General features: G+C 66.3%; 52 protein-coding genes (2 of these 52 running past the window's edge). 27 read left to right on the top strand and 25 right to left on the bottom strand.

The genetic code is table 11. From position 1 onward, the window contains the following. From M3A49_RS30955 to M3A49_RS30935, 5 genes are all read right to left on the bottom strand, one after another. On the bottom strand, positions 1-207 hold the beginning of the coding sequence (locus M3A49_RS30955) for a DUF4410 domain-containing protein (protein WP_266232375.1). It extends 558 nt beyond the left edge of the window; 207 of the gene's 765 nt are visible here — the first part of the coding sequence; the start codon lies at positions 205-207; the stop codon falls past the left edge of the window. 189 nt (positions 208-396) lie between these two features. Next, positions 397-1,794, bottom strand: a complete 1,398-nt coding sequence (locus M3A49_RS30950) for an ATP-binding protein (protein WP_266232374.1) — start codon at positions 1,792-1,794, stop codon at positions 397-399. Beyond that, positions 1,794-2,507, bottom strand: coding sequence for a response regulator (locus M3A49_RS30945; protein ID WP_266232373.1), 714 nt, complete (start codon positions 2,505-2,507; stop codon positions 1,794-1,796). The genes M3A49_RS30950 and M3A49_RS30945 overlap by 1 nt, the downstream gene beginning before the upstream one ends. A gap of 16 nt (positions 2,508-2,523) precedes the next feature. Further along, positions 2,524-2,844, bottom strand: a complete 321-nt coding sequence (locus M3A49_RS30940) for an EF-hand domain-containing protein (protein WP_266232372.1) — start codon at positions 2,842-2,844, stop codon at positions 2,524-2,526. 101 nt (positions 2,845-2,945) lie between these two features. Continuing rightward, the gene (locus tag M3A49_RS30935) at positions 2,946-3,992 is read right to left on the bottom strand and encodes a hypothetical protein (protein WP_266232371.1); all 1,047 of its coding nucleotides are present in this window, start codon (positions 3,990-3,992) and stop codon (positions 2,946-2,948) included. 331 nt (positions 3,993-4,323) lie between these two features. Between M3A49_RS30935 and M3A49_RS30930 the strand changes: the two genes are divergently transcribed. Then, entirely contained in the window at positions 4,324-5,241 is a 918-nt protein-coding gene (locus M3A49_RS30930) for a sterol desaturase family protein (protein WP_266232370.1), read from the top strand. Positions 5,242-5,366: 125 nt separating this feature from the next. Then, entirely contained in the window at positions 5,367-6,077 is a 711-nt protein-coding gene (locus M3A49_RS30925) for an SDR family NAD(P)-dependent oxidoreductase (protein WP_266232369.1), read from the top strand. 77 nt (positions 6,078-6,154) lie between these two features. Here M3A49_RS30925 and M3A49_RS30920 read toward each other — a convergent pair whose 3' ends face one another. From M3A49_RS30920 to M3A49_RS30905, 4 genes are all read right to left on the bottom strand, one after another. After that, positions 6,155-6,523, bottom strand: a complete 369-nt coding sequence (locus tag M3A49_RS30920) for a hypothetical protein (RefSeq protein ID WP_266232368.1) — start codon at positions 6,521-6,523, stop codon at positions 6,155-6,157. A 117-nt stretch (positions 6,524-6,640) separates the two neighbouring features. After that, entirely contained in the window at positions 6,641-8,170 is a 1,530-nt protein-coding gene (locus M3A49_RS30915) for a PepSY-associated TM helix domain-containing protein (RefSeq protein ID WP_266232367.1), read from the bottom strand. A gap of 101 nt (positions 8,171-8,271) precedes the next feature. Continuing rightward, positions 8,272-10,575 carry a TonB-dependent receptor gene (locus tag M3A49_RS30910; RefSeq protein WP_416339047.1) on the bottom strand — a complete coding sequence of 768 codons (2,304 nt, stop codon included), beginning with the start codon at positions 10,573-10,575 and terminating at the stop codon, positions 8,272-8,274. Between the two features lie 192 nt (positions 10,576-10,767). Beyond that, positions 10,768-11,139, bottom strand: a complete 372-nt coding sequence (locus tag M3A49_RS30905; protein WP_266232365.1) for a DUF2946 domain-containing protein — start codon at positions 11,137-11,139, stop codon at positions 10,768-10,770. 466 nt (positions 11,140-11,605) lie between these two features. On the opposite strand from M3A49_RS30905, the gene M3A49_RS30900 reads away from it, so the two are divergent. Next, entirely contained in the window at positions 11,606-12,196 is a 591-nt protein-coding gene (locus tag M3A49_RS30900; RefSeq protein ID WP_254354616.1) for a YSC84-related protein, read from the top strand. 35 nt (positions 12,197-12,231) lie between these two features. Next, a complete protein-coding gene (locus M3A49_RS30895; protein ID WP_266232364.1) occupies positions 12,232-12,669 on the top strand; it encodes an acyl-CoA thioesterase in 438 nt (145 codons plus the stop codon). 24 nt (positions 12,670-12,693) lie between these two features. Here the strand turns inward: M3A49_RS30895 and surE are convergent, their stop codons facing one another. Beyond that, the gene (gene surE / locus M3A49_RS30890) at positions 12,694-13,482 is read right to left on the bottom strand and encodes a 5'/3'-nucleotidase SurE (RefSeq protein WP_133186902.1); all 789 of its coding nucleotides are present in this window, start codon (positions 13,480-13,482) and stop codon (positions 12,694-12,696) included. Between the two features lie 159 nt (positions 13,483-13,641). Here surE and ydiK point away from each other — a divergent pair, with 159 nt between their 5' ends. Both ydiK and M3A49_RS30880 read left to right on the top strand, forming a co-directional pair. Next, the gene (gene ydiK / locus M3A49_RS30885) at positions 13,642-14,739 is read left to right on the top strand and encodes an AI-2E family transporter YdiK (RefSeq protein ID WP_266232363.1); all 1,098 of its coding nucleotides are present in this window, start codon (positions 13,642-13,644) and stop codon (positions 14,737-14,739) included. A gap of 200 nt (positions 14,740-14,939) precedes the next feature. Beyond that, a complete protein-coding gene (locus tag M3A49_RS30880; protein ID WP_323183443.1) occupies positions 14,940-17,630 on the top strand; it encodes an ATP-dependent Clp protease ATP-binding subunit in 2,691 nt (896 codons plus the stop codon). A gap of 37 nt (positions 17,631-17,667) precedes the next feature. Here the strand turns inward: M3A49_RS30880 and M3A49_RS30875 are convergent, their stop codons facing one another. From M3A49_RS30875 to M3A49_RS30835, 9 genes are all read right to left on the bottom strand, one after another. After that, entirely contained in the window at positions 17,668-18,903 is a 1,236-nt protein-coding gene (locus M3A49_RS30875) for a type II toxin-antitoxin system HipA family toxin (protein ID WP_266232362.1), read from the bottom strand. Then, on the bottom strand, positions 18,900-19,178 hold the full coding sequence (locus M3A49_RS30870; protein ID WP_266232361.1) for a helix-turn-helix domain-containing protein: 279 nt from the start codon (positions 19,176-19,178) through the stop codon (positions 18,900-18,902). Before M3A49_RS30870 ends, M3A49_RS30875 begins: the two co-directional genes overlap by 4 nt. A 212-nt stretch (positions 19,179-19,390) precedes the next feature. Further along, positions 19,391-21,028: an AMP-binding protein gene (locus tag M3A49_RS30865; protein ID WP_266232360.1), complete on the bottom strand. Its 1,638-nt coding sequence runs from the start codon at positions 21,026-21,028 to the stop codon at positions 19,391-19,393. A gap of 52 nt (positions 21,029-21,080) precedes the next feature. After that, a complete protein-coding gene (locus tag M3A49_RS30860; protein WP_254354623.1) occupies positions 21,081-21,497 on the bottom strand; it encodes a RidA family protein in 417 nt (138 codons plus the stop codon). Positions 21,498-21,538: 41 nt separating this feature from the next. Continuing rightward, entirely contained in the window at positions 21,539-22,726 is a 1,188-nt protein-coding gene (locus M3A49_RS30855; protein ID WP_266232359.1) for an acyl-CoA dehydrogenase family protein, read from the bottom strand. Position 22,727: 1 nt separating this feature from the next. After that, positions 22,728-23,582, bottom strand: coding sequence for an enoyl-CoA hydratase family protein (locus M3A49_RS30850; RefSeq protein WP_266232358.1), 855 nt, complete (start codon positions 23,580-23,582; stop codon positions 22,728-22,730). A gap of 35 nt (positions 23,583-23,617) precedes the next feature. Beyond that, positions 23,618-24,181 carry a MarR family winged helix-turn-helix transcriptional regulator gene (locus tag M3A49_RS30845; protein ID WP_266232357.1) on the bottom strand — a complete coding sequence of 188 codons (564 nt, stop codon included), beginning with the start codon at positions 24,179-24,181 and terminating at the stop codon, positions 23,618-23,620. Then, complete coding sequence (locus tag M3A49_RS30840; protein ID WP_266232356.1) at positions 24,178-24,957, bottom strand: SDR family NAD(P)-dependent oxidoreductase; 780 nt, start codon at positions 24,955-24,957, stop codon at positions 24,178-24,180. Before M3A49_RS30840 ends, M3A49_RS30845 begins: the two co-directional genes overlap by 4 nt. Before the next feature lie 2 nt (positions 24,958-24,959). Then, a complete protein-coding gene (locus tag M3A49_RS30835) occupies positions 24,960-27,320 on the bottom strand; it encodes a bifunctional salicylyl-CoA 5-hydroxylase/oxidoreductase (protein ID WP_266232355.1) in 2,361 nt (786 codons plus the stop codon). Between the two features lie 80 nt (positions 27,321-27,400). Between M3A49_RS30835 and M3A49_RS30830 the strand changes: the two genes are divergently transcribed. Together M3A49_RS30830 and M3A49_RS30825 are read left to right on the top strand one after the other, a co-directional pair. Next, the gene (locus M3A49_RS30830) at positions 27,401-27,595 is read left to right on the top strand and encodes a hypothetical protein (protein ID WP_266232354.1); all 195 of its coding nucleotides are present in this window, start codon (positions 27,401-27,403) and stop codon (positions 27,593-27,595) included. A 298-nt stretch (positions 27,596-27,893) separates the two neighbouring features. Further along, a complete protein-coding gene (locus M3A49_RS30825; protein WP_254354629.1) occupies positions 27,894-28,982 on the top strand; it encodes an OpgC domain-containing protein in 1,089 nt (362 codons plus the stop codon). Between the two features lie 82 nt (positions 28,983-29,064). Here the strand turns inward: M3A49_RS30825 and M3A49_RS30820 are convergent, their stop codons facing one another. After that, entirely contained in the window at positions 29,065-29,841 is a 777-nt protein-coding gene (locus M3A49_RS30820; RefSeq protein WP_266232353.1) for an SDR family oxidoreductase, read from the bottom strand. Between the two features lie 210 nt (positions 29,842-30,051). Here M3A49_RS30820 and M3A49_RS30815 point away from each other — a divergent pair, with 210 nt between their 5' ends. Then, positions 30,052-31,002, top strand: a complete 951-nt coding sequence (locus M3A49_RS30815) for a ProQ/FINO family protein (protein WP_254354631.1) — start codon at positions 30,052-30,054, stop codon at positions 31,000-31,002. 214 nt (positions 31,003-31,216) lie between these two features. Here M3A49_RS30815 and M3A49_RS30810 read toward each other — a convergent pair whose 3' ends face one another. From M3A49_RS30810 to M3A49_RS30800, 3 genes are all read right to left on the bottom strand, one after another. Beyond that, the gene (locus M3A49_RS30810) at positions 31,217-31,951 is read right to left on the bottom strand and encodes a transglycosylase SLT domain-containing protein (RefSeq protein ID WP_266232352.1); all 735 of its coding nucleotides are present in this window, start codon (positions 31,949-31,951) and stop codon (positions 31,217-31,219) included. Between the two features lie 148 nt (positions 31,952-32,099). Beyond that, complete coding sequence (locus M3A49_RS30805; RefSeq protein ID WP_266232351.1) at positions 32,100-32,996, bottom strand: fructose bisphosphate aldolase; 897 nt, start codon at positions 32,994-32,996, stop codon at positions 32,100-32,102. 192 nt (positions 32,997-33,188) lie between these two features. Continuing rightward, entirely contained in the window at positions 33,189-34,583 is a 1,395-nt protein-coding gene (locus tag M3A49_RS30800; RefSeq protein ID WP_266232350.1) for a PLP-dependent aminotransferase family protein, read from the bottom strand. 172 nt (positions 34,584-34,755) lie between these two features. Here M3A49_RS30800 and cyoA point away from each other — a divergent pair, with 172 nt between their 5' ends. From cyoA to M3A49_RS30775, 5 genes are all read left to right on the top strand, one after another. Continuing rightward, positions 34,756-35,778 (top strand): ubiquinol oxidase subunit II, encoded by a 1,023-nt coding sequence (gene cyoA / locus M3A49_RS30795; RefSeq protein ID WP_266232349.1) that lies wholly within the window; start codon positions 34,756-34,758, stop codon positions 35,776-35,778. Between the two features lie 7 nt (positions 35,779-35,785). Continuing rightward, on the top strand, positions 35,786-37,795 hold the full coding sequence (gene cyoB, locus M3A49_RS30790; RefSeq protein WP_266232348.1) for a cytochrome o ubiquinol oxidase subunit I: 2,010 nt from the start codon (positions 35,786-35,788) through the stop codon (positions 37,793-37,795). A 3-nt stretch (positions 37,796-37,798) separates the two neighbouring features. Further along, positions 37,799-38,404 (top strand): cytochrome o ubiquinol oxidase subunit III, encoded by a 606-nt coding sequence (gene cyoC, locus M3A49_RS30785; protein WP_266232347.1) that lies wholly within the window; start codon positions 37,799-37,801, stop codon positions 38,402-38,404. Further along, positions 38,401-38,775 (top strand): cytochrome o ubiquinol oxidase subunit IV, encoded by a 375-nt coding sequence (cyoD, locus tag M3A49_RS30780; protein ID WP_266232346.1) that lies wholly within the window; start codon positions 38,401-38,403, stop codon positions 38,773-38,775. The genes cyoC and cyoD overlap by 4 nt, the downstream gene beginning before the upstream one ends. A gap of 107 nt (positions 38,776-38,882) precedes the next feature. Continuing rightward, positions 38,883-39,080, top strand: coding sequence for a CsbD family protein (locus tag M3A49_RS30775; RefSeq protein ID WP_254354637.1), 198 nt, complete (start codon positions 38,883-38,885; stop codon positions 39,078-39,080). 80 nt (positions 39,081-39,160) lie between these two features. Here M3A49_RS30775 and M3A49_RS30770 read toward each other — a convergent pair whose 3' ends face one another. Together M3A49_RS30770 and M3A49_RS30765 are read right to left on the bottom strand one after the other, a co-directional pair. After that, positions 39,161-39,634 carry a PaaI family thioesterase gene (locus M3A49_RS30770; RefSeq protein WP_254354638.1) on the bottom strand — a complete coding sequence of 158 codons (474 nt, stop codon included), beginning with the start codon at positions 39,632-39,634 and terminating at the stop codon, positions 39,161-39,163. Positions 39,635-39,651: 17 nt separating this feature from the next. Continuing rightward, positions 39,652-42,396 carry a LuxR C-terminal-related transcriptional regulator gene (locus M3A49_RS30765; RefSeq protein WP_266232345.1) on the bottom strand — a complete coding sequence of 915 codons (2,745 nt, stop codon included), beginning with the start codon at positions 42,394-42,396 and terminating at the stop codon, positions 39,652-39,654. 353 nt (positions 42,397-42,749) lie between these two features. On the opposite strand from M3A49_RS30765, the gene M3A49_RS30760 reads away from it, so the two are divergent. The 13 genes from M3A49_RS30760 to M3A49_RS30700 form a co-directional block, all read left to right on the top strand. Next, a complete protein-coding gene (locus tag M3A49_RS30760) occupies positions 42,750-44,306 on the top strand; it encodes a long-chain-fatty-acid--CoA ligase (RefSeq protein ID WP_266232344.1) in 1,557 nt (518 codons plus the stop codon). Between the two features lie 59 nt (positions 44,307-44,365). Then, positions 44,366-45,550, top strand: coding sequence for a lipid-transfer protein (locus tag M3A49_RS30755; protein ID WP_254336164.1), 1,185 nt, complete (start codon positions 44,366-44,368; stop codon positions 45,548-45,550). Between the two features lie 14 nt (positions 45,551-45,564). Then, positions 45,565-46,011: a MaoC family dehydratase N-terminal domain-containing protein gene (locus tag M3A49_RS30750; RefSeq protein WP_254354641.1), complete on the top strand. Its 447-nt coding sequence runs from the start codon at positions 45,565-45,567 to the stop codon at positions 46,009-46,011. A 25-nt stretch (positions 46,012-46,036) separates the two neighbouring features. Beyond that, positions 46,037-46,453, top strand: a complete 417-nt coding sequence (locus M3A49_RS30745; RefSeq protein ID WP_266232343.1) for a MaoC family dehydratase — start codon at positions 46,037-46,039, stop codon at positions 46,451-46,453. Positions 46,454-46,485: 32 nt separating this feature from the next. Beyond that, positions 46,486-47,316, top strand: coding sequence for an SDR family NAD(P)-dependent oxidoreductase (locus M3A49_RS30740; RefSeq protein WP_266232342.1), 831 nt, complete (start codon positions 46,486-46,488; stop codon positions 47,314-47,316). Positions 47,317-47,344: 28 nt separating this feature from the next. Continuing rightward, complete coding sequence (locus tag M3A49_RS30735; protein WP_266232341.1) at positions 47,345-48,493, top strand: acyl-CoA dehydrogenase family protein; 1,149 nt, start codon at positions 47,345-47,347, stop codon at positions 48,491-48,493. Between the two features lie 22 nt (positions 48,494-48,515). Further along, positions 48,516-49,712 carry an acyl-CoA dehydrogenase family protein gene (locus M3A49_RS30730; RefSeq protein WP_266232340.1) on the top strand — a complete coding sequence of 399 codons (1,197 nt, stop codon included), beginning with the start codon at positions 48,516-48,518 and terminating at the stop codon, positions 49,710-49,712. 9 nt (positions 49,713-49,721) lie between these two features. Further along, the gene (locus M3A49_RS30725; protein ID WP_266232339.1) at positions 49,722-50,855 is read left to right on the top strand and encodes an acyl-CoA dehydrogenase family protein; all 1,134 of its coding nucleotides are present in this window, start codon (positions 49,722-49,724) and stop codon (positions 50,853-50,855) included. A gap of 63 nt (positions 50,856-50,918) precedes the next feature. Further along, positions 50,919-51,707, top strand: a complete 789-nt coding sequence (locus tag M3A49_RS30720) for an enoyl-CoA hydratase/isomerase family protein (protein ID WP_266232338.1) — start codon at positions 50,919-50,921, stop codon at positions 51,705-51,707. Positions 51,708-51,887: 180 nt separating this feature from the next. Continuing rightward, entirely contained in the window at positions 51,888-52,784 is an 897-nt protein-coding gene (locus M3A49_RS30715; protein WP_266232337.1) for a TauD/TfdA dioxygenase family protein, read from the top strand. Between the two features lie 48 nt (positions 52,785-52,832). Next, complete coding sequence (locus tag M3A49_RS30710; RefSeq protein ID WP_266232336.1) at positions 52,833-54,263, top strand: aldehyde dehydrogenase family protein; 1,431 nt, start codon at positions 52,833-52,835, stop codon at positions 54,261-54,263. Further along, positions 54,260-55,915 (top strand): GMC family oxidoreductase, encoded by a 1,656-nt coding sequence (locus tag M3A49_RS30705; protein WP_266232335.1) that lies wholly within the window; start codon positions 54,260-54,262, stop codon positions 55,913-55,915. Before M3A49_RS30710 ends, M3A49_RS30705 begins: the two co-directional genes overlap by 4 nt. An 80-nt stretch (positions 55,916-55,995) precedes the next feature. Beyond that, positions 55,996-56,836: the 5' portion of an MFS transporter gene (locus tag M3A49_RS30700; protein ID WP_266232334.1), read on the top strand. The gene runs 443 nt beyond the window's last position; 841 of the gene's 1,284 nt are visible here — the first part of the coding sequence; its start codon is at positions 55,996-55,998; the stop codon falls past the right edge of the window.

Below are 56,836 nucleotides of genomic sequence, written 5' to 3'. Positions count from 1 at the left end.
GCCGGTGCTGTCGAGCTTCACCTGGTCGGCGGCGGCGTCGAACGTGTAGACGTAGACGACGTCGGCGTGCAGTTGCGGGAGCGGCCCGTTCGTCTGCACGACCGGCGCCGCCGACGCGCAGCCGCTCGCGAACAGCGCGCCGGCGAGGAACGTGGTGCCCGCGATGCGCTTGGCCTTGTTGACGAGGAAGTTGATGATCGTTTGCATGTCGATGTCCTTTTGCCTGAAAGAGTGTTTCGTGTCTGCCGATACTCGCAACGTATTCAGGATGGCGAACTATCGACTATGGTGCTTCGGCGTCTGGGCTCCGGTTTGTTCCGCTCCGTTGCTCAGGCTCAGGCGCAAGTATGGGGGGAAGGGCGCGCGAAATCCACGCGCAAATTATGTCGAGTCATGTCATGCGTGCGCGGCCGGCGGCGCGCCGTTCTGACTCGATGAGGGACGGGTCAGCGGCAGGCGCACGACGGCTTCGAGGCCGCCGCCTTCGCGGTCGCGGAAGGTGAGCGAGCCGCCGTGCAGCCGCGCGATCCGCTCGACGATGGCAAGCCCGAGGCCCGAGCCGCCCGAATGCGTACGGGCGTTCGCGCCGCGGCTGAAGGGCGATTTGAGGCGCTCCAGCTCCTCGGCGCGGATGCCGTTGCCGCGGTCGGCAACGATCACGCAGGCGGTATCGCCGTCGCGCCAGGTGCAAATCGTCAGACCTGTGCGTCCATAGTTCACGGCGTTCTGCATGAGATTCATCAGCAGACGCATAACGGCGATGGGCCGGAACGCGAACACCGGCAACTCGCCTTCGTCGAAGTCGAATTCATGGCCGAGCCCCGCGAAGTCGGCGACGAGCTGGCCTGCGAGCGCGTTGAGGTCGCCCGCTTGCGGTGCTTCGCGCTCGCCGCTGCCGGCGTAGTCCATGAACTGCTGAAGGATCGTGTCGATCTGGTCCAGATAGCTCTCGGACGAGGCCACGAGCGCGTCGTTGCTGCCGCGCGGCAGCGCCATTGCGATCGCGAGGCGCAGTTTCGTGAGCGGCGTGCGGATGTCATGCGAGACGCCGGCCAGCATCAGCGCGCGCGTGGTCTCGGCCTGCTTCAGCGCTTCAGTCATCTGGTTGAAGGCGCGGCTCACTTGGGCGATTTCGGTCGGGCCATTGGTCGGCAGCGGCGGCGGCGTTTCGCCGGCGCTCACGCGCCGCGCCGCGCGCGCGAGTTTGCGCAGCGGCCGGTTGATGTGGCGCTGCAACAGGTAGCCGGTGAACGCGGCGAGCAACGCGAGCGCGGCGGAGAGGATCAACGCCGTGGTGATGCCGCTCGCGCGCGCGTCGGCGGTCACCGGCAGTGCGATCCAGATCGGTTCGCCCGCTGCGTGAAGGCGGATCCAGAGGCGCTCCTGCGCGGCTTCGCCATCCGCTGCGGGTTCGGTCTCGTCGTGGCTCGCGTCCCAGCGCACCAGCAGCTCGGGCGGCAGATGGCTTTGCAGCGCTTCGACGAACACGTCGCGCTGCCAGGTGCGGAAAAAGTCGACGAGGCTCGGGTGGGTTTCGGCAGGCGCTTGTGGCGGCGCTGCACTGCGCGCATCGAACCGCGCGGCCGCCGCGCGCCCTTCGTCGGGCGGTATGGCGGCGAGCGTGGTATCGAGCAGCTTGACGTAATCGGCGAAGATGATCGAGGCGCGCTCGATGCGCGGGCGCTGCACGTAGTGCAGCAGGACCGCGAGCGAGCAGATCTGCGAGAGCGCGACGAGCGCCACCAGCAGCGCGATGTTGCGCGAGAGCAGCGAGCGCGGCAGGCGCAAGCGCATTACGCTTCGACGCCGGCCACCAGCATGTAGCCGATGCCCCAGACGGTCTTGATGAAGCGCGGCTTGGCGGGATCGTCCTCGACGATCTGGCGCAGCCGCAGGATCTGCACGTCCACGCTGCGGTCGAGCGCGCTATGGTCGCGCCCGCGTGCGCGGGCGAGCAGATTCTCGCGGCTCACGGCGCGGTTCGGCGAGGAGCCGAGCGCATGGAGCAGCAGCATCTGCGCCGAGTGGACCTCGATGGGCGCGCCGTCGCGGTAGAGCGTTTGTTTGCCAACGTCGAACTGAAAGTCGCCGAAGCGTAGCTGTTGCGAGGTGACCGTGGGCTCGCCCGAGGCCATCTTCTGGCGGCGCAGCAGGGCGCGGATGCGCGCGACCAGTTCGTCCGGAAGAAACGGCTTGGCGAGGTAGTCGTCGGCGCCGGTTTCGAGGCCGATCACCTTGTCGGCGGCGTCGCCCTTCGCGGTGAGCATGAGGATCGGCAGCGTCTGGCCTTCGGCGCGCAGGCGGCGGCATACCGTGAGGCCGTCTTCGGGCTCCATCATGAGATCGAGCACGAGCAGGTCATAGGGTTCGCGCTGGAGCAGGCGGTCGAGGCGCTTGCCGTCGGCGACAGCGCGCACCTCGAAACCCTGGCTCGTGAGAAAGCGCTGCAGCATGTTGCGCAGTTCGGCTTCGTCGTCGAGCACGATGATCCTGTTTGCCTGCTCCATGTGACGCCTCCGGCGTTCATCGGGCTGCTGCGCGCGCTCGCATGAAGTCCTCGATCTGCGCGAGGGTGACGAAGCCGGCTTTTTGCGTGTCGATTTCGTCGAAGTGCTGCGCGACCTTCGGCATGCCCGCCTGCGCCTGTTCGCGCGTGAGCTTGCCGTCGTGCGTCGTGTTAGCGGCGGCGAAACGCCCTTGCAGTTGCGCCATCATGCGTTCGACGCGGGCGCCGCTGGTGGCACTGGTGGCGCCCGAACCGCCTGGCAAGGCCTGAGCCGATGCCGGCACGCAAACCGCTGCTGAAACGATACACAAAACGAGGGCAGCGATCATCTTCTTCATGGTGTTCTCCGTGAGGTGGCCGACGTAGCTTGCCGGCCGGTTGATAAAGCGAAAGAGGCGGGCGGCTGCGGATCAAGCGAAACCGCAGCCGCCGGCGAGGGTCAGGCCCAGTGGGCGGGCACCCATACGCGGCCGACCCAGTGGCCGGGAATCCACACGGCGGGGCGCGGCGCGATGTACACGGCGCGCGGCAGCGGCTGGCCCACGTAGACGACCTTGGGCGCCGGCGGCGCTACGTAGACGACCTTCGGTGCGGCTGGTGCGACATAGACGACCTTGGGTGCGGCTGGCGCGACATAGACGGTCTTCGGTGCGGCTGGCGCGACATACACCGTCTGCGGTGCAGGTGCCGGCGCGAGGACAACCGTCTTCGGGGCGGGCGGCGGCGGGGCGACATAGACCGTGGTGCTGGGCGGCGGCGGCGTGACGACGACCGGTGCCGGCGCAGGGGCCGGGACGCCCACGACGGCGACCGTCGTGCCCGTGGTCGTGACCGTGCCGGCGGTCGACACCGTGCCATGCACGACCGTCGTGCCGCCGGTGGTCACCGTGCCGCCGTGGACAACGGTCGTGCCGCCACCGGTGGTCACCACGCCGGTTCCGACGCCCGTAGCGCTGCCCGAGTGGTAGACGCTGCCACCCTGGGTGCCGGTGACGGTGCCCGAGCGATTGCACGTGTTGCCCGCGCAGGCCGTGGACGCCGAGTGCCCGTAGGTGTTGCCGCTGCCGGTCGTGACCGTGCCCGTCGACGAGTACTGGCCCGGCGCCGTGCGCGTCACGCTGCCCGAGGTGCTCGCGCTGTGGCCATCCGAGCCGTTGAGCGAACCGGTGTGCGAGCAGGTGCCGCCCGCGCAGCTCGTATCGCCCGAATGCTGGACCGAGCGGCCGTTCGGGCCGTAGGCCGTGCCGGTGTTGCTGAACTGGCCCGGCGCGGTGCGCGTGACGGAGCCGCTGTTGGTGGCGACGCCGCCCCAGGGACCGGCCACGCCGCCCGCATGCGAGCAGGTGCCGCCGCTGCAGGAACCGTAGTGCGCGCCGTTGTACGTGCCGTGCGGCGTGTACGCCGTGCCGTGGCCGGACCAGCCGGCGAAGGCGGGGGCACTGGCGAAGCCGATGAGCGCGGCGACGACGAGGGGGAGCGTTTTCATCAGAGGTCCTTGCGGTTCGTTTCGGGGGCACGCTGCGGCGTGTCAGCGGAACGAACTATAGGGCTGGGCCCTGCGCAAGTCGCGTCATAAACCATGTCGCCGTGTTACACGCCGCGAGGCCTCTGGCGCGACCCCCCCGCGCGCGCGGCGCGGCAGGCGTATTGGCGTGTTTCGCGCGCCGGGCGCGTGACATATCCCGACATACTTGGCGCGTGGTTTTTCGCGCTGCGCGCCACTACAGTGCCCTTCATCCGACGCGCTGCCGCGACTCCTGCGTGCAACACGCGTCTTTCTTCACCGCGCAAGACGCGCCTATTGCACACGATCCATCATGCTCACCACAGGAAAACTCGCGTTGTATGTCACGCTGTTCGTCGTTGCCGTCTCGCTGATCGAGGCGTGCGTGCTCACCTTCAGGAAGCGCCGCGATGCAGCGTGCGAGGCGGCTTTCGATTGGTCTGAGGTTTGGCTCTCGCTCGCCGACCTCGCGGGCCGCAAGCTCTTCGCGCTCCTGCCGCTTTCGCTCGCCACGCCGATCTTCGATTTCGCATGGGAGCATCGCCTCTTCACGCTGAATATCGACACGGTTGCGCTCGCGCTGCTGGTCTTCATCGGTCAGGAGTTCTGCTATTACTGGTATCACCGCGCGTCGCACCGCATCCGCTTCTTCTGGGCCACGCATGCGGTGCACCATTCGCCGAACCAGTTGACGCTTTCGTCTGCCTACCGGCTGGGGTGGACCGGCAAGCTCACCGGCCCGGCCATGTTCTTCGCGCCGCTCGTGTGCCTGGGCGTGCGGCCCGAAGTCGTGCTCGCCATCCTCTCATTTAACCTGCTCTATCAGTTCTGGCTGCACAACACGTGGATTCCGAAGCTCGGTTGGCTCGAGTACGTGTTCAACACGCCGTCTAACCACCGCGTGCACCATGCTTCGAACGTCGACTATCTCGATGCGAACTATGGCGGAGTCCTGATCGTTTTCGACCGCCTGTTCGGCACCTATGTGCAAGAACGTGCCGAAGAGCCTTGCCGCTACGGCCTCGTGACGCCCGTGCGCTCGCGCAATCCGTTCGTCGTCGAACTGGAGCACTGGGCGACGCTCGCACGCGACGTCTTTATGGCGAAGAATCTCTGGACCGCCGTGCGCTACGTTTTCCTGCCGCCGGGTTGGCGCGCGGACGGCGGCGGCGACACCACGGAGAACCTGCGCAAGCAGCGCACGCTCGCCACGGTACGCACGGATGCCTGACACGGACGCCCGAGCGCGGGTTGATGGAAGGCCGCGCCTCGCGTAACGTGGCGCCAGCGGCGCCGGCATCGATCAGGTGGGCCGCATCGAATTCAGGTTAGTGAGGGAAGGCGAGGAATAAGCACATGGAAAACGCTTTGAACGGCAAAGTGGTCGCGGTAACGGGCGGCTTCGGCAGCCTGGGTTTGGCAACGGCGCAATTGCTGGCCGAACGCGGCGCCCGCGTGGCGCTGATCGGCCGCGGCGCGGCCCCCGAAGCGGCGGCGCTGCCCGCCGCGCTCGCGGGCGCGCTGTGCATGGGCGGCGTCGATCTCGTCGACGCGAACGCGGCCCAGACTGCGTTCGGCGCGTTGCACGGGAAGCTGGGCGGGCTCGATGCGCTTGTCAACGTGGCTGGCGCGTTCCGGTGGGAAACCATCGGCGACGGCGACGCGCGCACGTGGGATTTGATGTTCGATTTGAACGTGAAGACGGCGCTCAATGCGTCGAAGGCTGCGCTGCCTCATCTCGTGCAGAGCGGCGCGGGGCGTGTGGTCAACATCGGTGCGGGCGCGGGACTCAAGGCGGGGCTCGGCATGGGCGCGTATTCGGCGTCGAAGGCGAGCGTGGCGCGCTTGACGGAAGCGCTCGCGGAAGAGCTGAAGGACAAGGGTGTGACGGTGAACGCGATTTTGCCGAGCATCATCGACACGCCGCAAAACCGCGCCGACATGCCGGACGCCGATTTCACGCGCTGGGTGCAGCCGCGCGAGATCGCGACCGTGATCGCGTTTTTGCTGGGCGCGGACGCGCAGGCGATCACGGGAGCGCTGATTCCCGTGAACGGGCGCGTGTAAGCGCGGCGCCGCGCTTGCGCGCACGGAGCGGGGGCCGCTTCAGCAGAGCGGTCCCGCCGTGATCGCGCGGTGATCCGTTAGTGGCCGTGGCCGCCGGCGGCTCCCATGCCACCGCCGCCGCCTTGCCACGTGCCGCCTCCGCCTCCATGCCAGCCCCCGCCGCCGCCGTGCCCACCGCCGCCGTGCCAGCCGCCACCATGGCCGCCGCCGTGCCAGCCATGCCAGCCGTGGTGATAGCAGCATCCGCCGCCACCGCCCCAGATGGCGATGCCGCCATAGCCGCCGCCGAAATAGCCGGGGTAGTAGTCGTAACCGTAGGCGTACGGATAGCCCGAGTAATAGGGGTAGCCGTAGTCATAGCCGTATCCCGGGTAACCGGGATACGGCGCGACCGCGCAGCCCGCGAGCACCGCGGCCGCGCCTAGCGCTGAAATTAGCCGCAACACGATAATCTCCACATATATACGTTTGAAACCGTTTGGCGCAGCCAGGTTCAGACGCAATTGTGTCCACAGATTACCGCAGGGCCGCCGCAGCCGCCGATGCCGGCAAGACGACAGCTTCTAGGCGCGTCGGAAGGCTGCGCGGTCGAACAGCCAGACCGCCACGAGCGTCGCGCCCATCAGCGGAAACGCGATGCCGAGCAGCACGAGACCAGTCTTCCATGCGCGCAGCGGGGCCGCGGCGCGCTCGCGTGACGGCGCGCCCAGCATGCGCGGTGCGCTGGATGCGCCCTTCGCGCGAGCGGGACGGCGCATCCACCACATCGCGAAGCCGGTCACCGCGAGCGCGCCGAGGCCCAGCGAAATGGCCGCGCAGATCAGCTGGTTCGCGAGGCCGAAGTAGCGGCCCATGTGCAGCGACGTGCCATATGAAATGGCTTGCGAGACTGCGCCGTAATCCTCATAGCGAATGTCCCGGAGCACGGCGCCGCTGTACTGGTCGATATACACCGTGCGCTCCGCTTTCGGATCGGGCGGAAAGTACGAGACTGTGTAGACACCATCGGGCGTGGCGGGCAGCACGATGTCGTAGCCGTCGCGCACGCCGAGATCGCGCATCTGGGCGACGACCTGTGCGAGCGTCCAGTGTTGCGGTGCGCTTGACGCGTCGGGCGAGTGCGGCACAGCAACCGCGCCGACCGCCCAGGGCACGAGCGGCAGCGGCATGTCGTCCATCACCATGCCCGGCATCGACGCCATGTCGTGGCCCGCGTGCTCTCCGCCGTGTTCCTGTTGGTCGGCGTGGCTTGCGGGAGGGTTCGCCGCTGCGCCGCTGGCTGCTGCGGCAGCGGCAGCGGCCGGCGCACCCGGCAAGGCCGACTTCAGCGCGAGGCCGCCACCCCACGCGCCGCGCGGCGCACCGAGGCTCGAGCGCGTGGCGAGCGCCTTGAACTGCTTGCCCCACGAGCCCGTCCACGGCAAGCCGCTCAGCACGAACGCGAGCGCGCCCACGGCGAGCCAGATGCCGACGCTCGCGTGCACGCTCTTCCAGAACGGCCGTCCGCGCGCGCCGAAGCGAGGCAGCAGCGCGGCGTGCCACGACGTGCCCGCGCCCGGCCACCAGAGCGCAATGCCGGTGGCGAGCATCACGAGCGTCCAGCAGGCGGCCAGCTCCATGAGCAGCTCGCCGGGCTTGCCGAGCAGAAGCTTGCGATGCAGCATGCGGTCGACCTGCATGAAGCGTCGATCGACGTCGAGCGTGCCGAGCACCGCGCCATCGTAAGGATTCACGTAGACGCTCTCTGTGGTCCCACTGGGCAGAGCGAAAACGAATTCGGCGCTGCGCGCGGGATTCGACTCGACGTGCGCGCGCAGCGCACGCGCGCGCGGCGGCAGCGCGGTTCGCGCGCGGGCCAGCAGCGCATCCACGGGCAGGCGCGGTGTAGCCGCCGGCGCGACCACCAGCCGATGCGGGTAAAGCAGCGGTTCGATCTGCGGCTGGAAGCAGTAGATCGTGCCCGTAATGGCGAGCACGAGCAGGAGGGGCATGACGAAGAGGCCTGCGTAAAAATGCCAGCGCCACAGCGTGCGGTAGCCGGGCTGCACCGCGCGGGCAGGCGGCGCGCTCACCGGGTCGGAGATGGTAGACATCGGGGACTCCTTGTCGAGCCGGCAAGGCTCGAATGCATGGATGATTCAGACGAAAATGCGCACGGAAACGCGCACGGAAGCGAAGGCCGCGAGCGCGCCGCTCAAATGCCGAGCTTCGCTTCGACGTAGTACGTGCGGCCGGGATACGGGTGATAGACGAAGTAGCGCGCGTCGAACAGGTTGTCGATGCCCACGCCTATCTCGCTCTTCTTCGTCGGCCGGAAGGTGTACTTCACGTCGGCGACCGTGTAGGTGCTCGTGCCGCCGAATACGTTCGGGTTCGTGTCCGTGTTCGTGAGCGTGTTGTACTGGCGCCCCGAGTAGCGTGCGGCGAGCGTGAGCGCGGAGCGTGCATCGAAGCGGTAGGTCGCGACGAGATTCGCGCGCCACAGCGGAATGCGGTAGAAGTACTTGCCGACGCTCGCCGGATTCTGCGCGTTCTCCAGGATCTTCGACTGCGTATACGCCACGCTCGCCGCGAGATCGAGCCCGCGCAGCATGACGTCTTCGCCCTGATAGCTCGTTTCCACGCCGCGCGAGCGCACCTTGCCGATGTTCTGGAAGTTCGTGACGTTCGGAATGACCGTCGTATCGGTCTGGCTGAAGATCGTGTTTTTTACGTCGTCCTGAAAGAGCGTCAAGCGGAAGAGGCCGTTCCAGTGCGCCCATTCGGCGCTCAGTTCCTTCGAGAGATCGTCCTCGGGGCGCAGGTTCGGATTGTTGTTGACGATGGACGAGCCGTTCACCTGCCCCTGGAACAGCTCGCTCACAGTCGGGAAGCGGTAGGCGCGCGCAATCGATGCACGCAGCGTGAGGTCGTCGGTCACGTCGAACGAGAGCGAAGCCTTCGGCGAGAAGTGATGGTCGCCCACGTTCGCATAAGGCACGTTCACGCTGCCGAGCGCCTGATAGCCGTCGAAGGCGCGCCAGTTTTCGTAGCGCACGCCGTACACGAGCTTCCAGCGCGGCAGGAAGCGCCAGGCATCCTGTGCGTAGAGCGCCTGGGTTTCGGTCTTGCCCGCGAAGGCGTTGGCGAAACTGTCCGCGCCGCCGTCGCGCCACGCGAGCGTGTTGTAGGTGCGGTTGTCGAGCGCGTAGTCGTCGTAGTGATAGCCGAACGTGAGCCAGTGGGCGGCGAGCCCGGCGTCGGGGGTGGCGGGCGTCCACGTCGTCTTGAGGTCGAGCGTCTTCCAGCCGGTGCCGTCGCCGAGCGTCATGACGCCGGGGCCGTTGCCGGGTCCCCCCGCATTCGCCGTGCGCGCCACGCTGTTGCTTACGTCGTAGTACGAAGCAACGGCTTCCGCATTCCAGCCGGTGGCCTGATGCGTGCGCAGTGTCGCACCGTAGAGCCAGTTCTCGCTCCAGCCGCGGCTCGGCGCGAACGCGGCGGCGGGAATAGTGTACTCGTAGCCATTGATCGATACCTTGCCACTGTACACGGGGTTGCCGTTCGCATCGTAAAGGAAGGTCGAGGTGGCGTTGTTATAGGTCTGATGCCAGTAGCCGAGCGTCACGCCGCCTTGCACGGTGGGCGTGAAGTCGTACTGCATGCGCAGCTTGAACTGGTCCTGCACCGTGTGCTGCATGCCTTCGCCGTTCACGCCGAGCACGGCCGTGGGCGTGTTGGTCTGGTTGTTGTAGAAGTAGGCGCCACGCACGGGCACGTCGCCCGGCTGCGCGGGTTTCGTCGACTGCGCAAGCGTGGCGAACTGCAGCGGCTGGCTCGTGTTCTCCAGGTGGTTCACGCCAAGCAAATATGAGAACTTGCCGATGCGGTCGCCGATCGAGGCGCTCATCTCGCTGCCGTTGAAGTTCTGGTTCACGCCGTAGAGGCTGAAATGCTGGGTGAATGCCTTCACGTCCGCGGTCGCTTCGAACGCCTTCGGCATGCGCGTGGTGATGAGCACGGTGGCGCCGAGCGAGTTGCCGGGATAGAGCGCGGAATACGGCCCATAGATCACATCCACTTGCTGGATCTGGTCGGGGAACACCATCGACCATCGTGGCGGAAAACTGTAGCTGTTGCCGAGCAGGTTCGACAGCAGCAGGCCGTCGGCATAGACGAGGCCGCGCGCGCTTTGCGTATTGCTCGTGCCGCGCACGGCGATGATCGAGTTCAGATCGCCCACGTAACGCTTGCGCACGGCGAGATTGGGCAGGTACTTGAGCACGTCTTCGGTGTTGACGACGTTCCAGTTCGAGAACTGCGCGGGCGTGACGGTTTCCACCGTCGCGGGCAGGTTGGGGTCGACGGCGGGCGCCGCGGCGCTGCCAGCGGTGGCGCTGACCTTGACGGTGGGCAGCGTGGCTGCCGAAGCAGCATCGGCCGGTTGCGCCTCGGCAGCCTGGGCCGCATGAACGGCGATGGGGGCAACGAGAGGCAGCGGCAAGACGCGCGGCAGCATGACGAGCGCGAGGCGCCCGGCGTGCCGCAGCGCACGCGGCGTTGCGCGTTCGCGCGAGCGAACGCCAGCGCCACGCGTGGTGAGCGTGGACATGAGGTGCTTTCCTGAAAACGGGAATCGAGCAGCCGCGCGCGTCGTGCGTGCTCGTCGCACGCAATCAGATCGCGATCGGCCGGCCGGTGAAGGCGTAACTCAGGAAAAGACGGGTGGGGCGCGCGGCCTGCCCGAAGGGAAGGCGCCTAAGGGGAGGTCGTGGGTGACGGGCGGCGCGATCGTCTCGCGCGCGAGCGCGAGGGCGCCCAGCGGAGCGGGCGCGGCGACCGAAGGCATCGCCACATGATGCTCGAGCAGATGGCAGTAGCCGCAGGCGCCGAATGCATCGTCGTGCGAAAGATGCGGCGCGCTACCGGCCTGCGCCGGCTGCATGGCCGAGCAGAGCGTGGCGTCCGGCTCGTGCGCGTGCTGTGCGGCGACGAGCTGGCTCACGAGCGGCGCAAGCACGATGAGCCACATGGCGACGAGGCCAAGCCATGCGGTCAGCAGTGAACGCTTGCGTGAATTCATGAGAATGAGAATGATTGCGCGGCGGAGTCTAACACGGCCTTTCGCGTTTGCGCACACGGTCCCGCCGCCCTGAGGGGGGCAATAAGCGCGGTGCGATGTCGCGGCCGTGGGCGCAGGAACAGCATGGCGACACAGACCTCCCTGGCATGTTCACAATTTGGCGGCGGGGATCGTCCTGGCGATATCGAAGGAATTTGGGAAGCGGACGCTGTTGCGTTGCATCGAAGCCCGCGGCTGGGGATTTCCTTACATCTTCGCGCGAACTCGATGCCCGCTGCATGGTCCTATACCCCCAAGGATGAGCGGTCATGGCCGCCACAGGCGGCCGGGGCCCACGCGCCGGATCGCGGGTTTGCCCCGGCGACGGCCATGCGCGCTATCCTGTAGCGCTTTGCGCGCGGCCCGGCTGTCCACGATCGGGCCCGCGCGGGCACCCGAAGCCCCATTTGCACAGGAAAACCACGTAATGCGCCGACGTCAATTTCTTCTCAGCTCCAGTGCCGCTCTCGCCGCCAGCGGCCTCGCGCTTGCCGGCTGCACGACAACGCCGCTCGGCGCGCAGAACAGCGCTTCGCAGAACACGGCGAAGCGCAATTCGATCGACGCGGGCGTCGACGCTACGCTCTCGCGCCTCTTCAGCACGGTGAGCGGGTCGCAGGAACTGATCTCGAAGTCGAGCGGGGTGCTCGTCTTTCCGCAGGTTCTCTCGGCAGGCTTCTGGATCGGCGGGCAGTATGGCACCGGCGCGCTGCGCGTGGATGGCCGCACGACGGGCTACTACAGCACCATTGCGGGCTCGTTCGGCCTGCAGATCGGCGCGCAGTCCAAGGCCATCATCTTCGCGTTCATGAACCCGGTCGCGCTCAACGATTTCACGAGCAGCCAGGGCTGGTCGGCAGGCGCAGACGCCACGGTCGCGCTCGTCACCGTGGGCGCGAACGGCAACGTCGATACCTCGACCGCGACGAGCCCCGTGGAAGCGTTCGTGCTGACCAACGCGGGGCTCATGGCCGGGGTGTCGCTGGAAGGCGTGAAGGTGTCGCGGCTCGTCATTTGACGCTGTCGCGAGCAGGCATGGAAGGAGACACACGCATGGCGACGCCCACCTACCGCCGCAAACACAAGATTCATTTCTCGGAGTGCGATCCCGCCGGGATCGTGTTCTATCCGCAGTATTTCGTCCTCTTCAATGATCTCGTCGAGTCGTGGATCGACGAGTTGTTGCCGCAGGAGGGCTATCACGGCGTGATAGGCGCTCGCCGCGTGGGCATGCCGACCGTGCGGCTCGAAGTGGATTTCAAGGCGGTCAGCAAGATGGGCGACGAGGTCTGGCTCTCGCTCGACGTCGAGCGCCTGGGCGGGGCGTCGCTCACGCTCGCGTGGGCCTGCAAGGGCGTGGACGGTGTGCTGCGCATGGCGGCACGGCAGACCATCGTGACCACCTCGCTCGACACTCACAAGTCGATTGGGATTCCTGAGGACATTCGCGACGCGATCGCGCGGGCGATGGCGGCCGCCGCGCGCGATTGATTGCGATTGGTCATCGAGCCACGTTCAGGCGGCAGCGCCCAGCGCCGCTTGCAACGTGACGAACGTTTTTTCGTCGGTGCGCTCGAAATGCAGCGGCGTGACCGAAACGCGGCCGGAATTCACCACGGCCGTTTCGCTGTCAGGCCCGTTTTCGCGCGGGCCGCGATTGAAGCGCAGCCAGTGGTAGTCCATGCCGCGCGGGTCGATCTGCGGCACGACGTCGATGCCCTGTACGAGCCCGACGCCCTGGCGCGTGACCGTGAGCGGCCCCGCCGCGCTCGCGTCGATATCGGGAAAATTCACGTTCAGGCAGACGGGCGCGTCATGCGCCACGGCGGCGAGGCGGCGAATCACGTCCGGCGCGAGTGCGCGGGCGGTGTCCCAGCGCACGCGCTCGCGGTCGCGGAAGGTCTGGCTCAAGGCGATGGACGGCAGGCCGAGCAACAGGCCGGTCATGGCTGCACCGACCGTGCCCGAGAACATCGTCTCCACGCCGAGGTTGCCGCCGCGGTTGATGCCCGAGAGCACGAGCGAAGGGCGCACGTCACCCATGAGCTGGCGCACCGCCATCACCACACAATCGCCCGGCGTGCCGAGCACGCCGAAGCGCCGCGCGCCGCGCCGGCTCACGCGCAGCGGCGTATGCAGGCTGATCGAGTGCGAGGTGCCGCTCTGGTCGTGCTCGGGCGCGACGACCCAGACTTCGTGCGCGAGTTCGGCGGCCACGGCTTCGAGCACGGCGAGGCCGGGCGCGTCGATGCCGTCGTCGTTGGTGAGGAGCACGCAGGGCAGTTTCGTATCGGTTGCGGTCATGGCTGGCTCTTCTTCGTTGCAAGGTCGGGGAAAGGGCCATTATTCCAGAGTGCGTTCCGGGCGGCAGCCGTGCGGGACTTTTAAAAGGGATTCGTAGCCTATCCGATATAGACTAGCGCGTCGGCGCCATCAGGCGCGCCCTGCCGTGAGGAGAAGTACGTGAAGCCGCAAGCCACGCCGGACCTAGCCCGCATCCTGTTCGTTGTTGCCATACTCTGCGCGCTGACGATCGGCAGCCTCTACGTCATGCGCCCATTCCTGCCGGGGCTGATCTGGGCCACGACCATCGTCGTCGCGACCTGGCCCGCCATGAAAGCCATCGAGCGGCGCTGCGGCAACCGCCGCTGGCTCGCCACGCTCGTCATGCTGCTGATCCTTCTGGTCGTGATCGTGCTGCCGCTTTATGAAGCCATCTCGACGCTCGCGTTGCACGGCGGCGAGATCATGGAGCTGATCCGCAAGCTGCCCGACTATACGTTGACCGCGCCGCCGCAGTGGGTCAGCGACATTCCCGTGGTGGGCGGGCGCATTGCCGCCAAGTGGCAGGAGTTTTCGGACGCCGGCCCCGGCGGTCTGCTCGCGCAGCTCGAACCGTACGTTTCGATCGCGGCGCACTGGTTGATCGGCCACGCGGCCTCAGTGGGCGTGTTCGTCATGCACATGTTCATCACTGTCATCATCACGGGCATTCTGTACAGCAACGGCGAGCATGCCGCCGACTATGTCACGCGTTTCGCCATTCGCGTGGCGCCCGCCTATGGCGAGCAGGCCGTCAAGCTCGCGGGCGCTTCGGTTCGCGCCGTGGCGCTCGGCATCGTCGTGACGGCGATCCTGCAGTCGGCGCTCGGCGGCATCGGTCTGTGGGTGGCCGGGGTGCCGGGCGCGGGTGTGCTCACGGCCGTGATGCTCATGCTGTGTCTCGCGCAGATCGGCCCGACGTTGCCGCTGCTCGGCGGCGTGATCTGGCTGTTCGTGCACGACGCGCATGTCACGGCCATCCTGCTCGCGGTGTGGTCCGTGATGGTCGCCATGCTCGACAACCTCGTGCGTCCGGTGCTGATCCGGCGCGGCGTCAATCTGCCGATGCTGCTGATTCTCTCCGGCGTGCTCGGCGGCTTGTTCGCCTTCGGCATCGTCGGGCTCTTCATCGGACCGGTGATCCTCGCCGTTTCGTCCACGTTGCTGAGCGCCTGGATACGCGACCCGGCGGCGCAAGCCCGCGGTGCGTCCAGCCCGGCTGCCCGCCAGGACGTTTGACGCCGCGCAGGCAACGCCATCGATTAGCAAACGTCTCCTCTTGACGACGCGCAGTTCGATTCGACGTTACGATGACGTCTGAACTTCGCTTCGGCATTCGTTAGAGCATTCATGCGGCGCTCGCGTGAGCATGGCTCGTGCCATTCCTGGTCGCGGGCAGCGCATCCGCGCACGCCGCGCATCGCTTCCAAGGAGACGAAATGGCTCAGTTCAACTGCGATATCTGCGGCGTGCGCCCCGCTACGGTGCGGGTCGCCGTGTTGCAGGACGGCAGGCGGCGTTTTCTCGATGTCTGCGACTATCACTACGCGCAGCTCACGCGGCATCAACGCACCTTGAGTCCGCTGGAGGCGCTGTTTCGCGCCTCGCAGCAGGCAGACGGCGCGGGCGATGCTGGCGGCCAGGCGGCCGAACCTGCCCCACAGGCCATGGAAGCGGGCGACGGCGCCATCGTCGAACGCTATTTCAGCGACGTGGCGCGTGAATTGCTCCAGCGCGCGGCGGAGCGGGCGGTGCAGTTCGGGCGGCGCGAGGTCGACACCGAGCATCTGCTTTACGAACTCGCGGGCAACGACGCAGGCGCGGCGATCCTCAAGCGTCTCGGCATTCAGCCAGACGATGTGCGCGCGTTCATCGACGCCAATGCGCAAAAGCGCGAAGGCGCGACAGCACCCGAGGACGGCCGCATCGGCGTCTCGCCGCGCCTGAAGGGCGTGCTCGACCGCGCGTTTCTGGTCTCGCGCGAACTGGGTCACAGCTACGTCGCGCCCGAGCATTTGCTCTTCGGGCTCACGCAGGTGCCGGAAAGCTTCGCGGGCCATCTGCTGGGCCGCTACGGCGTCACGCCCCAGAAGGTGTTGCAGCGGCTCGTGGAGGCCCAGGGCGACAAACGCGAGCGTCCTGCCGCGAAGGGGCCGAGCGCGACGCCGCAACTCGACCAATACAGCCGCGATCTCACCGCGCTTGCGAGCGAGGGCAAGCTCGACCCCGTGATCGGCCGTTCGAGCGAGATCGAGACCGTGGTGGAAGTGCTCGCGCGCCGGCGCAAGAACAATCCGGTGCTGATCGGCGAACCGGGGGTGGGCAAGACCGCGATCGCCGAAGGCCTCGCGCAACGCATGCTCAACGGCGACGTGCCCGAATCGCTACGCGGACGGCGGCTCGTCGAGCTGAACGTCAACGGGCTGATCGCGGGCGCGAAGTATCGCGGCGAATTCGAAGAGCGCGTGAAGGGCGTGATGGAGGAAATCTCGGCGCAGCGCGAAAGCCTCGTGCTCTTCATCGACGAAGTGCACATGATCGTCGGCGCGGGCCAGGGCGGCGGCGAGGGCGGGCTCGACATCGCCAATGTCTTCAAGCCGGCCATGGCGCGCGGCGAACTGAACCTGATCGGCGCGACGACGCTCTCCGAGTACCAGAAGTACATCGAGAAAGACGCGGCGCTCGAGCGGCGCTTTCAGCCCGTGTTCGTCTCCGAGCCGAGCGTCGATCAGACGATCAACATCCTGCGCGGCTTGCGCGACAAGCTCGAGGTGCATCACCATGTCACCATTCGCGACGACGCCCTCGTGTCGGCGGCTGAGCTATCGGACCGCTATGTGATGGGGCGCTTCCTGCCCGACAAGGCCATCGATCTGGTCGACCAGGCGGCTGCTCGCGTGCATCTTTCGGCCACCTCGCGGCCTGCGGCGATCCTCGAACTCGAAGCGGAGCTGGCGCAGTTACGGCGCGAGCAGGACTACGCGGCAACGCGCAAGAACTTCGAGCGCGCCCATACGCTGGATGAGCCGATCGCCGACAAGGAAAAGGCGCTCACACTGGCCACCAATGACTGGAAAGATCAGCTCGGCACCGTGACCTCCGACGTGACGAGCGAAGATATCGCGGAGATCGTCTCGAAGCTCACGGGCGTGCCGGTCACGCAACTGACCGCCGAGGAGCGCACGCGGCTGCTCGAAATGGAAACGCGGCTGCATGAGCGCGTGATCGGCCAGGAGCAGGCCATCGTCGCGGTAAGCGACGCGGTGCGCCGTTCGCGCGCCGGGCTGCGGCGCGGCCGGCGGCCCACGGCGGTCTTCCTGTTCCTCGGGCCGACCGGCGTCGGCAAGACAGAGCTTGCGAAGGCGCTGGCCGAAGTGGTGTTCGGCGACGAAGACGCCATCGTGCGCATCGACATGAGCGAGTACATGGAGCGCCACGCCGTGTCGCGGCTGATCGGCTCGCCGCCGGGTTACGTCGGCTATGACGAAGGCGGCCAGTTGACCGAGAAGGTGCGCCGCCGTCCCTATTGCGTGATCCTGCTCGACGAAATCGAGAAAGCTCACTCCGACGTCTACAACGTGCTGCTGCAGGTGTTCGACGACGGCCGGCTCACCGACGGCAAGGGGCGTGTGGTCGACTTCAGCAATACGGTCGTGATTGCGACGAGCAATCTCGGTTCCGACGTGGTCTCGGGGCAAAAGCGCTCGGGGCCGGGTTTCCTCTCGAGCGCCGAAGGGTCGATGCAGGGCGCTGTGATGGGCGAGTTGCGCCAGCATTTCCGGCCCGAGTTCCTGAATCGCATCGACGAGATCATCGTGTTCCAACCGCTCACAAGCGACGAGCTGCGCTCGATCGTGCGGCTGCAGCTCGAACAGGTCCGGCGGATGGCGCGCAGCCAGGACATCGACCTGACGTTCGACGACAGCGTGATCGATTACCTCGCGGCGGAGGGGTATCGGCCGGAATTCGGTGCGCGCGAGTTGAAGCGCAAGATGCAGCAGGCGGTGGAGAACGAACTGGCGAAGGAAATGCTCAAGGGCGGCGTGAAAGAGGGCGCCAAAGTCGTATGCCGTTACGACGCGGCGGGCAAACGCATGGCATTCGCGTTGCAGGGGACGGGCGAAAGCTGATGCGGGCGGCCGGGCGGCGTTGCCCGTGCTCGCGCGCCTAGCGCGCCAGTTTCGGGCGCGAGACGGGTTTGACGCCCGGACGTTCGACGACCCGCCGGATCCTGGCGAGCAGGTCGCCTTCGTGGAATCGCCGGTCCTCGGCGAAGCGCTCGGCGACCGTGAGATAGGCGCCGTGCAGGCGGCTCATGATGTCCTCGCCTTCGGACTGCCGCAGGCCGAGGCGCCGGGCGAAGGCATGGAGTTCCGCCGGCAAAGGGAACGTCTTGCTCCGGTTGAGGCTGAGCGCCATGCGCCCGTCGAGATCCGGGTAGATGTCCGTGCAGACCACGTCGAACACCGGAGCGAGACGGCGCGGTCCGGTCGGATCGATATAGAGGATTCCCAGGTTCTTCATGTGGGCATCGCCGTCGCGCAACAGGCACGAGAGGGCGATGCGCTCGAACAGGCGGCGTTTCTGCGCCGGGTCCGAGCGCGTATAGATGTCCACGGCCTTGGCGATCATCTCGTAGCTGCCCTCGTACTTGGCCTTGCCGGTGAGCACGCTCATGTCCTCGAATCCGATGGCCGTGCCGTTTGGCTCGCGGTCGAAACGTGACATGACGAAGAGCTTGCCGTCTTCGGAAAGCCAGAAGTTGGGGACTTCGAGCGCCGCCTCTTTCGCCACCGACATGCAGAAGTATTCGTTGCGCGCGAGCCCGGGGAAGTCGTCGCCTTCGGCCTTCACGATCACCGTGCGCAGGGGCAGTGCCGTGTGCTCGGCGGGGCGCGAGGCGGCTTCTGCGGCGAGCGGAACGACGGCCTTCGGCTGCACGCCGGAAATGCCTGAGCCGAGCGCGTAGCGGTCGATCAGGCGCTCGAACAACCGGCCCGACGGCGAGGAAAGTAATTCGTCCAGACGCTCGCCGTCGCTTTGCGGCACGCGCTCTCCCGGCACGGAATAGGTGAGCCGCCCGATCTGATTGGTGCCGGCGAGAAAGAGCAGGAACATGTCGCTCGGCGCGCCGTAACGCGCGAGGCGTTCCTCGATGACGAAACGCAGGTAGCCCTCCGGCCGGTTCATCGCGAAGACGCCCATCAGGTCGCCGCTCGCATAACTCTGGCGCCGCACCGGCATGGTGAGCGAGACGGCGGCCGTGTCTGGCGCGTCGCCGTAATTGAAGACGAAGCGGCTTTCACGCGCGAGCAGACCACTCGGTCCCTGCGGCGTATGGACTTCCAGGTTGCGGATTTCGCGCAGGAGCCTCTCGAGGTCGAATGCGGGGCTGGCACTCATTCGTCGTCCCTGAATATGTCGTTCAGGTCCTCGAGGATGACGGTATCCATGGGGCGAAGCACGACTTCATAGCCGAGCGCGTTCACGAGACGGCAGAGTTCACGCACGCCGACGTTGCCTGCGTGTTCGGCGTTCGTGACGGTGCGGCGGGCGACGCACGCCTGCTCCGCGAGGGCCTGCTGGGTCAGCTTGCGCTCGCGGCGCGTCGCGCGCAGGCCTTCTGCCAGGCGTTCGACGTTAGAGATCGAGAGGTTCGCGAATTTTTTGCGCATCATGGTGCGCATTATAGGTGGTTATTGAGCGAGTTGCGCATAATTCTGCGCATAAAGGCAGCCGGATTTTGTCGGAAAATGCGCGCAAACTTGCGCAAAGTCGCAGCTGATACCCGATATGCGCATGATTTTGCGCATATCGGGTATCAGCTGCGCGATGCATAACAGTTAAAGATTCAACGGTTTACGTAGTATTTCTTCCGCCTCGCGCCGTTTCACATCGACCGCAACGCCGAGCGCTTGAGCTTACCGGTCTCGGTGCGCGGCAGCGCGTCGATAAAAGCGATCAGGCGCGGATATTTGTACGCCGCCACGGCGCTCTTCACGAAGTTCTGCAACTCGGCGACCAGGGCGTCGCCGGCGCTGAAGCCCGGGCGCAAGACGACGAACGCCTTCACCACCTGGCCGCGCACTTCGTCGGGCACGCCCGTTACACCGCACTCGGCCACGGCGGGGTGCTGCATGAGTACCGTCTCGACTTCGGGCCCCGCGATGTTGTAGCCCGACGAAACGATCATGTCGTCGGAGCGGGCCTGATAGAACACATAGCCGTCGGCGTCGATGGATACGGCGTCGCCGGGCAGGTTCCAGCCGCCGCGCACGAACACGGCCTGGCGTTCGTCGGCGAGGTAGCGGCAGCCGGTCGGGCCGCGCACGGCGAGATTGCCCGTCACGCCGGGCGGCACCGGCTGCAGGTCATTATCCAGCGCCTGCACGACGTAGCCAGGCACCGCGCGGCCGATCGAGCCGGGGCGCACATCGGCGCCCGCGGACGACACGAAGATATGAATCAGTTCGGTGCCGCCAATGCCGTCGATCATCTCGATGCCCGTCGCGTCGCGCCATAGATCGCGCGTGGCCTGCGGAAGGGCTTCTCCGGCGGATACCGTCTTGCGCAGGCTGGCCAGGTCGTACTGCGTGACGAGCGCCGCCATCTGCCGGTAGAACGTGGGCGCGGTGAAGACGATGGTCGCGTGAAAACGCTGGATCGTGTCGAGCAGCAGCGCCGGCGTGAGTTTCTCGATCAGCACCGTCGACGCGCCGACGCGCAGCGGAAAACACAGCAGCCCTCCCAGCCCGAACGTGAACGCGAGCGGCGGCGTGCCGCAGAACACGTCCTCGGCCGTGGGCTTCAGGATGTGGCGCGGGAACAGGTCGCACATCGCGATCACGTCGCGGTGAAAGTGCATGCAGCCCTTGGGCATGCCTGTCGTGCCGCTCGTGAAGGCGATCAGGCAGACGTCGTCGCTGGCCGTGTCGCAGGCCGTGAAGTCGGCGGGCTTGTCTGCCGTGAGCGCTTCCAGCGTGCCTGGCGCCGTGTCGTGAAAGTAGCAGACCTGCTTGATGCCTACGCAAAAGAACTCGTCGGCGGGGTCCATGCAGCGCGCGAGTTCTTCAGTGAGCCGCACATCGCACAGCGCCGCGCATACCTGCGCCTTGTCTGCGATCTGCTTGAGCTCCTTCGCGCGCAAGAGCGGCATGGTGGGAATCACCACGAGCCCTGCCTTGAGCGACGCGAGAAACGCCACGGCCATTTGCAGCGTGTTCGGCCCGCGCAACAGGACGCGGTCGCCCGGCTGCAGCCCCATGTCTTCCACCAGCACGCGGGCGCTGCGATTGACGAGCGCGAGCAGTTCGGCGTACGTGGTGGCTTGCGGCTTGCCGTCGATGTCCGACCAGATGGCCGGGCGCTCGCCGTGCCCGGCCTCGATCGCGCGGTCCAGCAGCTCGACCGCGCAATTCATGCGCGCGGGGTAGGCAACGTCGGGATTGTCGAGCAGCATGTCGGGCCACTGCGACTCGGGCGGCAGATGATCGCGTGCGAACGTATCGACATGGGCGGTGGGTTGCATGGCGTCTCCGGCTGTCTGTGTGAGCGGATCGTTCTGTTGCGTGGGCGGCGGTCTATCGGCGCGTGAGACGCGCGTCGTCGGGAATCACGGCCGTCGCTTCGATTTCCACTTTGGCGTCGTCTTCCATGAGCGCAACCACCTGCACCGCGCTCATGGCGATGTCGTAGTCGCCGATCAGCTCGCGAAACGCGGCGCCAATTTCCTTCAGCGATGCCAGGTACTCCTTCTTGTCGGTGACGTACCATGTCATGCGCACGAGGTGATCGGGCCTGCCGCCCGCGGTTTCGAGAACGGCGACGATATTGCGCAACGCCTGCACGGCCTGTGCGCCGAATTCGCGGCTCGTGAAGCGCGCGTTCTCGTCCCAGCCGATCTGGCCGGCGATATAGACCTGCGTGCCGGCAGCGGCGACGCCGTTGGCATAACCGCGCGGCTTGACCCAGCCTGCGGGAAGAAGGGCTTGTTTCATGTTTCGTCCGGTTCCGTAGAGAAGCATCGCGCAGCACGCGCTTACGCGGCGTTGTATGCCTTGAGCAAGTCACGCCCGACGATGAGCTGCTGCACCTCGGTCGCGCCTTCGTAAATGCGTAGCGAGCGAATCTCGCGGTAGAGCGACTCGACGATATTGCCGCTTTGCACGCCCATGCCGCCCCAAAGTTGCACGGCCGCATCGATCACCTGCTGCGCGCCTTCGCTTGCATGCCACTTCGCCATGGCGGCTTCGCGCGTCACACTTTCGCCCTGGTCGCGCAGCCACGCCGCGCGATAGACGAGCAGGGCGCTGCTGTCGATGGTGAGCGCCATTTGCGCGAGTTTTGCCTGAGTCAGCTGAAAATCGCCGAGCGTCTGGCCGAACATCTTGCGCGAAGCGGCGCGCGCGAGTCCTTCGGCCATCGCGCGGCGCGCGAAGCCGAGCGAAGCCGCGGCCACCGAGGTGCGGAAAATATCGAGCGTGCGCATGGCGATCTTGAAGCCTTCACCCGGCGCGCCGAGCATCTGGCTGCGCTTCACGCGCGCGCCGGTGAAGCGCAGGCGCGCGAGCGGATGCGGCGCGATCACGTCGATGCGTTCGGCGATTTCGAGCCCGGGGGTGTCGGCATCGACCACGAACGCGCTGATGCCGCGCGAGCCCGGCGCCTCGCCGGTGCGGGCGAACACCACGTAGAAGTCGGCGATGCCGCCGTTCGAGATCCACGTTTTTTCGCCGTCCAGCACGAAGTCGTCGCCCTCGGCGCGCGCGGCGAGCGCCATCGCGGCGACGTCGGAGCCCGCTTCCGGTTCGGAGAGCGCAAATGCGGCGATCGCTTCGCCGCGCGCTACGCGCGGCAGATAGCGCGACTTTTGCGCTTCGTCGCCGGCCAGCGAGATGGCGCCGGAGCCGAGGCCCTGCATGGCGAGCGCGAAATCGGCGAGGCCCGAGTGCTTCGCGAGCGTTTCGCGCAGCAGGCAGACGGCGCGCGTGTCGATCGTGTCGCCATGGCCGCCGTAAGCGGTGCCCCCCACGCCGTAGCGCAGCCAGCCGGCATCGCCCAGCTTGCGCACGAGCGCGCGGCAGGTCGCATCGACATCGTCGTGCGGCACGTGCGCGAGATGCTCACGCGCCCACGCTTCGATTCCCGCGCCGAGCGCGCGATGGCGATCTTCGAAGAACGGCCACGCGAGCGCGTCGTGGAGGTTGGTTTCAACGGCAGGGTTCAATTCAGTCCCCTTCGAAAACCGGCCGCGTTTTGGCCGCGAACGCCTCATAGGCGCGGCCGAAATCGCGCGTGGCCATGCAGATCGCCTGCGCCTGCGCTTCGGACTCGATCGCCTCGTCGATGCTCATGGTCCATTCCTGATGCAGCATCGTCTTGGTGATGCCGTGCGCAAAGGTCGGGCCGGACGCGAGATCGGCGGCGAGCTTCTGTGCATCGGCGAGCAGCGTTTTGGGCTCGCAGATCCGGTTGTAGAAGCCCCAGGCGTGGCCTTCTTCCCCGCTTGCGGAGCGGCCCGTATAAAGCAGTTCGGCCGCGCGGCCCTGACCGATGATGCGTGGCAGGATCGCGCACGCGCCCATGTCGCAGCCCGCGAGCCCGACGCGCGTGAAGAGGAACGCGAGCTTGCTGCGCGCCGTGGCGTAGCGCATGTCGGAGGCCATGGCGAGAATCGCGCCCGCGCCGGCGCAGATGCCGTCCACGGCGGCGATGATCGGCTGCGGGCAGTGGCGCATGGCTTTCACGAGGTCGCCGGTCATGCGCGTGAACATCAGCAGTTCGGGCATCGGCAGATCGATGAGCGGCGCGATGATGTCGTGCACGTCGCCGCCCGAGCAGAAGTTTTCGCCTGCGCCATGCAGCACGATAGCCTTCACGTCCGTCGCGTAGGCGAGCTGGCGAAACAGATCGCGTAGTTCTGCATATGATTCGAACGTGAGCGGATTCTTGCGCTCGGGGCGGTTGAGCGTGATGGTTGCCACGCGGCCTTGAACCGACCAGCCGAAGTGTTGCGCCTCATAACCGGCAAGCGTGACGCGGTTGCCCGCGAGGAGCGCTTCGGCGCTGGAACGTGTCGTCAAGATATGTCTCCCGGATCTTTGCAATTGCAGTGTGTTTAGCTTTCGAGCCCGTTGCGCAGATGTTGTTTGAGCTTGCCGAGCCGCTCGTTCATCTTCGACTTCTCGTCGAGCGAGAGGCCGCCGAACAGTTCCACCACCCATTGCTCGTGCGCGGCCGCCATGCGGTCGAAGAGGGCGCGGCCCTCGGGCGTGAGGCGCACCACGAAGGCGCGCCGGTCGTCGGGGGCGACGTCGCGCACGACGAGGCCTTCCTTTTCGAGCTGATCGGTAATGCCCGTGACGTTGCCGCCCGTCACCATCAGACGGCGCGAGAGTTCCGTCATGCGCAGACCTTCGGGGTGGCGCTCGAGCTGCGCCATCAGGTCGAAGCGCGGCAGCGTCGTATCGAACTCGACGCGCAGGCGGCGGCGCAGCTCGGCTTGCACGAGGTTCGTCGTGGTGAGCAGGCGCAGCCACAGGCGCAGGCCCATGTGGCTGTCGGCGCCCGTGCTCATTTCCATGTCGACGACATTCTCGGCCGGCTTTTCAACGCCCTTGCGCGGCGCTTTCGTTGCGGCCTTCGCCGTGGCGTTCTTGCGCGTGGATGTGGGCGATGTCATGTGATTTCTCCACCGGAAACGGATATGGACTGGCCCGTGATCGCGGACGATCCAGGCGCGCACAGCCACAGCACCGCGTTGGCGACTTCCTCCGGCGTGACGAAACGCTGCTGCGGGTTGTGGCGCACGAGGATGCCGCGCGCCTCGGCTTCGCTGCGCGAGGTCTTGCGCGTGATCTGTTCGAGCGACGCCTGCAGCAGTTCCGTTTCCGTATAACCGGGGCACACGGCGTTCACGGTCACGCCTTGCGTGGCCACCTCGAGCGCGAGCGCGCGTGTCATGCCGATCACGCCATGTTTCGAAGCGCAGTAGGCGGCGACATACGGGTAGCCGACCTGGCCCGCCGTGCTCGCGACATTGACGATGCGTCCGGCCTTACGCGCGAGCATGCCGGGCAGCGCCGCGCGCGTGCACAGAAACGCGCCGGTGAGATTCACGTCGAGCATGCGCTTCCACAGCGCGAGGTCGGTCTGCGTGAATGGCGCGGCCTGAGCCTGCCCCGCGTTGTTCACGAGGATATCGATGGCGCCGAGCGTTTCGGCTGCACGCGCGAACGCGGCGTTCACGGCGTCTTCGTCGGTGATATCGACGCTCACGCAAGCCACGTTCTCGCCGCCGCCGAGCGCGGCACGCTGGGCGTCGAGCCGCGCGGCGTCGCGGCCCATCAGCGTGACGCGCGCGCCCGCATGCAGGAGCGCGGCGGCCGTCGCCGCGCCGATGCCGCTGCCGCCGCCGGTCACGACTGCATGACGATCGTTCAGGATTGCCTCGTTCATGCTCACACGGTTCCTTCGGCGCGTTGCGCACGCTCGATCGGCGACAGGCCGGCCGCGGCTGCCGCTGCGGCGCGTTCGCGCTCGATGTTGCGTTCGAGTTGCGTTTTGGCCGCCATGTACTGGTTTGGCCACTTGATGTCGAGATAGCCGATGCGCGCGGCTTCGGTGAGCGTCCACGCGGGGTTGGCCAGGTGCGGCCGCGCCACGGCGCATAGGTCGGCGCGACCGGCCGCGATGATGCCGTTCACGTGATCCGCTTCGGAAATCGCCCCGACGGCGATCGTCGCGATGCCGGCTTCGTTGCGGATGCGGTCGGCGAAGGGCGTCTGGAACATGCGGCCGAAGACGGGCTTTTCTTCCTTGCTCACCTGGCCCGACGAAACGTCGATCATGTCCGCGCCTGCCGCCTTGAACGCGCGCGCGATTTCGATGGCGTCGTCGGGCGTGTTGCCGCCTTCCACCCAGTCGTGTGCCGAGACGCGCACCGAAATCGGCTTGTTTTCCGGCCAGATCGCGCGAATCGCCTTGAAAATCTCGAGCGGATAACGCAGACGATTGTCGAGCGATCCGCCGTATTCGTCCGTGCGTTGGTTCGTGAGCGGCGAGAGGAAACTGGAAAGCAGATAGCCGTGCGCGCAGTGCAATTCGAGCCAGTCGAAGCCCGCTTCGTTCGCCATTTGCGTGGCTTGCACGAATTGCGCCTCGATTTCGCGCAGTTCCTCGGTGCTCGCTTCGTGCGACCACTGGCTCACGCCGCGCAGATATTGCTGCGGCGAAGCGGAGACGAGCGGCCAGTTGCCGTCGTCGAGCGGCTGGTCGATGCCTTCCCATGCCACGCGCGTCGAGCCCTTGGCGCCGGAATGGCCGAGCTGCATGCCGATTTTCGCGTCCGAGTTCGCGTGCACGAAATCGACGATGCGCTTCCACGCCTGTAAATGTTCGGGCGCATACATGCCGGGGCAGGCGGGCGTGATGCGAGCATCGGGCGAGACGCAGGTCATCTCGGTCATCACGAGCGCGGCGCCGCCCATGGCGCGCGCGCCCAGATGCATGAGGTGATAGTCGCCGGCTACGCCGTCATGGGCGGAGTACTGCGCCATCGGCGAGACGATCACGCGGTTTTTCAACGTCACGCCACGCACGGTATAAGACGTGAACATGGGCGGCACGGCACGCGCCTCGCCACCCGCGCGCTGCGCGAGCCACGCTTCGAAGCCGGCCAGATAACGCGCGTCGCGCTCGCGCAGATTTTCGTGCGAAATGCGCTGCGAGCGCGTGAGCAGCGAATAGGCGAACTGCTCCGGATCGAACTTCGCGTAGCGGTCCACGTGCTCGAACCACTCGGTGGAATTGCGCGCGGCGTTCTGAATGCGCAGGACGTCCACGCTACGCACGTTCGTGTAGTGCGTGAGCGCCGCGCGCAGATCGCCAGGATGAGCTTCCATGCTGTTGGCGAGTTCGATGGCGTCTTCGAGCGCGAGCTTCGTGCCCGAACCGATCGAGAAGTGTGCGGTGTGCGCCGCATCGCCCATCAGCACGACGGGCGTTTCCTTGCGGTCGGCCGCGGTTTTCCAGTGCACCCATTCGCGATTGACCACGCGCGGAAAGCGGATCCATTGCGACGAGCCGCGCAGATGCGACGCATTCGAGCGCAGCGCGTGGCCGTCGAGATAGCGCGCGAACAGCTTCTCGCAGAACGCGATGCTGTCTTCCTTGCTCATGGTGTCGAGGCCGGCTGCGCGCCACACGTGATCGGGCGTTTCGACGATGAACGTCGATGTGTTGTCGTCGAAGCGGTAGGCGTGCGCCTGGAACCAGCCCCATTCGGTTTCCTCGAACGCGAACGTGAACGCGTCGAAGAGTTTCGACGTGCCGAGCCACACGAAGCGGCAATTGCGCAAATCGATATCGGGCTGATACGTGGCGGCGTACTTCTGGCGTGTGGCGCTGTTCAGACCGTCGCTCGCGATGATGAGGTCCGCATGGGCGACGTCGTCGTCGGTGATCTGCGACTCGAACACGAGCTTCACGCCGAGCGCTTCGCAGCGCGCCTGCAGGATGTTGAGCAAACGCTTGCGGCCAATGCCACAGAAGCCATGGCCCGACGAGCGGATCGCGCTGCCGCGAAAGTGAATCTCGATGTCGTCCCAATGGTTGAAGGCGTCGAGAATTTCGTCCGCGCTTTCGGGGTCGGCCGCGCGCAGGTTGCCCAGCGTCTGGTCCGAGAACACCACGCCCCAGCCGAATGTGTCGTACGGGCGGTTCCGTTCGATCACGGTGATTTCGTAGTCGGGGTGACGGCGCTTCATCAAAAGGCCGAAATAGAGGCCTGCGGGCCCGCCACCCATGCAAACAATGCGCATGCTCGCTCCTTCGTTCAGTCTGCAAGGTCAATGTAGGCCCAATTACTTTAGGTGTCAAGTAATTCGCAGATGGGGGCGGGATGACCCTGGGCGCGGCGGCGAATCTTCGGAATATTTCCGGAACCCTCGGCGCGGCGCGGCGTCAACTTGCCATGACGCAAGCAAAGGGAACATGCAGGTTTTCGCACGCCTTTCACGAGGCGCGGCGGCCGAAATATCGCGATGGCGCAGACGTGAAGCCGCGGGATGTGGCACCAGAAAAGGGCGAGCGCTGACTCGGCGTGCATGGCGCGCACCGTCCGGGCGTGCGTGCGCGACCGCGTGGAAGCGCGAAGTGGGTGAAATGCTTACCATGGGTTACGCAGCCGCATTTCGTGTCGAGCTGGCATTAAAGTCGCTTGGTGAGGCGGTGCTATGGCGCAGCCTTTTACGAAATCCTTTCATGCGTTGTGCGTGCGGCGACAAATCGATCAGGCATCCTTACAAAACGACTCATAAAGCTGACAGCTTCATCGAACCGAAGTCGCGCACCCCTTCAATCGTAATGTTCGACACGAACGGGAGTCGTCACCAGTGAGTCAGACAGCGAAGCGATCGATCGAAATCGACTTTTTCCGCGGTTTCGCATTGATTTCCATCGCGCTCGATCACATTCCTTCCAGCGTGCTTTCGCATGCGATGCTGCACAACTTCGCGTTCTGCGACTCCGCGGAAATTTTCGTGTTCGTGAGCGGCTATGTATGCGCGGCGAGTTGGCTCGCCATTGCCGGGAGAAAGGGCGAGGGCGCGGCCAACCGGCGCTTCTGGCGTCGCGGGCGCGAGATCTACGCCGCCTACCTGTGCACCGCTGCGCTCATGCTGCTGTCGGGCGCCGCCGCGGTGATGCTGCGGGTGGATTCGCCGCTGGTGACGGAGTCGGGTTATCTGCGCTTCGCCGCGCAGCCGTTCACGATGCTCGCCAATATCGCGGTATTTCGCGACCAGCCCTATCTGGCCGGCGTGCTGCCCATGTACATCATGCTCGTGATGATCTTGCCATTCGTGATGCCGCTTGCGCGCCGCTCGCCCGATCTCGTGCTCGTGGGCAGCTTCGTGCTGTGGTTCGGCGGGTGCTGGCTAGTGGGTTATTTGCCTACCGCGCCCGGCGCCATCTGGCCGTTCAACCCGTTTGCCTGGCAGGCCATGTTCATGCTGGGCCTGCTGTGCCGCATCTATCCGGTGTCGCGCGCGTTCCAGGTCTCGTGGACGGGCCGCGCGTTGACGGCGTTCGCGCTGGTGCTTGTCGCCACGTTCGCGTTCATCCAGTTGTTCGCCGATCTGGACGCTCAGCCTGGCTACATGAAACAGAATCTCGCGAGCGTGCGCATCGTGAACTTCGCCGCCGTGGCCTGGCTCGCCGCGCAGGCGGTGCGCAAGGGCTGGATAGCATGGCTTGCGCAACACCTGCCGGCCGTCGTCACCGTGGGGCAGCAGGGCCTTGTCTGTTTCGTGGGGGGCGCGGTGGCTTCGAACCTCATCGACACGCTGTTGCGTGCAACGCACGTCACCGCTTCCTTGCCCGCACGGCTCGCGGGCGATGTGCTCGCGGTCGGCGCATTGCTGGTCCTCGCGGGTAGCGTGCGGCGCCTGAAAGCGGTACGGCCGCGCGTCGCGCTCACGTGAAGCGCGACGGCGACAATTCAAAGGTGAGGGTTTGCGGGAGCCTCCGTGGCTGCATTCAAGGTGCATTCACTGCGCAACGCGCTCACGCCTTGCCGAGTTCGCGCACGTCGGTGGCGGGCACCGATCCGAATGCCTCGCTCAACGCATAGTCGATCAATTGCTGCGCGGCCGCTTCGGGCGTGGACAGCAAACCGTTCTGCTTGAGCTGTTCGAAGCGCTCGCGCATCGGGAACTGGTCGACGGCGGTCGCGCGGATCGCCTCCTGCATGCCGGTGTCGATCACGCCCGGTGCGATGCTGCAAATGCGCACGCCGGCTGGCGCGTCGAGGGCGACGGCACGCGCATGATGGTCGAGCGCGGCCTTGGTCGCGCAATACACGCTCCAGCCCGCATACGCGTTGCGCGCGGCGCCGCTCGAAATATGCACGATGCGGCGCGACGCGCTCGCGCCGAGCGCGGGCGTGGCGGCAAGCGCATTCGCGAGCATCAACGGCGCCGCCACGTTGAGCGTCACGGCGCGGGCAATGGCGAGCGGGTCCTGCGCGCCGAGCGGCGCAATGGGCTCGACGGCGCCCGCGTTGTTGAAGAGCAGCACGCAATGCGCGCCGTGCGCGAACGCATCGAGCGCGTCGCCCGCCAGCCAGCGCTCGAGTGCGGCAGGATCGGCGAGGTCCACGACGGTCTCGGAGAACCGTTCCGGATGGCGGGAAGCCAGTTCCGCATGTGCGCCGCGGCCGAGGCCGAGCACCTCGAAGTCCCGTTGCAGCAGCGATTGCGCGAGCGCCGCACCCAATCCGCGCGTATGGCCGGTCACGATGGCGCGCATGGTGGAACGGGGGGCAGATGTCGAAATCGTCATGGTGTCGTGATGAAAAAAGGATGCGATCCTTGCGCACGCAAGGTGTTGACGCTTGATATCCGAGGGATTTTGCCGCGCGCCGCGTGGATTCGCGGTGCGGCGCGGCGCGCGACGGCGGACTCAAAACCGGCCGCGGCAAGCGATTGCCCGGTTGGGTCGGCCGCGTTTTCGGTATCATAGCGTCCGGTTCCATATGGAAGAGATCTGGACGTGAAAGCCGCATCGCAACAACGCCGTACCCTGAGCTTCAAGGAAGGTCTTCTTGAGATCAAGAAGAGCATGGGGGGCGGCTCAGGCCAGCCAGCCGAAGAACAGGCGCAAAAATCGCAAGGCAAGCCCGCTCACAAGGGCGCGAAGGGCCATGGCGGCTCGCAAGCCCAAAAGGGCCCGCGCGCGCCGAGAGACGGTTCGGCGGCCGCTGGCGCGGCCGGCGGCAAGGACGAGCGTGCGCGCTCGCGCCACGGCCGGCCTCAGGGCGCGCGAGCGCAGGAGCAGAATCAAGGCGAGCAGGGGCAGCGAGCGCAGCAGCCGCGCCGGCCGCAGCAGCCGAAGCCTGCCCGCGGGCCTGAGGCGGCCGAGCGTTCCGGGCAGCAGCAGCGCCGCCGTCCGGCCCGTCCCCAGCAGCCGCCGGCCGCGAATCTGAGCGAGGCCGAAAAGGCGCGCATGGAGCGCAACCGCCAGCTCAACACGGTCTGGAACGTGTTCGCGAAGCACTACCCGGCGTTCCGCGACCGTTTGCCGCTCAAGATCGGCGTCGCCGAGGACCTCGTCGCGCGTCACCCCGAGTACGAGCGCACGATGATCGTCGCCGTGCTCAAGCGCCATGTGAACCATCCGCGCTATCACGAGCGTGTGGCCGCGGGCGGCTCGCGCTACGAGCTCGACGGCACGGCCTCGGAGGGCGCGGGCATCGATCCGTCGCACGTCGGCCGAGCGAATGCGGCGCTTGCGCGTCAGAAGGCCAAGGCCGAGGCGCAAGCCAAGGCGCGCGAAGAGGGCAAGGCCCAGCCCGAGGCCAAGGACGACGCCAAGGCCGAGGCGAAGACCGAACCCGCGCCCCAGCCCGAAGCCCACAGCGCAGAGCCGCAAGCCCCGTCCAACGCGCCGGAAGCCGCGGTCCAGCAAACGGAAAACGGCGAGACGCCCGCAAGCGGCGCCTGAGCCCGCGCGCCGGAAGTTCCGCCTTCGAAACGCCCCTCTCGCGGCACCGCCGTGCGAGGGGCGTTCGCACGTCCGGCGAGGCGCTGCCGATCGATGCGTGCGCAACGTTCGCCACACACGTCGGCCTTCGTATCGTGATCTCGGGGTGATTTCGGCGCGCATCGCATGTGCGCCGATCCCGCACAAGGCAGGCTAAACGAAGCAGGAAGCGGTGTTAGCGCGCGTTGGCCGAAGCGGCGTTTTGCACGGCAGCCAGTGCGGAGGCCTCCGATGTCACGGAGGGGGCGGCGGCAGGCGCGGATGCGCCGATCGCGGCGGTTGCCGCCGCAGCCGCAAAGGCGGAAGCCGCCGAAGCCGCCAGTCCGACGCTCGCCGGCGCATCGCTCGCGGCAGGCGCGCTAGCGGTGTCGAGCACCCGGCTGAACTCCACGGCGCGCGTGCGGATCTTTTCCGCATAGGCTTTCGAGCCGCCATAGTTCTTCATCGCGGCGTTGAGGTCGCCGCCGGCGGCCCGCTGGTAGCCATAGAGGATCGACGAGCCAACGTCGATGTTGACCTCGGGGTTGGTGAGATCCTTGTTGTGCAGGAGATTGCGATGCGCCGACGGCACCACCTGCATGAGTCCGGTCGCGCCATTCGCGCCGTGCGCCTTCTCGCGAAAGCGCGACTCGATCGAGATGATGGCGAGCAGCACCGCAGGCGGCAGCGAATATTTCTCGGCGGCGCCCGTGACGGCTTGTGAGATTTGCGCGGCTTTCTCTTTCGCGATACCGAACTTTTGCGTGAGGTATTTCGAAACCGCGACGGACATTGCACTGGAACTTGCGGGAGCAACCTCGCTCGCAGCCGATGCGCTGACGATGTCACTAGCGGGCGCCTGCTGCGCCTGCGCGGCCGCGGTTTGCACGAGGCCCGGCAACAGGACGAGCAGGCAGAGTAACTGCCTCATGGCCGGTGCATAGGAGAAAAAGAAGGCGCAAGTATAACCGGCCCCGATTAATGAGGCCGGCTGCGTGTCATCCCGTTTTCACATCCCTGATCGGTGTCGGGGCCGGGCGTCGCGCCCGGCGCGGCTTCTGGCAGCGTTCAGGCCGGGTTCAGTCCTTCTGCACTGAGGCCTTCCAGATTTCGTCGATGCTCGCGGCGAGCGCGGCGTCGAACTCGGCGTCGCTCATCGACTTCGTGAGGTCGTTGATGAGCGCGCGCGAAAAGCTGGCAATCATGCGATGGTTTTTGGCGAGACGCGCACACGCGTCGGTGCGCGAATAGCCGCCGGAGAGCGCCACCACGCGCACCACGCGCGGATGTTCGACGAGCGGCAGATAGAAGTCGGGCGTATCGGGAATCGTGAGCTTGATCATCACGTTCTGCGAGGCGGGCAGCGCGTCGAGCCCCTTGAGCAGTTCGTCGCGCAACAGCTTCTCGGCCTTGGCCTTGTCGGGTGCCTTGATCGAGACTTCGGGCTCGAGAATCGGCACGAGTCCGTGCGCGGATATCTGCGCACCAAATGCGAACTGCTGCGCGGCGATCGATGCGATGCCCGAAGGCGAGGCATGCTCGATCACCGAGCGCATCTTGGTGCCGAAAATGCCGGCCTTCACTGCGCGTTCGAGCAGGGCGTCGAGGCCCGGAATCGGCTTCATGAGGCGCACGCCGTCGGCCTCGGCCTCGAGCCCCTTGTCGACCTTGAGGAACGGCACGACGCCGCGCTCGTTCCAGAGGAAGTCGGGCACGGGCTTGCCTTGGGCCTGACCATCCATGGTCGCTTCGAAGAGGATCGCGCCAATCACCTTTTCGCCCGTGAACGCGGGGGCACTGACGATGCGCACCCGCATTTCGTGGATGAGGCGGAACATTTCGGCGTCGCCGCTATACGCGCTTTCGGCGATGCCGTACTGCCGCAGCGCGCCAGGCGTCGAACCGCCGCTCTGGTCCAGCGCGGCGATGAAGCCCGGTTTGTCGCGCATCTGCGCAAGCATTTGCTCGTTTGCCATCCTCGTATCTCCCGTATTGGGGCGCCCTTGCGGGCGCGGTTACTCGAATCCGGTCGCCGCCTGCTGCGACGAGTGTACTTGCGCCGCTGCGCCGCGTCTTTGCCATTATGTGGGCATGGCCGCGCAGCCGCACTGAAGAAGGGAAACGATAAACCGTAGCAATTGCGGTGCCAGGGGGAGCGGCACGTGACGTCACACGATGACTTGCGCCTGCGCGCTGCGGTCGTTCGCGAGCAGCGCCGAGAGCTTGCGCAGCGCCGCCTGCAACGGTTCGCGGCCGCCCGTCGCGCCGAGAGAAATGCGGATCGCATTCGCGGTTTCCGCGCCTTGCTGGAACGCCGTGGAGGGCGCCACGGCGAGTCCCTCGGTGCTCGCGGCCGCGGCCAGTTCGCGCGCCTGCCAGTAGCGCGGCAGCGTGTACCAGAGATGAATGCCCGCGCCCGCCGACGATCCCAGCGTGTGCGCCGCGATGCGCTGGCGCTCGCGCGCTTCGGCCTTCACGTCCGCGAAGATCTGCTCGGCTACGCCTTCCTCGATCCAGTGCGTGGCGAGCGCGTTGGTGAGCGGCGCGGCCATCAGCGAAAACGTGCGCAGCGCGGTCACGAGGCGTGTGCGTGCCTCTTCGTCGGGCAGCGCGAGATAAGCCGTGCGCAGGCCAGGCGAGAGCGTCTTGGAAAGCGTCGCGAGATAGCAGACCTGAGCGGGCGCGAGCCGGGCAAACGGCGCGGGCGCATCGGGTACGAAACGCCAGTAAGGATCGTCTTCGACGATCCGCGCGCCGCAGCGCTGCGCCACCCTCAGGATTTCCAGGCGGCGCGTCTCCGGCATGGTCGCTGTCGTCGGGTTCTGCAACGTGGGGTTCAGGTAGATGAGCCGCGCCGCGTGCTCGCGGCAAGCCGCTTCGAGCGCGTCGGGGCGCATGCCGTGGGCATCGAGGGCAACGGGGAGGATACGGCGGCCCAGTTGCGCCGCCGCGTGCGGCAGGCCCGGATAGAGCAGCGGCTCGGCGAGGATGACCTCGCCCGGCTGCGTGAAGGCGAGGATGAGCGCGGCAAGCGCCGCCTGTGCGCCGGGACAGACCACCACGCGATCGGGCGCGACGTGGCCGAGCATGGGCTGCAGCCACTTCGCGCCCGCCTGCCAGTCGGCGCGGCCGCCGCCGCCCATGTGGTAGGTCATGAGCAGATCGGCGTCGCTGCGCACCAGCACGCGCGCCATGCCTTCACGCAGCAGCGCATTCATGTCGAGGCCGGCGGGCGCAGGCGGGATATTCATGCTGAGGTCCACGCGCTGGAGCAGCTCGGCGCGCGGCGCGGCGATGAAGGTCCCCAGCGGCCCGCGCGCCTCGATCAGCCCGCGCCGCCGGGCTTCGTTGAAACCGCGCGTGACGGTGGTCAGATCGACCGCAAGCAGGGTGGCGAGACTGCGCTGCGCGGGCACGCGCTCGCCGGGGCGCAGTTGGCCTTGCGCCACCGCGCCCTCGATGAAATCGGCGAGCCGCAGGTAGCGCGGGCCGTTGCCGGACTGCATCGCCGCGGCCCATGCATTGATCTCGCCGGCGCTTTCGGCAGGTTGGTCGTGTGTCATTCTGTCGCGGATGTATGCGTCATGTCTTACTCTAGCATGCGTGCATGAAGCGCGTAAATCCATACATATAGGCTATGTATGGCTTCTACGGCGGCCCTCCGGGGCCGCTCGTGCGGCAGTAGAGTGAGCACGTATGGATGGGTTTGCGCGAACGTCAACCATGGAACCAGACATGCGCAATCCAGACCCTCGCTCGGGGCAGGCCGCTGCGGCCGGCCCGCCTTCTTCGTCCCGTCCACCCCTGATTACCCGCTTTTTGCGCCGCACCGCTCTCGTCGCGGCGGGCGCACCGCTCGTGCTACTCAGCGGCTGCAACATGGCGCTGCTCGCCCCGAAGGGCGACATCGGCGTGCAGGAAAAGAACCTGATCCTGATCGCGCTCGGCCTGATGCTGCTCGTCGTGATTCCCGTGATCGTGCTCACGCTGTGGTTCGCGTGGCGCTACCGCGCTTCCAACACGAACGCGACTTACGCGCCGCGCTGGTCGCATTCCACGGTCATCGAAGTGGTGGTGTGGACGATCCCCTGCGTGATCGTGCTCACGCTCGCCGTGCTGATCTGGCGCACGACGCACTCGCTCGACCCGTATCGCCCGATCGAATCGCAAACGAAGCCCGTGCGCGTGGACGTGGTCGCGCTCAACTGGAAGTGGCTCTTCATCTACCCGGATTACGGCGTGGCCTCCGTGAACCAGCTCGCGATTCCTGTGGATACGCCTGTTGAGTTCAACCTCACCGCCGAGTCGCTGATGAACTCGTTCTTCATCCCGCAACTGGGCAGCCAGGTGTATGCGATGCCGGCTATGCAGACGAAGCTGCACCTCATCGCGAACGAGCCCGGCATCTATGCGGGCCGCTCGGCGGCGTTCAGCGGCCCGGGCTTCTCCGACATGCATTTCGAAACGCTGGCCAAGAGCCGCGCCGACTTCGACGCCTGGATCGCGCAGGCGAAGGCGTCGCCCACGATGCTGAGCCGCGCGGCCTACGAACAGCTCGCGTTGCCCGGCGAAAAGACGCCGGTGACGCTCTATTCGAACGTCGCGCCGGGCCTGTTCGACGGCGTGGTCGGCAAATACATGCGCGACGTGCACGGCAACCCGATTTGCGGCACGGTCCCCACGGTCCCAAGCACAGTCCCTGGCACAGGCGCCCCGGCGCTCACGCTCAACCGTAGTGCCATCCTGGCAGCGGAGTAATCACACCATGTTCGGAAAACTCACGCTCGACGCCGTTCCCTGGCACGAGCCGATCATCATGGGCACGGGCGCCGTCGTGGCGCTCGGCGGCGTTGCCTTGCTCGCCGCGATCACGATCGCGGGCAAGTGGGGTTATTTGTGGCGCGAGTGGATCACGTCGGTCGATCACAAGCGCATTGGTGTCATGTACATCATTCTCGCGGTCGTCATGCTGCTGCGCGGTTTCGCCGACGCGATCATGATGCGCGTGCAACAGGCGCTCGCGTATGGCGACGCCGCGGGCTATCTGCCGCCGCATCACTACGACCAGATCTTCACGGCGCACGGCGTCATCATGATCTTCTTCGTGGCCACGCCCCTCATTCTCGGCTTGATGAACGTGGTCGTGCCGCTGCAGATCGGCGCGCGCGACGTGGCCTATCCGTTCGTCAACTCGCTCTCCTTCTGGCTTTCGGTGGTGGGCGCGGTGCTCGTGATGGTCTCCATGTTCGTGGGCGATTTCGCGGCCACGGGCTGGGTGGCGTATCCGCCGCTCTCGGAGCTTGGCTACAGCCCGACAGTCGGTATGGATTACTACATATGGTCGCTGCAGCTATCGGGCCTCGGAACGACACTCTCGGGCATCAACTTCATCGTCACGATCCTGCGCCTGCGCGCGCCGGGCATGGACATGATGAAAATGCCAGTGTTCGTGTGGACGGCGTTCATCACCAACATCCTGATCGTCGCGGTGTTCCCGGTGCTCACCGCCACGCTCGCGCTGCTCACGATGGACCGCTACTTCGACATGCACTTCTTCACGAACGAGCTGGGCGGCAACGCGATGATGTACATCAACCTGATCTGGGTCTGGGGTCACCCGGAGGTGTACATCCTCATCCTGCCCGCATTCGGTGCGTACTCGGAAATCATTGCGACGTTCTCGGGCAAGCCGCTGTTCGGCTACAAGTCGATGGTCTATGCCACGGCGTCGATCGGCATTCTTTCGTTCTTCGTGTGGCTGCACCACTTTTTTACGATGGGCTCGGGCGCGAACGTCAATGCGTTCTTCGGCATCATGACCACGGTCATTTCGATCCCGACCGGCGTGAAGCTCTTCAACTGGCTCTTCACGATGTATCGCGGCCGCATCCGCTATCACAGCGCCACGCTCTGGACCATCGGCTTCATGGTGACGTTCGCCGTGGGCGGCATGACCGGCGTGCTGCTGGCCGTGCCGGGCGCGGACTTCGTGCTGCACAACTCGCTCTTTCTCGTCGCGCACTTCCATAACGTGATCATCGGCGGGGTGGTGTTCGGCTGTCTTGCGGGCGTGAGCTTCTGGTTCCCCAAGGTGTTTGGCTTCACGCTCAACGAGTTCTGGGGCAAGGTGTCGTTCTGGTGCTGGCTGATCGGCTACTGGCTCGCGTTCACGCCGCTCTACATTCTCGGCTTCGAAGGCATGACGCGCCGCATGAATCACTATGAGGTGGCCGAGTGGCATCCGTGGCTCGTGGTGGCGCTCGTGGGTGCCGTGTTCGTGGGCCTCGGCATTCTCTCGTTCATCGTGCAGATCGTGGTGAGCCTGCGCGATCGCGAAGCGAACCGCGACGTGACCGGCGACCCGTGGGATGGCCGCAGCCTCGAGTGGTCGACGGCTTCGCCCGCACCGTTCTACAACTTCGCGGTGCTGCCGGAGATCACTTCGATGGAGCAGCACTGGGACAACAAGGAAGCGGGCCGCGCCTACGTGCAGCCGGTGAAGTACGAGGACATCCATATGCCGCGCAACACGGGCGCGGGCTTTATCATCGCCGCGTTCAGCCTGCTGTTTGGTTTTGCGATCGTGTGGCACATGTGGCTGTTCGCGGCGGTGGGCCTCATCGGCATGATTGCCACGTTCATCGTGCGCACCTACAACCAGGACATGGATTACTGGGTTCCGGCCGCCGAGGTCGAGCGCATCGAGAACGCGCGCTTCAGACAACTTGGCATCCAGCGTTTCGATCAATCCGAGCACATCGAGGAGATGGCGTAAACCATGGCTCACGCTGCTACTACTCACGCCCACGTTCATGGTCACGATCACGATGACAGTACCAGGACCACGCTGGGCTTCTGGATCTACCTGATGAGCGACTGCCTCATCTTCGCGACGCTCTTCGCCACGTTTGGCGTGCTCGCGAATGCGACGGCAGGCGGTCCGGGCGCGAGGGAACTATTCGAACTGCCCTACGTGCTGGGCGAAACGCTGCTGCTGCTTGCGAGCAGCGTCACGTTCGGCATGGCCATGCTGAATCTCTACGCGCAGCGGCGCGGCCAGGTGATCGTGTGGCTCGCCATCACGTTCCTGTTCGGCGCGGGCTTCGTCGCGATGGAGGTGAACGAGTTCGCCACGCTCATCGCCGATGGGGCGGGGCCCGGCACGAGCGCCTACCTTTCGGCGTACTTCACGCTGGTCGGCACGCACGGCCTGCACGTCACGGCGGGTCTGTTGTGGATCGCGATCATGATGCACCAGACCTTCAAGTTCGGTCTGACCGGCACGGTCCGCCGCCGTCTCGCCTGCCTGAGCCTCTTCTGGCACTTTCTCGATCTCGTGTGGATCTGTGTATTTACGTTCGTTTACCTGCGAGGTTTCCTGTGAGCCAGTCCCATGCCATTCATCACGCCGTGCATGACGCGTCGCACGGCAGCTTCAAGGGCTACATGATCGGCACGGTGCTCTCGCTCGTGCTGACACTCGCGTCGTTCGGCGTGGTGATGTTTCGAGTCGTTTCGCCGGGTTTCGGGCTTGCAGCCATCGTCGTGCTGTGCACCGCGCAACTCGTCGTGCAACTCGTGTATTTCCTGCATATCGGCGCGTCGCGCAGCCAGCGCGCCAACACGGCCATTTTTGTCTGCACGGCGTTTCTGATTGCGGTGATCGTCGGGCTTTCGCTGTGGGTCATGCACAACGCGAACGTCAACATGATGCCCACGCAGATCTCGATCGACCGCGCCATGGCGCACGACTGACGTATTACGTTGCGTCCCTCAATACGTGCGCGCCGGGCACCTTGGGCACAGTGCATGCGCTATACGAAGCGTCGCGACACACCGTCGCTTTTACGTGGAGTGTGACCATGAACAAGGACCAGGTGAAGGGCACGGCTGAAAAGATGAAGGGCAAGGTCAATGAGGCCGTGGGCCGCGCAACCGACAACCCGGCGCGCGAAGTGAAGGGGGACCTCCAGCAGGAAGCTGGCCAGGCACGCAAGAACGTGGGTGACCTGAAGGAGGCCGCAAAGGATATGGCGAAGGACGTGAAGCGCCATCACTGATAAACGATGGCTAACCCAGAGCGCCGCCGCCTCGGAAGGGGCGGCGGCGTCACGCTGTCCGCATGTGGCGCGCTCGGCGCTCAGGCCGGCGGGTTCAGCACCGCGAAGGTCGCGTTGGCTTTGAGCACGCAGCGCTCGTCCACTATCAGGCGGCACGTGGCAAAGCGCAGACGCGCCCCCATTTTGTCGAGCGCCACGTGCGCTTCCAGCCAGTCGCCGGGACGCACGGAACCGAGGTAATCGAGGCCCAGATGCGCCGTGACCGCCGGGCGTTCGCGTCCCGCCGCGCGTATCATGGCCGCGCCAATGGCCGTGTCGGCGAGCGTGGCCAGCATGCCGCCGTGCGCGATATCCAGATTATTCAAATGGCGCTCGCCCACGCGCGTGCCGATCACGCCGCGGGCTTCGTCGAAGTAAAGCGCGCCGAACTGGCCCATATAGCCCGTGCGGAACGGCAACGCCACGAAGCCGGACGGCGGGGCGTCGCCGTCGCTTTCGACGGGGGCGTTCGCAACGTCAAGCGGGATGTCATTCACGGGTAGGCGATCGTTCATTGTCCGAGTTTCCACAATCAGGGGATCAGCCCTTTCGCGCGGCCGATGGCGACTGCCTGGGTACGATTGCCCGCGCCGAGCTTGGCGTTGATCTTGCGAAGATGCGACTTCACCGTCAATTCGGAGACGAACAGCTTCTCCGCGATCACGCGGTTGCGGTGGCCCGCCGAAAGCATGCGCAGCACGTCCAGCTCGCGCGCGGTGAGCGCGTCGGCGGGAGAGTCTGCGGCGTAGGGCGAGAGATCGGCGGCGCCCGCCGCTGAGTCCGCCATGCGCGCGTGGGCGGGCGCCACGCCGTCCAGCAACTGCGTGACGAACGCAGGCACCACGCCAAGCGAGCCAATCTGCGTGGGGCCGCGCTCGGCCCATGCGCCCAGCAGGCGCATGAGCGCTTCGCCTTCGTCGAGGAACGCGCGCACGAAGCCTTCGTGGCTCGCCATGCGCAGCGCTTCCGTGAGCGTGTCGAAGGCCGCGGTGCGCTCGCCGTTGCCGTCGAGCGCGAGTGCGAGCAAGATTCGCAACTTCAGCGCGCGCCAATGACGCCGCCGCGCGATCGCCTGCGCGAGGGCTTCGCTCAGCGCCGCGCACGCCGTGGCGTAGCGTCCCTGCGCGATATCGAGGCGGCAGCGCGCGATCACCGGTTCATCGATCTCGCTCGCATGATAGGAGACCCCCGGGCGCGCCCAGTCCGCGTGCAGCGTGGCCGCGCGTAGCGCCTGCTCGGCGGCGTCGAAGCGGCCTTCGAGTGTGGCGACGCGCGTGCGTTCGAGCCATGCGGCGCTCACGGCGCGGTCCGATTCGACCGCGCGGCCCAACTGTTCGAGTTCGGCGAGCAGGCGCAACCACTGCTCGACATTGCCTTCGATGAGCGCCGCGCGCGCCGAAAGCACATGCGTGGCGATCAGCCCGTCGGTCACGCCCACGCGCTTGGCGCGCGGCAGCGCGTCGGCGAGCAGATGCGTCATTTCGCTGAGCGCGTTTTTCTCGTAGAGCGCGAGCGAGCGCACGCCGTCCACGCTGGTGCGGCCGCCGCCCGAGTCCACGGTGCGGTTCGCCGTGGCGTTGGCCGCCGAAATTTCGAGCCGCGCCAGCGCCGTGCCAAGCCGCCCCTGCACCAGATCGATGATCCCTTCGATGGTTTCCGACATCGTGCGCATCACGACATAGGGATGATCATGCGTGCGCCGCAATGCACGCGAGAGCACCCCGCGGGCCTCGTCGTAGAGATCGGTGCAGACGTAGCTGAACGCGAGCGAATTCGTGAGGCTGTAGAACGAGAAGTTCGCACGGTCGGGCAGCCGATCGAGCAGGGCGGCGCTCGTTTGCGCGCATGCCTCGACCTGGTCTGTGATCGCGAGCAGCACGCCGCGAATCGCTTCGGCCACGAGGGCGACGCTATCCTGGTTGGGCTGCCCGAGGCTGCCCTCGACAATGCTCTGCGTCGTGCGCATGGCGTCCGCATAGCGGTGGTTCAGAAGCAGCACCCATGCATAGGTGAGGCCGACGTCGGGCCGCGTGGCGAGCCGCGCGGCGCCGATGCGGTCGAGCCAGCGCATCAACAGGCGCAGCCGGCCGCTGCCGAGCAACGCCCGCGAGTGGTCCGCGATTTCGGCGAGCGCGCCGGCTTCGTCGCCCGCGTCGAGCAAATGGTCGATGGCGGGCACAGGGCGTTGCGCGTCGAGATACCAGCGCGCGGCCGCCCCGTGCACCTCGCGTTCACGTTCCGGCTGCGCCGCACGCAGCCGATGCTGCAGGAAGCTCGCGAACAGCCGGTGATAGCGGTACCAGCTGCGCTCGCCGTCGAGCGGCACGAGAAAGAGATTGGCGCGCTCCAGATAGTCCAGCATCTCGCGGCTGTCGTTGCGTCCGGTGGCGGCGTCGCAAAGCGCCGCGCAGAACTGCGGCAGCGCACTCGTCTCCAGCAGGAACGAGCGGCACGCTTCGGATTGCCGGGCGAGGATGTCCTCGGCGAGATATTCCGCGAGTTCGAGGTTCGTGCCCGAAAACGAGGCGACGAAGGCCGCATGGTCGGTGCGCGTGCGCAGCGAGAGCGTGGCCAGATAAATGGCCGTGGCCCAGCCTTCGGTGCAGCGATGCAGCGTTGCGATATCGGCGTCGCGCAGCGGCAGCGCGCATTTCTCGCGGATGAACGCGCTCGCCTCCGCGAGCGTGAAGCGCAGTGCGGCGGGATTGATGTCGAGCAGCTCGCCGCGCGCGCGGATGCGCCCGATGCCGAGTTCGGGCGTCACGCGCGAGGCGACCACGAGCGGGTTGCCAGGCGGCAGGGCGGCGATCAGGTCCTGCATGAAGGCGAGCACGGTAGGGCTCTGGACCGACTCGAAGTCGTCGAGCAGGATGGCGAGCGGCTTGCCGTGCGCCGCCACGCGCTCGATCAGGCTCGACGCGAACGTGTCCGGGTCGAGTGTGAGCGCGCGCGGCGTGCGTGTGCCTGGCAACGCGGCGTCGAGATGCAGCAGGAAGCGCCCGAAGTCGTTGTCGGCGGCGTCGAGGCGCAGCCACGCCACCTCGCGGCGATGGCCGCGGCAGTGCGCGGCGTATTGCTGCAGGAGCGTGGTCTTGCCGAAGCCCGCCGAAGCGCGGATCAACACGAGGCGCGCCGTGTGGGTGCCTGCAATTGTCTCGATCAGTTGCGTGCGCAACAGATGTGACGGGCTGTCTGCGGGCGGCGTCAGCTTCGACGCGACGATCCCGCGGGGAGGATTCTGATGGCCGCTTGCGGCGTGGGCATCGACGATGTTCACAGGCGCTGTTTCCTTCTGCGGCGCGCGCGGCGGCGCGCCCTTCGGGTCCGCGGGCCGCACGGGTTAGGCGGCGGCGGACCTGTCTCACTCGGGTCGTTGTTGCTGGGGCGAGGGGGTCGCGCCCTGTTTTTACGTTGCTGGTGCAACCGTGGGGCTATTGTTCCATAGCGGCTGGCCGGCGTCGTACTCCTTTCGAACGATTCGCCTGCGCGTCCTAAAATCCTCCCTTCGGCTCAGGACAGCAGGCCGGCGCGCGCCTAAAGTGACATCGACTTCACGGCATCCGCGCCACGATCGACCAACCGACGATCAAGCGGCGCAGCCGGAACGACATAAGGAAGCCCGGAGACACCATGTACCTCACACAAGGCCTGCATCGCTGCGTGCAGCAACACCCGGCGGAAGTCGCGATCCGCTTCGGCGAGCGCACGCAAACTTTCGCGCAGCTGGGCGACCGCGTGGCGCGGCTAGCCGGCGCGCTCCAGTCGCTCGGTATGGGCGCGGGCGACCGCGTGGGCATGCTCGCGCTCAATTCCGACCGCTACCTCGAATACATGCTCGGCGTTTGGTGGGGCGGCGGCGTACTCAACCCGGTGAATATCCGCTGGAGCGTGCCCGAGATCGTCTATTCGCTCGACGACTGCGACACGCGCATCCTGCTGGTGGACGACCACTTCCTGCCACTCGCCGGGAACATCGCGGCGAGCGCTGCGCATCGCCCGACGCTCGTCTACACCGGCGAGCGCGACGCACCGCCCGGCATGCTCGCTTACGAGTCGCTGATCGCCGAAGCGCAGCCGGTGGCAGACGTGTTTCGCGGCGGCAACGATCTCGCGACCATCATGTACACGGGCGGCACGACGGGCCGGCCCAAGGGCGTGATGCAGTCGCACCTGAACCTGTGGTCTTCGGCGACTTCGCGCATGGCGGAGTTCCGCGGCTACGCGCACGCCGTTTCGCTGCATGCGGCGCCGCTTTTCCACACGGCGGCGATGGCGCGCGCCGTGGGCCATTTCGTGGCCGGCGACACGCACGTGGTGGTGCCCACTTTCGAGCCGCGCGCCGTGCTCGAAGCGATCGAGCGCGACTGCGTGGACGAGATCCTGCTCGTGCCGACCATGCTGCAGGCCGTGCTTGAGCATCCCGACTTCAAGCGGCGCGATCTTTCTTCGCTCAGGCGCATCTACTACGGCGCGTCGCCGATCGCCGCGGGCGTGCTCGACGCCGCGCTCGCCGCGCTACCCGGCATCGAATTCTTTCACGCTTACGGTCTCACGGAGGCGTCGCCGGTGGTGTCGGTCAATCCGCCCGCGAATCACGGCCCCGAAGGGCGGGCGAGCGGCCTTTACCGCTCGGCCGGGCGTGCGGGCTACGGCGTGACCGTCAAGATCGTCGATGCCGAAGGCGTGGAAGTGCCGCGCAATACCGTGGGCGAGATCGCCGTGCGCGGCGCGAACGTCATGCTCGGCTACTGGAACAAGCCCGAAGAAACGCGCGAGACGCTGCGCGACGGCTGGCTGCATACCGGCGACGGCGCCTATATGGACGAAAACGGCTACCTCTTCATCGTCGACCGCATGAAGGACATGATCGTGACGGGCGGCGAGAACGTCTATTCCGCCGAAGTCGAGAACGTACTCTCGCGCCATCCCGCCGTTGCGCAATGCGCCGTGATCGGCGTTCCCGATGCGCGCTGGGGCGAAGCCGTGCACGCCGTGGTCGTCGCACGTAGCGGCAGCGACGTGGACGAAGCCGCGCTGCGCGAGCACTGCCGCCAGTTCATCGCCGGCTACAAGTGCCCGAAGAGCGTCGAGTTCCGCGAGGCGCTGCCGCTTTCGGCCGCCGGCAAGATTCTCAAGCGCGATCTGCGCGCGCCGTACTGGCAGAGCCAGTCCCGACAGGTGGGCTGATCCGCACGGGTGGGCATCGTCATCGTTAAATAGCAATCTCACTTAATCAGGTATCCAAAATGAGCAACAAGGTTGTAGTAGCCGGCGTTGGCATGATTCCGTTCACCAAGCCCGGCGCGAGCGACGACTACGCCACGATGGGCGCCAATGCCGCGAAGGCAGCACTCGCCGATGCGCGCATCGACTACGCGCTCGTCGAGCAGGCCTACGTGGGCTACGTGTTCGGCGATTCGACCTCCGGCCAGGCCGCCATCTATGGCGTGGGCCTCACGGGCATTCCTGTTGTGAACGTCAACAACAACTGCGCGACGGGCTCCACCGCGCTCTTCCTCGCGCGCCAGGCCGTGGAAAGCGGAGCTGTGGAATGCGCCATCGCGCTCGGCTTCGAGCAGATGGTGCCCGGCGCGCTCAAGGGCGCGTACACCGACCGTCCCACGCCGATGGAGCGTTTCGTCAAGACCATGCTCGACGTGCAAGGCTTCGACGAAACCGCGCCGCGTGCGGCGCAATTCTTCGGCGGCGGCGGCCGCGCCTACATGAAGGAATACGACATCAAGCCGGAGACGTTCGGGCGCATTTCCGTGAAAGCGCGCCAGCACGCCGCGCGCAACCCTTTCGCCGTGTTTCGCAACACCGTGACGCTCGAAGAGGTGATGGCTTCGCCCGCCGTCTTCGATCCGCTCACGCGCTTGCAGTGCTGTCCGCCCACGTGCGGCGCTGCCGCGGCGATCGTGTGCTCGGAAGCGTTCGCGAAGAAGCACGGACTCGACACGCGCGTGGTCATCAAGGCCCAGGCGATGACGACCGACCGCAACAGCACGTTCGACGAAGGCGACATGCGCAAGGTGGTGGGCTACGACATGACGCGTGCCGCCGCGCAACAGGTGTATGAAAAGGCGGGCGTCGGCCCCGAAGATATTCAGGTCGTCGAACTGCACGACTGCTTTACGGCGAACGAATTGATCACCTACGAGGGGCTCGGCCTCACGCCCGAGGGCACGGCGGAGAAGTTCATTCTCGACGGCGACAACACCTATGGCGGCCGTGTCGTCACGAACCCCTCGGGCGGCCTGCTTTCGAAAGGCCATCCGCTTGGCGCAACAGGTCTTGCGCAATGCACCGAACTCGTGTGGCAACTGCGCGGGCAGGCGCAGGACCGCCAGGTCGCGGGCGCGCGCTTCGGTCTCCAGCACAACCTCGGACTCGGCGGCGCGTGCGTGGTCACGCTCTACGAGCGCCAGTAACGCGAGGCTCGACGATGATCGACAAAAGCCATATCGGCGCACTGATCTCGCGCCACACGGCGCTCGTCGAGGCGGGCCGCCTGCGCTTCTTCGCGAAGGCGACCGGCCAGACGGACCGCCGTTACCTCGACGACGAGGCCGCGAGGGAAGCCGGCTATCCCGCGCTGCCCGTGCCGCCCACGTTCCTGTTCTGCCTCGAAATGGAATCGCCCAATCCGCGTGCGACCGTCGAGCGCCTGAATATCGACATCGCCCGCGTGCTGCACGGCGAGCAGCGCTTCCGCTATCACCGCATGGCGTTTGCGGGCGAACGCCTCGCATTCGAAACGCGCATCGCGGACATCTACGGCAAGAAGGGCGGCGCACTGGAATTCGTCGTGCGCGAAACGCGTGTGACGAACGCACAAGACGACGCGCCCGTTGCAGACCTGCGCAGCGTGATCGTCGTGCGCAACGGTTGATAGAAAAGCAGAAGCAGGAGCCAACATGCAATCGATTCGTTTGAACGACCTGGCCGTAGGCAGCGCGTTGCCGCCGTTCGTCGCCGCGCCGCTCACGCGCCTCACGCTCGCGCTTTACGCGGGCGCTTCCGGCGACCACAACCCGATTCACGTCGATCTGGACTTCGCGCGCCGCGCCGGCATGCCCGACGTGTTCGCGCACGGCATGCTGTCCATGGCATATCTCGGGCGGCTGCTCACGAACTGGGTGCCACAGCAGGCCATCCGCGAGTTCTCGGTGCGCTTCGCGGCGATTACGCAGGTGGGCGACGCCATTACCTGCAGCGGCGTCGTCACCGAACGTGACGAGACGGCGCGCACCGTCAAAGTCGCGCTCACCACGCGCGACGCACAAGGCGAAATCAAGCTTTCAGGCGAGGCGCTCGTCGCGCTCGACGCCTGAACGATCCTTCACACACACGGAGTAGACAGAAGATGAGCAAGCTGGTTGGCAAGGTCGCCATCGTATCGGGGTCGGGCCGCGGCATTGGCCGTGAAATTGCACTGAAGCTCGCGGGCGAAGGCGCGGCTGTCGTGGTGAACGATCTGGACGTCGAACCCGCGCAAAGCGTGGTGGCCGAGATCGTCGCCGCGGGCGGCAAGGCCGTGGCGTGCACGGGCAGCGTGACGGACGCGGACTTCGGCACGCGCTTCGTCGGCGCGGCGCTCAAGGAGTTCGGGCGCCTCGACATCATCGTCAACAACGCGGGCTACACGTGGGACAACGTGATCCAGAAGATGAGCGACGAGCAGTGGAACGCCATCATGGACGTGCACGTGAGCGCGCCGTTCCGCATCCTGCGCGCCGCCGCCGACTACTTCCGCGAAAGCGCCAAGGCCGAAGCCGATGCGGGCCAGGAGGTGTTCCGCAAAGTCGTGAACATCTCGTCCGTTTCGGGCGTGATGGGCAACGCGGGCCAGGCGAACTATTCGGCCGCGAAAGCCGCGATCAACGGCCTCACGAAGGCGCTCGCGAAAGAGTGGGGCCGCTACAAGGTCAACGTGAACAGCGTGGCGTTCGGCCTCATCAAGACGCGCCTCACCGAGGCGGTGGCGGGCGAGGGCAATAGTTCGACCATCGACATCGCGGGCCAGGCAATCAAGGTGGGCGTCAACGCGCTGCTCATGAAGAACATCGAGGCGATGATTCCCATCGGCCGCGGCGGCACGCCGGAAGAAGCGGCGGGCGCGGTGTATCTCATGTGCATTCCTGAATCGAACTACGTGACGGGGCAGGTGCTGGTGGTCGGCGGCGGCCGTCCGTAAAACGTGGCTCGCAAAGAAGGAGTCGAACATGGCTGAATACCGCAGTCCGTGGATCACGGACGATCTCGTGCTGTTCCAGGATTCGATCCGCAAGTTCATCGAGCGCGAACTCGTGCCACACGAGGAGCGCTGGTGGAAGCAGCAGCATGTGGATCGCGAGGTGTGGCGCAAGGCCGGCGAGTTCGGCATGCTCTGCGCGAGCATTCCCGAGGAATACGGCGGCGGTGGGGGCACGTTCGCGCACGAGGCCATCATAGCGCTCGAGCAGTCGCGCGCGATGGTGTCGAGCCTCGGCACGAACGTGCATAGCGGCATCGTCGCGCATTACATCCTGCGCTACGGCACCGAGGAGCAAAAGCGCAGGTGGCTGCCGAAAATGGCGAGCGGCGAGCGCGTGGCGGCGATCGCGATGTCCGAGCCGGGTGCGGGATCGGACCTCAAGAGCATCAAGACGCGTGCGGCGCGCGACGGCGATCACTATGTCATCAACGGTTCGAAGACCTTTATTTCGAACGGCCTGCTCGCCGACCTGATCTGCGTGGTCGTCAAGACGGACCCGGCGCAGGGCGCGAAAGGCGTGTCGATCGTCGTCGTGGAAACCGACGATCTGCCAGGCTTCCGGCGCGGACGCGTACTCGAGAAGATGGGGCAGAAGGGCCAGGACACCGCCGAGCTGTTCTTCGACGACGTGCGCGTGCCGTGCGCAAACCTGCTTGGCACGGAAGAGGGCAAGGGCTTCTATCAACTGATGCAGCAGTTGCCGCAGGAACGCATGATCATCGCGCTCGGCGCGCTGAGCGCGATGGAAAAGGCGCTGGATGTCACCACTGCCTATGTGCGCGAGCGCAAGGTGTTCGGCATGAGCCTGCTGGACATGCAGAACACGCGTTTCAAGCTCGCCGAAGGCAAGACTCACGCGACCATTGCGCGAACCTTCATCGACGACTGCATGGCGAAGGTGCTGCGCGGCGAGCTCGACGCCGAGACGGCCGCGATGGCGAAATGGTGGTGCACGCAACGCAGCTGCGAAATCATCGACGAATGCCTGCAGCTGCATGGCGGCTACGGCTACATGATGGAGTATCCGATCGCGCGGCTCTACGTGAATGCGCGCGTGAGCAAGATCTTCGGCGGCTCCAACGAGATCATGAAGGAACTGATCGCCCGTACGCTGTAACGTCGCTACTTGGGAGCACCAGATGGATTTGCGTTATACCGAAGCGGAACAGGCGTTCCGCGAAGAAGTGCGGGCGTTCGTGCGGGAGAGCCTGCCTGGCGATATCCGCGAGAAAGTGCTCGCGCACCAGCGGGTGGAGAAGGACGACTACGTGCGCTGGCACCGCATACTCAATGCGCACGGCTGGGGCGCACCCACCTGGCCCAGGGCATTCGGCGGCACGGGCTGGAACGCGCTGCAGCGCCTGATCTTCGAGATCGAGACGCTCGGCGCGGGCGCGCCGCGCCTGTTACCGTTCGGCCTCACGATGATCGGCCCGGTGCTCATGAAGTACGCGAGCCCGCAGATGCAGGCGCGATTTTTGCCGCGCATTCCAAACGTCGACGACTTCTGGTGCCAGGGCTATTCCGAGCCCGGTTCGGGCTCGGACCTAGCGTCGCTGACAACGCGCGCGGTGCGCAAGGGCGACAAGTACATCGTGAACGGCCAGAAAACGTGGACCACGATGGCGCATTTCGCGGACTGGATTTTCTGCCTCGTTAGAACGGACTCCGAAGCGAAGCCGCAGGAAGGCATTTCGATGTTGCTGATCGACATGAAGTCGCCGGGCGTCACGGTCCGGCCGATCGTCACGCTCGACGGCGGCCACGACGTGAACGAGACATGGTTCGAGGACGTGGAAGTGCCCGTCGAGAATCTCGTGGGCGAGGAGAACCGCGGCTGGACTTACGCGAAGTATCTTCTCGGGCACGAGCGCACGGCCATTGCGGGTATCGGCCATTGCTATCGCGAGTTGTGGCAGTTGAAGCATTACGCGGCACAGGCTGCGGACGGCACAGGCGGCCGCATGCTCGACGACGCGCGCATGCGCGACAAGATCGCCCGCCTCGAAATGAACCTCATGGCGCTGGAAATGCTGCTGCTGCGCGTGGCGACGGCTGATGGCGGGCGCGGTCCCGGCGCCGCGGCATCGATCGTGAAGATTCGCGGCTCGGAACTGCAGCAGGACATCGCCATGCTTCAGCAGGAAGTGGCCGGACCGCACGGCTGGCCCTACGCGCCGCAATGGCTCGAGCCCGGCGCCCATGCCCCCGTGAGCGGGCCGCATTGGGCGGCGCCCGCCGCGTCCACCTATTTCGACATGCGCAAGACCTCGATTTACGGCGGCGCGACCGAGGTGCAGAAGAACATCATCGCCAAGATGATCATCGGCTTTTAGGACACGCACATGGACTTCACGTATAGCGAAGAGCAGCAAATGCTCGCGGATAGCCTGCGTCGTTTCGTCGAAAGCGAATACACGTTCGCGCAACGGCGCCGGCGCGCGCGCGAGGGCGCGAGCTTCGATCGCGCGATCTGGACGCGGCTTGCGGAAATGGGCGTGCTCGGCCTCACGGTGCCCGCCGAATACGGCGGGTTCGGCGAAGGCGCGGCGTGCCGGCTCGTGGTGCAGCGCGAACTGGGCCGTGCGCTGGTGCTCGAACCGGTCGTTCCGTGCAGCGTCATGGCAACCGCGATACTCGCGGCATACGCCAGTGCCGCGCAGCAGGACCGCTGGCTGGGCGCGATCGCCACGGGGCAGCAGGTCGTCGTGCCCGCGTTCGCGGAAACCGCGTCGCGCTACCGGCTCGATGCGGTCGGCACACTCGCGACGCCGGTTGGGCGCGGCTACGTGCTCGATGGCGCGAAAGCGCTGGTCTGGCATGGCGAGGCTGCGGATGCGTTCATCGTCAGCGCACGCGTGGGTGATGCGGCCACGGGCGAAATCGCGCTTTTCCTCGTCCCGCGCGAGAGCCGGGGCGTGAAAGTGGCCGGCTATCCGACCATGGACGGCCAGCGCGCCGCCGACGTTTCGTTCGAGGCGGTCGCATTGGGTGCGGAAGCCCTGATCGGCGCGCCCGGCGCTGGCGTGGCCGCGCTCGGGCACGGCGTGGACTACGGGATCGCGGCGCTGTGCGCGGAAGCGGCTGGCGCGATGGAGCGCGTAATCGAGATCACCGGCGAGTATTTGCGCATGCGCCGCCAGTTCGGCCAGCCGCTCGCCGCGTTCCAGGCGCTACAACATCGCATGGCGGACATGCTCGTGCACAAGGAGCTGGCGCTTTCGATGGCCTACGTCGCCGCGCAAGCGCTGGACGAACCCGATGCGCGCAAGCGCCGCCGCATGCTCGCTGCCGCGAAAGTGACGGTAGCCCAGGCGGGACGCTTCGTTGGCCAGCAGGCGGTGCAACTCCACGGCGGCATGGGCATGACCGACGAGCTGGAAGTGGGCGACTATTTCAAGCACCTGACGATATTCGATCCGCTCCTTGGCGACACCGACCATCATCTCGCGAGTTACGTCGAGGCGATGGAAGACTGAGCCCCACGCGCCGCCCCGCATCATGCGGGGCGGTTCTTTTACGGATCTTCGATTTTTCCGAAAATGATCAGTACTACGATAGAAAATGGCGTCGCCACGCTGACGCTCGACAACGCGGAGCGCAAGAACGCCCTGAGCGCTGCGGCGCTCGCCGCGTTCGCGGATGCCATCGAAGCATTGCGCCGCGACGACACGGTGCGCGCGTTGATCCTGACTGGCGCAGGCAGCGACTTTTGCTCGGGCGGCGACGTGAGCGCGATGCAAGGCCCCGCCGATACGGCCGCCGTGCGCCGCCGCATGATCGAGAGCCAGCGGCCGTGCGCAGCGCTGGCGACGTTCGACAAGCCGGTGATCGCAGCGGTGGATGGCGTGGCGTACGGCGCGGGCTTCAGTATTGCGTTGATGGCCGACTTCATCGTCGCGAGCGAGCGGGCGCGCTTTTGCCTCGCTTTCGCGCGCATGGGCCTCGTGCCCGATCTGGGCGCGTTGCATACGCTGCCGCGCATCATCGGTACGCAACGCACGCGCGACCTCGTCTACTCGGCCCGCGAACTGGCGGCGCACGAGGCGCAGGCGTTGGGCATCGTGCTGGAGGTGGTGCCAGGCGATGCGCTGTACGCGCGAGCGTACGACCTGGCGCTCGCCATGAGCGCGCAATCGCCGCATGCGTTCGCGATGACCAAGCGTTTGCTCGCGCAGACGTTCGAACGCGACTTCGGCGCACTCCTCGACGCGGAGGCGAGCGCACAGGCCATTGCGTTGACCTCGCCGTATCTGCGCGAGGCGGCGGCGCGCTTTGCGCGCAAGGAAACACCGTTGTTTCGCTGGCCGCGCAACGATCGGGACGCCTGAGCGCACGATCGAACGGAGGAGCCGCGGGGCAAACCCTTGCTCCGTTCGAAGCACCGCGCAACACACCAACGCTTCCTGCCGTTTCCTGCTTTAGGACCACGACAGCAATTTGTTTCCACCTTAAGTTAACACCTATCAGACAGCGCCGATCCCGCCGGCGCCCAATAACGGAGACAAGACATGACGAACGCGATCGCCACGCCCGAGGCGAGCCGGACCCCTGCGCACGCCCACTTTACGATGGACCCTGTTTCGCCCGCCATCGGCGCGGAAGTCAGCGGTATCGACCTGCGCGAAACGCTGGACGACGCCACCGTCGCCGCGCTGCGCGCCGCGCTGGTGCAGCACAAGGTGCTGTTCTTCCGCGACCAGGACATCACGCCCGCGCAGCATGTGGCGCTTGCATGCCGGTTTGGCCAGCTCGAAGTGCATCCCGTTTTTCCGCATCACGCCGATCATCCCGAACTGGTCCTGCTGGGCGGCACGCAGGCCGCGAAGGCGCGCGAGAACATCTATCACTCGGACGTGTCCTGGCGCGAGATTCCCTCGATGGCGTCGATGCTGCGTTGCGTGGAATGCCCGCGCAGCGGCGGCGACACGATCTGGGTGAACATGGCGAAGGCTTATGCGGAACTGCCCCAGGCCGTGAAGGAGCAACTCGCCGACCTCGAAGCCGTGCATGACATCATGCCGTCATTCGGCTCGCGCATGTCGTCCGAAGAACGCTCGTCAAATCGCGTGAAATTTCCAGCCGTGACGCACCCCGTGGTTCGCACACATCCCGAAAGCGGCGAAAAGATCCTGTACGTGAACGAAGGCTTCACGACCCATCTCGCGAATTATCTGGGCAAGGGGACGTTTCGCGTGGGTTTCGACTACCGCTACGGCGAGTTCGAGTTGCTCCAGTATCTGTTTCGCCAGGCCGCCATTCCCGAGTACCAGGTTCGGCTGCGCTGGGCGCCTGACACCATCGCGTTCTGGGACAACCGCTCGACCCAGCACTACGCGATTCAGGACTATTTCCCGGCCGTGCGGCGCATGATGCGCGCAACGATCATCGGCGACAAGCCGTTCTGACGTATCGCGCATGTCACTGCGCATCCCAATCGACAGGAACCGTTAGCCGTGCACAAGATCGACCAGTACTACATTGGCGGGCAGTGGGTCGCGCCCGCGCCAGGCGCGAATATTCATGAGATGGTTTGCCCTGTCACGGAGGCGGTGGCGGGTACCGTGCTCCTCGGCACGCACGCCGATGTCGAGCGCGCCGTCGCCGCGGCCCGCGCCGCGTGGCCCGCGTGGTCGGCCACGCGTGTTGCGAGCCGCGTGGCGCTGCTTACGCGCATCGTCGAGCGCTATACCGCGCGCTATGACGAACTCGCGCGTGCGGTGAGCACGGAAATCGGCGCACCGATCAAGTTGAGCCACGAACTGCAGGCGCGCGTGGGCCTCGCGCAGCTGCAGAGCGTGCGCGCCGCACTGGAATCGTTCGAATTCAGCGAACGGCGCGGCACGACCGAGATCGTGCGCGAAGCCGTGGGCGTTGTCGCGCTCATCACGCCGTGGAACTGGCCGCTCAACCAGATCGCGGCGAAGGTCGCGCCGGCGCTCGCGGCGGGCTGCACGGTAGTGCTCAAGCCTTCGGAGATCGCGCCGCTCGACGCGCGTCTGTTCGCAGAGGTACTCGACGAGGCAGGCGTACCGCCCGGCGTATTCAACCTGGTCTACGGCGACGGAGCGACGGTGGGCGCGGCACTCGCCAGCCATCCCGACATCGACATGGTGTCGATCACGGGCTCGACGCGAGCGGGGGCGCAAGTCGCCTCGAGCGCGGCGGGCACGGTCAAGCGCGTGGCGCAGGAGTTGGGCGGCAAGTCGCCCAGCCTCATCTTCGAAGACGCCGATCTGACACCCGCGGTGAAGGCGAGCGTGCTGGCCTGCATGCTGAATTCGGGGCAAACCTGTATCGCGCCCACGCGCCTGCTCGTACAACGCAGCCAGTACGATGCGGCCATCGAAGTCGCCTGCGCGACGGTCAACGCGCTGCAGGTCGGCGATCCGGCCGCGGCGGATACGATCCTCGGCCCGATTTCCAATCGTGCCCAGTTTGAAAAAGTGCAGCGGATGATCGCGATCGGCATTGACGAGGGCGCGCGTCTCGTGGCCGGCGGCGAGGGGAGGCCCGCGCACTTGTCACGCGGCTTCTTCGCGCGGCCAACCGTGTTCGCCGACGTGCGCAACGACATGACGATCGCGCGTGAAGAAATCTTCGGTCCGGTGCTCGCGATCCTTCCGTTCGATACGGAGGAAGAGGCCGTCGCTATCGCGAACGACACGCCGTATGGACTCGCCGCCTACTTGTGGTCCGGCGACGCGGCGCGCGTTCGGCGCGTGGCGGCACGACTTCGCGCGGGCAGCGTGCAGATCAACGGCGCGAAGATGGATCTCACGGCGCCGTTCGGCGGCATGAAGGCGTCGGGCAATGGGCGGGAGCACGGCGCGTATGGTCTCACGGAGTTCCTCGAATACAAGCAGATTACGGGTTGCGCGGCATGAACCAAACCGCACAGGAATTCGACTACGTCGTGATCGGCGCGGGGGCGGCGGGTTGCGCGATTGCCGCGCGCCTTGCCGAAACCGCGGGCGCGAGCGTCGCGCTCATCGAAGCCGGACCGTGCGATCACCACTACACGGTGTGGGCGCCGCTCGGTATCGCGGCGACGGTGCCGCGCGAAGGGCCACGCAACTACGCGTTTCATACCGAACCGCAAGCCGGCCTGCTCGGCCGCCGTTCGTATCAGCCGCGAGGGCGGGGACTCGGCGGCAGTTCGTCGATCAACGGCATGGTCTACATTCGCGGTCATCGCCTGGACTTCGACGCGTGGGCGAACGCGGGCTGCACGGGCTGGAGCTACGAAGACGTGCTGCGGTATTTCCGCCGCAGCGAGTCTAACGAGCGTTGCGCCGGCCGTGACGACGATCCCTTTCACGGTTCGCGTGGCCCGTTGCACGTGAGCGAATTGCGCTCGCCCAATCCGTTCTCGCAGCACTTCATCGCAGCGGCATTGCAGGCGGGCTTGAAGGTGAACCCCGACTTCAATGGCGTGGACCAGGAGGGCGTTGGCCTCTATCAGGTCACGCAACGCGACGGCGAACGCTGGAACACGGCGCGCGCTTATCTGCACGGCGGGTATCGCGGCGACACGGCGCACAATGGCGGCCGCGAATGGCTCACGGTGCTGACCGGGGCACGGGCGCAGCGCATCGTGTTCGAAGGCGCACGTGCCGCGGCGGTCGAGATATGGCGTGACGGCGTTGTGCAAGCCGTGCGAGTGCGCCGCGAGATCGTGGTGAGCGCCGGAACGTTTCATTCCCCGCAGCTGCTCATGGCCTCGGGCATCGGACCGGCTGCGCATCTGCACGCATTCGGCATCGAGGTCGTGTATGACGCGCCACAGGTCGGCCAGAATCTGCAGGACCATCTGGACATCATCGTGAACAAGCAGGTTGCATCGACCGAGCTGTTCGGGCGCTCCGTGCCGGGCCTGATGCGGCTCGCCCGCGAAATTCACCGCTACCGGCGCGAGCGCACCGGCATGGTCACGTCGAACCTCGCGGAGGCGGGCGCATTCGTGCGAAGTGCGCCGGGCCTCGCCGCACCCGACCTGCAACTGCATTTCGTGCCCGCGATGCTTGGCAACCGAGGCGAAGGCAAGCCGCCGCGCGGACACGGCTATTCGTGCCACGCCTGCGTGCTGCGGCCATACAGCCGCGGCGAGGTGACGTTGCGCTCGCCTCACATGCACGATGCACCGTCGATCGATCCGCGTTTTCTCGGCGACGAACGCGACATGGAAGGCATGGTCGCGGGCGTGCAGCTGGTGCGCCGGATCTTCGCACAGGACGCGCTCGCGCGTCATGGCGGCCGCGAATTGTTCACGGATGACATCGCGCGGGAGGCGGAGGGCGACGAGGCGATCCGCACGTTCGTGCGCCGCAATGCCGACACGGTGTATCACCCGGTGGGCACCTGCCGCATGGGCGCCGACGCGCAATCGGTCGTCGATCCGCAGTTGCGCGTGCGTGGGGTGACGGGTTTGCGCGTCGTGGACGCGTCGATCATGCCTGCGCTCGTGGGCGGAAACACCAATGCCGCCGCAATCATGATCGCGGAAAAGGCGGCGGACCTGATGCACGCTAACATTTAGACGGCGCCCGCCATTACATTTTCTGTTGCTTTCGGATAACGAATCGAAACACGTCGCGTTAGAAACCGAGGTCAAGACTCATGCTTCAGATCGAACAACCCGTGGCCGCGACGCACGCTGTGCGTGCACGCAACGGCTGGGCCACGGTCGCCGCGCTGTTTCTGTTCATGGCGCTTAATTTCGCGGACAAAGCCGTGGTCGGGCTGGTCGCGGTGCCGATGATGCGGGACATGGGATTGAGCCCAGCGCAGCTTGGCATCGTCGGCAGCGCGTTTTTCGTGCTGTTCGCCGTGTCGGCCATCGGCGTGGGCTCGATCGCGGACCGCCTCGATCCCACGTGGCTGCTCGCCGGGCTTGCGCTCGTCTGGGTGGCCGCACAGTTGCCGATGATCTGGCCAGCCAGCTTCGCGACGCTCGTGATGTGCCGCATCGTGCTGGGCGCGGGCGAGGGCCCCGCGTTGCCGCTCGCGATGCACGTGACCTATGAGGCCTTCGACGACCGGCGGCGCAGCCTGCCCACGCTGATCGTGCAGCTCGGCGCGACGGCGGGGCTCGTGCTGGCCGGTCCCGCGCTGACGTTCGTCGAGCAGCGCTGGCACTGGCGTGCCACGTTCCTCGCACTCGGCGTAGCTGGCGTGGCGTGGGTAGCGCTATGGCTCGCGCTGCGTCTTGTGGGGGAGCAAGGTGTGCGCGTACGGCCGGGGGCCGCCCCGCGCGCCGTCACCCCCGGCTGGCGTGTGCTGCGCCCGTACTTCGGCAGCGCCACGGTGCTGACCGTCTTGCTACAGTCGTTCGCGGGCTATGCAGTCGTCGCCTGCGGCATCACGTGGATGCCCGTGTATTTCCGCCTCGGGCTGGGCTTGCCCGCCGCTCGCGCTGGGTGGCTGTTCGGTCTCCAGGTGCTTTTGCAGGTGCCGGTCG

Origin of the sequence: Paraburkholderia sp. CNPSo 3076, from assembly GCF_026343935.1 — a bacterium.
Lineage (GTDB): Bacteria > Pseudomonadota > Gammaproteobacteria > Burkholderiales > Burkholderiaceae > Paraburkholderia > Paraburkholderia nodosa.
This window is presented reverse-complemented; position numbering and strand designations above follow the sequence as displayed.

Bases quoted from the DNA above. Each gene is read 5' to 3' on its own strand.
- M3A49_RS30730 (WP_266232340.1), top strand. From the start codon at position 48,516: ATGGATTTGCGTTATACCGAAGCGGAACAGGCGTTCCGCGAAGAAGTG.
- M3A49_RS30845 (WP_266232357.1), bottom strand. From the start codon at position 24,181: ATGACATCGCCCACATCCACGCGCAAGAACGCCACGGCGAAGGCCGCA.
- M3A49_RS30870 (WP_266232361.1), bottom strand. From the start codon at position 19,178: ATGATGCGCAAAAAATTCGCGAACCTCTCGATCTCTAACGTCGAACGC.
- M3A49_RS30715 (WP_266232337.1), top strand. From the start codon at position 51,888: ATGACGAACGCGATCGCCACGCCCGAGGCGAGCCGGACCCCTGCGCAC.
- M3A49_RS30800 (WP_266232350.1), bottom strand. From the start codon at position 34,583: ATGACACACGACCAACCTGCCGAAAGCGCCGGCGAGATCAATGCATGG.
- M3A49_RS30950 (WP_266232374.1), bottom strand. From the start codon at position 1,794: ATGCGCTTGCGCCTGCCGCGCTCGCTGCTCTCGCGCAACATCGCGCTG.
- M3A49_RS30925 (WP_266232369.1), top strand. From the start codon at position 5,367: ATGGAAAACGCTTTGAACGGCAAAGTGGTCGCGGTAACGGGCGGCTTC.
- M3A49_RS30860 (WP_254354623.1), bottom strand. From the start codon at position 21,497: ATGAAACAAGCCCTTCTTCCCGCAGGCTGGGTCAAGCCGCGCGGTTAT.
- M3A49_RS30935 (WP_266232371.1), bottom strand. From the start codon at position 3,992: ATGAAAACGCTCCCCCTCGTCGTCGCCGCGCTCATCGGCTTCGCCAGT.
- M3A49_RS30725 (WP_266232339.1), top strand. From the start codon at position 49,722: ATGGACTTCACGTATAGCGAAGAGCAGCAAATGCTCGCGGATAGCCTG.
- M3A49_RS30900 (WP_254354616.1), top strand. From the start codon at position 11,606: ATGCGCCGACGTCAATTTCTTCTCAGCTCCAGTGCCGCTCTCGCCGCC.
- M3A49_RS30805 (WP_266232351.1), bottom strand. From the start codon at position 32,996: ATGGCAAACGAGCAAATGCTTGCGCAGATGCGCGACAAACCGGGCTTC.
- M3A49_RS30745 (WP_266232343.1), top strand. From the start codon at position 46,037: ATGCAATCGATTCGTTTGAACGACCTGGCCGTAGGCAGCGCGTTGCCG.
- M3A49_RS30735 (WP_266232341.1), top strand. From the start codon at position 47,345: ATGGCTGAATACCGCAGTCCGTGGATCACGGACGATCTCGTGCTGTTC.
- M3A49_RS30930 (WP_266232370.1), top strand. From the start codon at position 4,324: ATGCTCACCACAGGAAAACTCGCGTTGTATGTCACGCTGTTCGTCGTT.
- M3A49_RS30750 (WP_254354641.1), top strand. From the start codon at position 45,565: ATGATCGACAAAAGCCATATCGGCGCACTGATCTCGCGCCACACGGCG.
- cyoC (WP_266232347.1), top strand. From the start codon at position 37,799: ATGGCTCACGCTGCTACTACTCACGCCCACGTTCATGGTCACGATCAC.
- M3A49_RS30945 (WP_266232373.1), bottom strand. From the start codon at position 2,507: ATGGAGCAGGCAAACAGGATCATCGTGCTCGACGACGAAGCCGAACTG.
- M3A49_RS30720 (WP_266232338.1), top strand. From the start codon at position 50,919: ATGATCAGTACTACGATAGAAAATGGCGTCGCCACGCTGACGCTCGAC.
- M3A49_RS30940 (WP_266232372.1), bottom strand. From the start codon at position 2,844: ATGAAGAAGATGATCGCTGCCCTCGTTTTGTGTATCGTTTCAGCAGCG.
- M3A49_RS30810 (WP_266232352.1), bottom strand. From the start codon at position 31,951: ATGAGGCAGTTACTCTGCCTGCTCGTCCTGTTGCCGGGCCTCGTGCAA.
- M3A49_RS30775 (WP_254354637.1), top strand. From the start codon at position 38,883: ATGAACAAGGACCAGGTGAAGGGCACGGCTGAAAAGATGAAGGGCAAG.
- M3A49_RS30820 (WP_266232353.1), bottom strand. From the start codon at position 29,841: ATGACGATTTCGACATCTGCCCCCCGTTCCACCATGCGCGCCATCGTG.
- M3A49_RS30840 (WP_266232356.1), bottom strand. From the start codon at position 24,957: ATGAACGAGGCAATCCTGAACGATCGTCATGCAGTCGTGACCGGCGGC.
- M3A49_RS30880 (WP_323183443.1), top strand. From the start codon at position 14,940: ATGGCTCAGTTCAACTGCGATATCTGCGGCGTGCGCCCCGCTACGGTG.
- M3A49_RS30830 (WP_266232354.1), top strand. From the start codon at position 27,401: ATGACCCTGGGCGCGGCGGCGAATCTTCGGAATATTTCCGGAACCCTC.
- cyoB (WP_266232348.1), top strand. From the start codon at position 35,786: ATGTTCGGAAAACTCACGCTCGACGCCGTTCCCTGGCACGAGCCGATC.
- M3A49_RS30905 (WP_266232365.1), bottom strand. From the start codon at position 11,139: ATGAATTCACGCAAGCGTTCACTGCTGACCGCATGGCTTGGCCTCGTC.
- M3A49_RS30875 (WP_266232362.1), bottom strand. From the start codon at position 18,903: ATGAGTGCCAGCCCCGCATTCGACCTCGAGAGGCTCCTGCGCGAAATC.
- M3A49_RS30835 (WP_266232355.1), bottom strand. From the start codon at position 27,320: ATGCGCATTGTTTGCATGGGTGGCGGGCCCGCAGGCCTCTATTTCGGC.
- M3A49_RS30705 (WP_266232335.1), top strand. From the start codon at position 54,260: ATGAACCAAACCGCACAGGAATTCGACTACGTCGTGATCGGCGCGGGG.
- M3A49_RS30740 (WP_266232342.1), top strand. From the start codon at position 46,486: ATGAGCAAGCTGGTTGGCAAGGTCGCCATCGTATCGGGGTCGGGCCGC.
- M3A49_RS30910 (WP_416339047.1), bottom strand. From the start codon at position 10,575: ATGCTGCCGCGCGTCTTGCCGCTGCCTCTCGTTGCCCCCATCGCCGTT.
- M3A49_RS30755 (WP_254336164.1), top strand. From the start codon at position 44,366: ATGAGCAACAAGGTTGTAGTAGCCGGCGTTGGCATGATTCCGTTCACC.
- surE (WP_133186902.1), bottom strand. From the start codon at position 13,482: ATGACCGCAACCGATACGAAACTGCCCTGCGTGCTCCTCACCAACGAC.
- cyoA (WP_266232349.1), top strand. From the start codon at position 34,756: ATGCGCAATCCAGACCCTCGCTCGGGGCAGGCCGCTGCGGCCGGCCCG.
- M3A49_RS30770 (WP_254354638.1), bottom strand. From the start codon at position 39,634: ATGAACGATCGCCTACCCGTGAATGACATCCCGCTTGACGTTGCGAAC.
- M3A49_RS30865 (WP_266232360.1), bottom strand. From the start codon at position 21,028: ATGCAACCCACCGCCCATGTCGATACGTTCGCACGCGATCATCTGCCG.
- M3A49_RS30895 (WP_266232364.1), top strand. From the start codon at position 12,232: ATGGCGACGCCCACCTACCGCCGCAAACACAAGATTCATTTCTCGGAG.
- M3A49_RS30915 (WP_266232367.1), bottom strand. From the start codon at position 8,170: ATGTCTACCATCTCCGACCCGGTGAGCGCGCCGCCTGCCCGCGCGGTG.
- M3A49_RS30760 (WP_266232344.1), top strand. From the start codon at position 42,750: ATGTACCTCACACAAGGCCTGCATCGCTGCGTGCAGCAACACCCGGCG.